Origin of the sequence: Streptomyces sp. VTCC 41912, from assembly GCF_045799175.1 — a bacterium.
GTDB lineage: Bacteria > Actinomycetota > Actinomycetes > Streptomycetales > Streptomycetaceae > Streptomyces > Streptomyces albulus_C.
Genome location: NZ_JBJMAB010000005.1, coordinates 55,720 through 103,903, shown reverse-complemented (window position 1 = coordinate 103,903; position 48,184 = coordinate 55,720). Strand labels below are relative to the sequence as shown.

Sequence of the window (48,184 nt, the reverse complement as noted above, 5' to 3'; positions counted from 1 at the left end):
CACGCTTGCTGCACTCCCACTCAGTCACAACGGTCTCCTCTGCTGCTACGTGGTTTAGGTGGTGGTCCCGCCGGCTGCCCGCCCGTACTGGCCCGAGGCGGGCAGCGCGGCCTTCAGATCCGCTTCTTGAGCTCCGCGATACGGTCCAGGTGCTCATCAATGGCCCGTTCGAGCACTGCGGCCTGCTTCGGCGGCCAGCGCTTGGCCTTGAGGTCCCGCCGGTACGCGACGACCTCCTCCTGCAAGGTGGCGATCAGCGCCTGGTTCGTAACGACACCGCTCGGTCCGACGTGGTCTCCAAGTCCCATGTGCTTCTCCTCAGTTCGTGATGGGTGTCAGTGGTGTGGACGGTCAGGCAGCGGCGAGCTTGGCGCAACTGGCCTGCCAGAGCCGGGCCACGTGAATCTCAGCGGCCCTGCTCCCAGGGCAACTTCAGGGCCGCCCGCGCCTCCGCCTCGGCGCGCTTCGCCGCTTCGAGCCGCTCCAGTTCCTGGCGACGCTGGCTAGGGCTCCTGGGAGCGAACCCACGGGAATCCGCATAGCCAGCCGAAAGGAAAGCCTCATAGGCAGCCGACAGGGCTTGGCGGGCCTCACGCCACCTCGCGTGGGCACGCTCGTACTCGGGGTCCAGACGGGACATAGCTCTCTCCTTCAGCGTGTAGTGGTGCGAGCGGCGTTGATCTGGGCGGGGGCAGTCGACATCACGCGGCGTCCCCGAGTCCGGCTCCGTGCAGCTCGTCCACGAGGGACGGGGCGCCGGGGTTGGCTTTGTCGTAGCGGGTGGCCTCGGCGAGCAGACTCAGCTCCTCCGCCCAATCGGTGGCGCGCACGTAACGGGTGATGAGGTCGGAGCGGTAGGCGGCGTCACTGCTGGACGACTTGCGGCTGATCAGACGGAGCGACATGACGGTGGTCCTCTCGGAAGAAGCGGGCGATGGCGGGGCTTGGGGTCAGGCGGTGATCGGGGTGACGGTTTCGCCGCGGGACACCCGGGCTGCGTCGAGGAACTTCTGCGCCTCGTCGGAGTCGACTTCGAGCTGGTAGCGGCCGAAGGCGTAGGCGACGACGTCCAGGGCGGTCACGTCAGCGGCGTCGGGGGTGTAGCGAAGGGACTCCGGGCGGCGCCGGTCGGCCGCATCGCGGAGCAGGTGGTGGGCGACGCGCATGATCTTCTGGTGGCGCTGGCGGGTCTTGTACTTCGCGAGCATTGGGCGGTTCCATTCAGTCGACGGGGTGATGGTCAGCGGCCGGTGGGGCGCGGCATCGCGCGGCACTTCTCGGCGTGGGACTGGGCCCATTCGCGGGCGTTCTTGTCGCCTTTGGCGCGGTCCTGGAAGTACACGGGCTTGTTGTCGGAGCCCATGTAGTAGTTCTTCGTGGTGTGGTCCTTGTGCTGGCCGCAGCCGTTGCACTTGGCGCGGGTGTCGTCCTGGAGATGAGTGAGGTCGACGGTGATGTCTTCGCGTCCGAGCGCGGCCCCGGCGACGGTGAGGAACCGCATGACGACGGCGGTCGGCTCGGCGGTCGTGGTCTCGGTGGTGGCCATCTGGGGCTCCTTGTCGGTCCGGTGGAAGAGGGCTCGCAGAGCGGAAGCGGGCATGACGGCATGGCCTCTCGGCAGTGGTGCACGAACGGGATGGATGGTGCGAGATGGGCCGTGCCCGGGGACGTGCGGTCAATCCCGGGGCACGGGGACTAGGAACGGCGGCTCGACCGGCGGTCAGCCTCAAGCTTCTTGCGTGCCGCCTCAGCCCGACGCGCAGCAGCCTCAGACTGACGAATCGACTCGATACGACGACGCGTCTCGTCGTCCGCGCTCACAACGAACCGCCAGGAACACGCTGCGGAAGCGGAGGGACAGCAGGAGGGGAGTCGGCGCGATCATGCTGCGGCTCAGGCTCAGCAGCCATCACAACCCCCGCAGCACAGGCTGAACCGCGTGCCGGGCAGCAGACCCATACGCCTCACGAGCCGCTTCCCGGTACAGGTGCAGAGAACTCTGCGACGGGTGCCGCGGATCAGCGGAGATCGCCACGATCCGGGCCGTCAGCCCATCCGCACGCACCTGCTCCGCATGCGCAAGCTCCGGAGCCAGCACCATCACCACCCCCACACCGGCTGCACGGTCGCCGCAGCGGCCTCGGCGAACAACTGCCGGGCGAGGGACTGCATCTTCGCCACGTACAGCGGGTCAGCATCACGGGCCTGAAGATCCAGGACCGACGCGACACGATCACCAGCACGCTGCTCAGCAAGAGCAGCCGACACCGGAGACAGAGCAGCCCGGCGACGAGCCTCAGCAAACGGATCCTGATCGCCCGGGAACGGAGCAGGAGCAGTCGACATCACGCACCCGCCTCCCCGACCCAACGACCATCCCGCATCACCACGGTGCCGTCCCGCAGCGTGATCTCCCGGACGAACCAATCCGGCACCGACCCGTCCAACTCCCGCCGATCAAACTTGACAGACCAATCACCGTCGAAGCCCTGCCGGACAGTCACCCGATACGCCGGCTCCAACGCCGCCTTGATCTCCCAGGCCCGCGCCTCCTCCTCGACCACAATCGACCCACAATCCGGGTTGATCCCGATCAAGAACATGTCGCGGATCTCAAAACCGCGAACCTCCAGGACAGTCAGAACCGGCTCCGTCGACCCGGCAGTCACCAGACCATTCGCATGCGTCGTCGCCCACCGGCAAGACCACTTACTCACGACCCCACCACCCCGCCGAGCTCAACGCGGACAGCGAGCACGTAGTCCCGCTGCCGGCGACCAACCAGGGACAGCACCAGACCCACGTCGAACGCGTCACGGTCAAAATGCCGGCGCACCTCCCACGGAACGCGAACCACAATCGACCCCGTTCCATCCGACAACGTCACCACCGACCGGGCCTCATTCGACGCGGTGGCAGTGATCACGCCCTGGAGGAAAACCAGAGCCCTCACAGGAGTCGACTCCACCGCCGCGACCAGACCATCCCGTGTCGGCGCAGAGACAAACGAAGACGGAACCAAGTCGGTCATCGGGCCACCGCCTTCACGGCCGCGTCGACCAGGTGCAGCAGACCAGCCAGCCCCAGGACCCGCCGGGACTCAGCCATCGCGTCCTGCGCCAGAGCCAGCGAATCGAACTGGGCGCCGGACATCCCGCGAGCGTCCAGCCCGGCCAGCTCCTCCACCCTCAGCGCGGCGGCCTCGAAACGGGCCACAGCACGCTGGACCTCCAGCGAGACACGGGTGTGGGACGCGGCCGCGTGGGCGGCGATATCCGCGCGGGACATCGGGGCGGTGGGGCGAGTAGTCATCACGCCACCGCCTCGACGGGCTCGAAGACGGGCCCCCGGCGCAGGCGGTCGGCGATGACGTTCTCCGGGATCCGGATCTCGCCACCCCTTCGCTTGGTGCCCGACACGGGGCTCTTGCCGTAGCGGACTGCGGGCAGATCCCCCTCATCGACCCAGCGGTAGATCGTCGACGGATGTACATCGAGTGCCGTGGCCGCTTCCTTGACGGACAGCGTCGGCAGCCTCTTGGGAAGCGGCATAGCTGTGCCCTCCAATCGCATCTCTCTTGGGTGCCTTGGACGCTTCGACCTTAGCGCTATTTCTAAATACCAACAAGGTCTCCGCGACATCTGGAAGCCGCGCGCCGGTCGCTTATCGTGAATAGTGGCTAGGTTGGAAGCGAGAAGGTCGACACGGAGGGCACATGACCAGCGGAGATGAGTGGATCAGCGCTTCTGCGAACTACGTCAAATCGCGCTCGGGTGACTCGCGGGAGGCGTGGGGCGAAGAGGCGGCAAGCCATGCCCAGATCGGGACTCAGAAGCTGACGCACGCCGGCGAGGTCACACCGCCATCGGCCGTGGCTGAGTCGCTGCAGGTCACAGGGGAAGAGGCAGTCATCGTTCGCCAGCGCGTCATGTTCGCCGATGGCACGCCAGTCGAACTCACCGACACCTACTACCCGGCCCGGATCGCCTCCGGTACGGCACTCGCTGAACCGAGGAAGATCAAAGGTGGGGCCGTTGCCTACGTATCCAAGCTGGGGTTCAAGGCCGCCCGCGTCATCGAGGACGTGACCGCACGGGCCGCCACGGCGACCGAAGCTGCAAGCCTCCAGGTTGCCGCCTCCGAAGTAGTAGTGATCATTGAACGACTCACCCTCGACGGAGACGATCAACCGATCCAGGCCGACGTCATGGTCGCACCCGCCAAGCTCCGGAGACTCCGATACGAAATGAAGGTGGACTGACCATGCCCGCTCTCAACCGCACTTCCAAAGACGCCGCGGATCCGCGCCCCCTTCACGAGCGGATCGCCACGGACTTGCGACGCGAGATCCTGTCAGGTGACCTGAAGGTCGGGGCCAAGCTTCCGAGCACCGAGCAACTCAAGGCCCGCTTCAACGCATCCAGCGCCAGCATCCAGAAGGCCGTGACGATGTTGAAGGAGGAGGCACTCGTCGAAGGGCGCGCAGGGGCCTCCGTCACCGTCCTAGACGTGCGACGGCAGACCATGGTGCCGGCGGCCTACTCGAAGCCTGCCGAGGCTGGTCAGTCGTATCGCTGGATCACCGAGGCGGAGCGCAGGGGGCAGACGCCGAAGATTCAGGTTCTCCAGGTTGGAGAGGTGCGTCCGCCTGCCGATGTGGCAGCAGCATTGGAGCTGGGCGATGAAGGCAAGGCGATGCTGCGCAAGCAGCTGCTGAGCCTGGGCGACGAACCCTGCGAGCTGGTTCACTCTTACTACCCGATCGAGATCGCCGAAGGTACAGCCATCGCGGGACGCGCGAAGATCAAGGGCGGTACACCTACGCTCCTGGCAGAGATGGGGTACCCACCGCTGCGGACCGTCGACAAGGTGACGGCCGAGGAGCCCACCAACGAGGAGTACGAGGCCCTGCAACTGCCCCGGCAGATCTCGGTCTTGCGCACGTTCCGCGTTGTGCTGAGCCACGATGACAGGCCCATTGAGGTCACAACGATGGCGAAGGCTGGCCATCTGTACGCGCTGCAATACGAGTTCTGACCAGCGCAAAGAGGCGCCCCAACTCTGGTCGAGTTGGGGCGCCTTCGCGTTTGCTTCATCAGACCCGCTAGCAACCATTCACAAATAGCGATACGCTTTGGGTGTGCCTCAGAGCACAGTTCCCGAGGGGAGACTCATGCCGGATGCCCCCGAGCGCACCGCGCTCTACCGCCTCTACGACGAAGCCAGCGCACTGCTGTACGTCGGCATCGCACAAGACCCAGCGGCACGCCTTCGGCAGCACCGACTCGATCAGGCTTGGGGATCGGAGATCGCAAGCAACGAGGTGAAGTGGTTCGATACCCGACCGCTCGCCGCAGCAGCAGAGTCCTTCGCCATCCGAACCGAGCAGCCGCGCTACAACGGCCACAGCAGGCCGGAGAGGTCGCGACGGTACAGGCAGATTGCCGACGAACTGCGAGCCGAGATCATGGCGGGCAAGCTGTCAGCCGGCGCGCGACTTCCATCCGAGCACAGCCTTGCGGCGCAATACGCGACGACCCGCGCGACGGTCCGAAAGGGCATCGCCTTGCTTCGAGCCGAGGGGCTCGTCGTCTCGCACCAGGGCCAGGGAGCATTCGTCGCCGATCCGGTAACTCGCAGCGTGCCCGTGTCAGTTACGGATCCGCAGCTCGCTGCCGCAACGCTCACCGAGCACATGACTCGTGAAGTGCTGGCCGCCTTGACGCGGGCGCTCGTCGCGCAGCTCGCCGAGTAGCAAAACGGCCGGACGGTTGCACCCGTCCGGCCAGTTCAACCAGCGAGTTGCACCTCGCTGATCAGGAAACCTCAACCGCGTCAGATTGGAGTTTCACCCATGAGCGTAGCAACCTCGTCTGCCGCCGTCGCTATGGCGCCGGCCACGTCCTGCGCCGTCCCGTCTCCGGCGGTCGCCTCTGAGCCGCCCGTCCAGCATCCGACGGCGTGTCCGTTGTGGTGCCGTGACCGTCACGCGCCGACGAAGCATGTGTTTGGTCCGTCGGTGACGTCGCACTGGGGCATTCAGGCTCGGCTGGACAATCCGGCGGTGTTCGCTGCGGGCGAGTCGTTCATGCGGGCGGAGTTGTTCCGGTACGACGGCGGCTCGGATGCTGGTGAGACGACGTTGTACGTGCAGGGGCAGACCGACGTCGAGATGTCGGCGCCCGAGGTGGATCTGCTGATCGTGCAGGCGCAGGCGTTCGTGGACACCCTGCGGGTGCTGCGGGCCCAGATGGGCTGACATTCCCGCCTACCTCCGGCCGGGCCGCCTGTGCTGCCCGGCTTTCGAGGGGCGGGTCGGTCGTCGCCCTTGGGGTTGAGCGCCTGCTCGGAGCCGGCTGTGTATCCGCCGTATCTATCTGTCCCCGGGGTGGTCCTGGGGTCCATCAAGGAAGGAATCCGCGATGAAGATTTTGCCTAGCCGTCGCACCACGTCTGACGAACTCCTCGCCATGGCCAAGCGGGACCTGGCGAATGCCAAGACCGAGGAGGACCGGGAGAAGTTCCGGGAACTCGTCCGGATGATCGAGCACGGCATCTACCCGCCGTGGATCAAGCCGTCTCGTAAGCGCGGTTGATTCGGGCCGCGGGTTTCCCGGTCGCCGCCTGGTGGCTGTGGTGGGTGTTCTGTGGGAGGGGGTGAGTCTGTTGATCGTCTACAACGAGTGTGAGCACGAGTGGGTGCCGTGGAGTGGTAGGCCGCGTTGCCGCAAGTGTGGGGCGACGCAGTCGTGACGCCTGGATGATGGTGGGGGCCGCGGTGTGCGGCCCTCACTGTCGGGAGGGGCGTTGGTGGCACCGCGTTTCGAGTGGCGTGACCTGCCGGGCGTGGTCCGGGCTGCTGTTGAGGCGCGTACAGGCCCTGTGCTGGGCGTGAAATCGGTCTCTGATGGGCTCACGTGTGCTGTGGCGGCGCGCTTGGACACGGCCGCGGGTGCGCTGTTCGTGAAGGGTGTCCGGGTCGAGGATGGCGCCGGCTGTGAGGCGCAGCGGTGGGAGGTGGTCGTCAGCCCGGTGGTGCGCTCGGTTAGTCCGGTCTTGCGTTGGCAGGTGGAGGCTGGCGGCTGGGATTTGCTCGTGTTCGAGTGTGTCGATGGCCGTCACGTCGACCTGGTGCAGGAGGAGGACCGGCAGTTGGTCGCCGATGTTCTGCGGTCGGTGCAGGGCGTGTGTGCGCCGGGGGGTGTGCCACGGTTCGCGGATCGGTTCGCGGATGTCCTAGGCGCCGACGAGCTGGCGCTGCTTTCTGGGGATGCGTTGCTCCACACCGACACCAACCCGCACAACCTCCTCGTCGGCGGCAACAGGGCGTGGCTGGTGGATTGGGCGATGTCGGCGGTTGGCCCGGCGTGGGTGGATGTGGCGTACACGGCTGTGCGGCTGATGGAGGCTGACGTGTCGGCCGGTGAGGCGCTCGATTGGGCGGCAGGGTTCCCGTCGTGGCGGGCGGCCGAGCCGGCTGCGGTGGAGGCGTTCGTGACGGGCGTGTGTCGCCAGTGGGAGGCCCGTATCGGGGCGGTCGGTGCCCGGCCGTCGAACGCCCGGTTCTCGGCGCTCCTGGGGGCGACGGTGGCTGCGCGGTAGTGGAGAGCGAATCGGCCCGACAGGCGATGACCCGTCGGGCCGCTGTGTGTTCGCGTGCGCGGAGGGCTGCCCCGTCTGCAGAGGCGGGGCTTCGTCGCGTCAACTGCTGGCTGGCGGCCGGTCGTCGTGCCAACTGGTGGTCGGTTTCGCAGGGGGTATTGCTGAGGCATGGAAGCTGTCTTAGCGAGCCTTGTCGCTGTGGTGGGCACTCTTCTGGGCGCGTGGGTGTCGTACTCGTTTCAGCGGCGGTCGGTGGAGCGCGCGGATCGGGTGCAGGGCCGTGAGCGGCTTCGGCAGGAGCAACTGGCTGCCTGTAGCGCGTTCATTGGCATCTTGATGGAGTACCGCAAGAACCTCTACTTCCGGTGGCGGCTCAAGGATGAAGACGCTCCTGCCGAGCAGCAGTCGCGGGAGCGGGATGAGACCTACCGTCTTCGTGCACAGGCTGAGCATGCGCTGGCGCGGCTTCGCCTGGTTGTTGACGATGCCGCGCTGATGCGGTTGGCGTCGGATACTCTGAGAGCGCCAAGTTCTTTGCGTCATGCGGAGGATCGGGCTGATCTGGTTGCTCGGCGGGATGAGGTCGAGCGGCTTCATGACGAGTTCGTGGAGGCTGCGGCCTTCTTCTTCCGTGGTGCTGATCTCCGTGATGCTGTTCCGATCTCGGGGCCTAGCTCTTGGTGGCGCCGCTATCGACTCCGGCCTCGTGGGTGACGTGGTCGCGGTCGTTGTACGCCGGCGGCGTCCGGCCCTGTTCCTGCCGGAGGAGGCTGTGGCGGCTTGAGCCGGAACGTGGAGCAGCCCCGCCACTTGGGCGGGGCCTTAAATCTACGGGGTGGGCTGGGGGTCGCCGTCTGCGGCGAACGCGGCCATGCGGCGGAGGTGTTGACAGTATTGGCGCTCTTCTTCTCGGGTGAGTAAGGGCAGGACTCGGTCGAGGTCTGCGATGCATTCGCGGAGTATTCGGTGGTGTTCCGCGTCGAGGGTGCCGTCGTTGTGTTGCCAGGTGGATACGCATCCGGCCGTGTATAGGTCGAGTTCCGCTATGTCGATGCCTGCTACTTCTCGGCGGCGTAGCGTGGCGGGGAAGGGCGCTTTCATGTGTTCCTGCCACAGTTGGGCTACGGCTGCTTTGGCTTCGCTCGTTCTCGTCACATGCTCATCCTCTGGCATGTGGACCTAGGTTGGGCACCCGGTTTCGTCGAGCAATGGCTGAGGAGGAGGATGCGCGGGCCCGGTGGGCGCGGTCGCTGCACTGCGGCCAGTGTCCGGCTTGCATCGCGCCCGGTTTTGGCGAGCTGGTGGTTGGTGTCGGCTGGTGGGTCAGGAACTTGGCATTTGAAGTAGGTGGCTGGTGAAGGTGGAGCGGGCCGCGCGTGTGAAGTCGGCCTGCGCGATCCTGAGGACGCTTTTCCATTCACCGATCGCCGCAGCGGTTTCGAGTGTCTCGGGCTCATTTTGGCCGGCGTCGACCGCCGCGCGGGCGATGGCCGATGCCATGACTTCGCCAGCCGCGGCTCCTATCTTGAAAGCGGCTTGCGCGACGTTGTCTGGGCCGAGGGTGGCGACTTCGTGGCACGCGTCCCTGAGGCGCCGCAGCGTGTTTTCGGCGTCTCTGTAGAGCGGGGAGTGGGCCGGCTCTGGTGTGTCTTCCCAGGCTGCTAGCGCGGTTTCGAACTCGGTTCGAGCTGTGGTGACTTTGCTGTAGAGCTGGCGGCGTTCTTGCCTGATCCAGTGAGTTTCTTCGTTGCGTGCTTGCCCGTTCACTTGCTCTAGGGCTGCGGTGACGGCGGCATTGGCCTGGTGGCGGGCTGCTCGCCAGGTGGCCCATCCTCCGACGCCGGCGCCGATAAGGCCGGCGAGTCCGCTAAGCAATGCAGCGAGCATCTCGTTCATCGCTCTCCCCCGTCGTGATACTCGGGACTGTCGGTCTCGCAGATCTACCAGATGGCCTCAGGGGTCGGTTTTTCGGGCCATGGTGGTGATGCGCTGACTGGGGTTCGCTCCGCGAGGCTTCTATCGCTGACCCGCCCGGCCAGGATCGGCCTCCGTCCGTCGCGGCGCGCACAAGCCGCGGGGGATGACCGGGTGTTGTGGGCGCGGTCGTGGGTTTGCCGGCGGTGTCCGGCGGTGCCCCCGCGCGAGGAGGGCCTGGCGGCCTGAGCCGGCACGCAAGCATCGAGAGGCTTCGCACGCGGCGGCCGGGCCGTCGGAGGCCAAGGTGATCGCTTTCCAGCCAGGTTGAGTGGCCTCCAGGTTGGGTTCAGGGCGACGGCGCCCAGCAGTCCCACCCTGCTGAACTTGCGAGGTCACCCTCGTTCCGTGGTTCGAAAATGACTCTTAAGACACAGCTGACCTGCTGTTTTCGACAAGACTTATGTGTCGCCGGAATGTCACCGAGGGTGGAACCGGCTCACCTAGTGTCAGTGGAAGCGCAAGGCCGAGAAGCATCGCACGCTTCTCGGCCGTCGCTGGTGCTCACGAGCACCGGCCCGCGCACCAAGTGCCACCACTGACATGGAGGTCGTCATGACCGTAGCAGTAGGGAGTGCCCCCGACCCTGATGGGCCTGAGGACGGCCCGTCGAGCTGGCAGATTAGTGCCGGCAGTTGGGGATTGGAGGTGAGGGCGGGACGCCACCTCCATGTGGCGGCGTCGCCGGCGCTGTTCTTGTGGCTGGTGAGCTTGAGTTCGGGGGCAGCCGGGGCGCATTGGTTCCTGTGATCGCACTGGAAGCCCCGCCCGGCTCTCCGCCGGGCGGGGCTTCCCGGCGTCAGGCGTTGACTTGTGCGGGGAGTAGTGCGCCGGTTTGGAAGGTGTGGGTTCGGTGCCAGGCGTAGTACTTCTCGCGGTCGGGGTTCCACCAGGTGGTGGTGCGGCCTTTGAGGTGTTCGTCGATGTGTTTGCTCACGAATGGGGCGTGTTGGGCTGCTGGGCTGGTGTGCAGGGCTCCGTCTTCGTTGACGGTGATGAGGCCGTGTTCGTAGAGGCTGTCGCAGCCGAGGAGGCAGGCGAGCATGCCGACGTTGAGGTCCCAGCGTTCGTCTTCGGTGCAGGCGGCCCGCTTTTTGATGTGTGCGGCGACGAGGAACGCTCGGGGGAATGTGCGGCCGCAGAGGGCACAGTCGCCTGTGGGGCCGGGGAGGAGGTAGTTCTTGAGGCGGGCTTGCTCGCGCCGGGACTGGGTTGTTGCTTCGCCGTCTGATGGTCCTGTGGGCCGCTGCTTGGGGATGCTTGGGGCCTGGGGTGTGGTGGCCGGTGTGAGTGTGGGGGCGCTGGGGATGAAGTTGACGTGGTCGGTGAGGGCGAGGCCGTCGTCTTCTCGGAGGGCCCCGAATCCTTGGATGTTGCGGTTGGGTACCCAGTCGAGGAGAGCGCGTACTTCGTCCATGGGGACGTTGATGCCGCGGACGTCTGTGAGGGCGTACATGTGCTCCCAGGTTTGCTGGGTGCGTTCGTCGATTCCCCAGAGTTGGCGGGCGAGGTTGGGGTTGTGCCAGGTGGCGGCGATGGTGCCGACGAGGTAGAGGCGTTTGTTGCCGGAGAAGAAGACGGTGTCTCCGGGCTTCATTTTCCGGATCTGGGGGAGGTTCGCGCCGCCTTGTCCGGGGGTGACTCCCCAGAGTTGGGCTTGGCCGTCGGGGAACAACTGGTCCAGCTGGTTGTGGAGTTGCGTCGTGATGAGGCGGGCCTGGTCTTTGAACACGACGGGCTTGAGGATGGTGTCTTCGTAGTGTTTGCGCACCGATGGCGTCTTGAGTGAGGCGGGTTGGGCGAAGACGGTCATGGGGCGCACCTTCGGGTCTGGTGTTGTCGGTCTGGCAGGTCTACCAGATGGCCCCAGCGGTCGGTTTTGAGGCATGGCTTCGCCTGACGCCCAGGGGCCGGTTGCCTGCTGGAGGATGGGTGGGCGGCGTGCTGGCGGTCGCGAATCAGCCCAGCGGTGCCCGGCAGGGTTCCCGCGGGAGGACGCGGTCGTGGTGTGGGTTCCGGGTGCGTGTCAACCCCGCCCTCGTGGCGGGGTTTTGTCGTCCCGATTGCTGGCTGTTGGCCGTGGGACCCTGGCTGCGTGTACTGCGGGTCCCTTTGTGCTGGGGTGCCGGGCGTCCGTCCGTAGTGGAGTTCCGAGCCCGGGTCATGAGTTCGCGCAAGGGAGCGGCAACTTCGAAGGCCCCGCCGGTGGGCGGGGCCTTCGTGCCGTCAGTCGTTGGCCGGCTTGTTGTCGGGCTTCGGTTTCATGCGCGGGGTGCCGGGGAGTTGCCGGTCTGGTGGTGTAGTGGCCTGTAGGGGCTCACTGTTCGCTCCAGAGGGCTCTTTCCTCGATTGTTCCCAGGCGGGCTTCTCCAGTGGTGAGGTCGACCAGGATGGGCCAGCAGTCGAGGAGCATGTCGCGGGCGTCGCGGGTTTCGAGGTATTGCTCGGAGTTGAAGGGGACGATGAGGAGTCCGTTCTTTTCCAGCACGAGTTCGTAGTCGACCTTGAGGGCTGGGTCGTAGGGTCCCGTCTCCTGTACGAGCAGCTCTTCCGCTGCCTTCAATGCTTCGGATCGGCTGAGCGTCATTTCGTCCTCATAAACTGGTAGCTACTGTATCCCGTTGGTGCCGCGTGGCCGCTCTGCGCGTCCAAAAATATCACATCTCCGTCGCGGTTAATTACGTTGAATACGTGGCCGCCGCGGGGGTCTTGTCCGAAGACGATGCCGCGCGCACCGTCGCCGGCCGACTTAACATCTTTGACAATGTTAGAAAGGGACCTGGTGACGAACTTCTTGCCGGGGAAGTACTTCTCCAGTGACGTGAGGGGCCCACGGCCTATTTCGGGAAGAGCGGATGCCGGTGTACCGTCCAGGGTCCTCTCGACGCCCACGACGCAGGCGCGACAATTGGTTTTCCCGCCTCCGGGGTTGACGAGTTCGCGCAGGTCGTCGGTTACGGGTGTCTTATAGGAATCGCCCAGCACCGTCTTCCCGCCGCCGCCTTCTCCCCAGCGAATGTTGCCGATTCGGTTGAACGATTTTTCGTTCCTTACAGCCTTGACCACTTCCTCGGCTTTGATGGCTGTCTTTCCGACCTTGATCCAGCGCAGGACGATGGTGGCACCGATGATTCGGTCGGCAGGCGAGAGGTGTTCTCCGGTAACAGAGTCCTGGCCTGACAGGAGTTCCGCGACCCCCTTTGCGTCGCCAACGAAGGGGATGAGGTTTATAACCGCAGATACGATTGTTTGCCTTACCTTGTCCTCCTCCGCCTTGGGGCCGCCCCGCACGTAGTCGGCGACACCGGAGAGGTCTAGGTCTTTGAAGGGGCTGTCGCCCGACTTGCCCTTCAGTTTCTCGTTCAGTTCGTCAAGGGTGTCGTTCATGCCCTTCATGCCGGCATTAGCCTTTTCGATGCCCTTGTTGGCTCCGTTGATGGCCTGGTTTATCTGATCCATGGCCCTGTTCACCTGGTCTAGGGCTTTGTTCATCCCATCCAAGGCCCCATTCACCTGGCCTAGAGCCTTGTTCATTTCCTCCAGGGCATCATTCATCTGGTCCAGCCCACGGTTCATCTGGGCCATACCCTTGTTCATTTGGCCGACATCTTTATTTAGACCGATCAGCGCGCTGTCCATCTGGTCGAAGCCAGCGTTGATTTTGTTGAGTGTTTGCTTGACTTCGGGGTCGCTGATGAATTCCGTGACGTCTTTCAGCACCGGGGCGAGCAGGGTGGTGAGCTGCGCCATGGCTTTTGCGAGTTGGATTGACTTGGCGGCCGGCTGGTAGAGGAGTTCGAATTCGGTTTGCAGAGATTTGAGAAGATTCTGCTGCTGCTTGATCGCTTGGGCTGCGAGCTTCGGGTCCTTGAAGTCCTCTTCTTTCAACTGCAGTGGCGAGGATGCAACCTTCGCGGCTTTCTGGACCTCTTGCCATTTCTTGTACAGATCCGGAAAAGCCTGCTTGGACTCGTCATGCCAGTCGTGCTCCGCAACAAAGAGCAGCAGCAGCCCCAGTCCGGCCGCCCGGCCGGCGACGTGATCCTTGACTTGATCCTTAATGCAAGCGAGTTTCTCCAGCAGGGGCAGAGATTCGCACTTCTTCAGTACCGAACTGGCCTGCTGAGGCTCGGCTGCTATGGCTTCACCCATTCCTCCGGTGAAGAGCACGGAAAGCGTCAGCAGGAATGCTGCGGCTTTGGTTTCCCAGCGGTTTTGCATGGCCCCTCATGTGTCGTTGGCGACAGGTAGGCGCGTCGGACGAACCGGCCACGACCTCGGGGCGGGTTTACTCAACGGCGCGCGTAGGGCAGATAGGCACACTCCCCTTGCCAGGGACGAAGTCCACCTATCGCGCTGATCGTGATCATATACACCTGAGGTGCTCATGGTCATTTTTCGGACATCGATGCCCAAGGGGGCATGCTCGCAGCGGACGGCCGCCTTGCTTCAACGCTCAGGCGTCCCGAGCCAACGCTGGCCGGCAGAGGGGTGTTTGGCCGCAACGATGAAGCTCCCGCCCGAGGGAAGTCGGACGGGAGCCTCTGCGGGGTGAGCTATTCCGCGGTGGGGTCGTCGACGTGCTTGAGCCGCATGCGGGCCTTCACGAGGTCGGGTCCCGACAGGGTGTCCCAGTGGGGGTGTCCGTGGACCTGTTGGATGAGGTTGAGGAGCGTGTTGCGGAGGTCGACCTCGGTCTGCTTCTCCTCGTCGGTCCAGCCGGGGGACGCCTCGCGGTGGCGTTCGAGCCAGTAGCCTTCGCCGGGCTTGACGTGCCAGCCGTCGATTGCCTCGGGGGCGTGGGGGCGTTCGTCGAGGTACGCCTTGAGGTTGGTGGCGGCCTGTCGAAGGTCGCGTTGCAGTTGCACCAGGTCGTCGGGGAAGTCGTCGCTCACTCCGCGGGATTTTACTCCTGGATTCGAACGTGGGTGCGCGTCGATGTGAAGGCGGGGCTTGCTGCGGCCCATCGGAGGGCGGGGTCATTGGGCAACAGGAAACCTTCCGAATCTGCTGCGCGTCGCCTCAGGCCGCCAGAACACTGACGCTATGTCGTGGACGCCGCACCTCACCGAGCATGAGGCCGCCGTCCTGCGCCTGCTGGCGCGGGGCCATACGCACACGGAGATCGCTGAGATGCTCCGGATCCGTCCGAAGGTTGCGGGGTCTCTGATCCATCAGATGCGGATCTCGCTGCGCGCCCGGACGACCCCGCACGCAGTCGCCATCGGCTATGAGACCGGGATCCTTGAGCCAGGGGTGGAGCGGAGCGTGAGATAGGCGAGGAGGCGCGTGGGCTTCAGCTGAGATCGATGATGTCGAGTACGGCGAGGGTCTTCTGGCCGTAGCTGACGAAGATCATGGCGAGGGCGCCGTCAACGTGTAGCTGCCGGTTCCACTCGTCGGCGTGACCGCGGGGTGCGGTGTGTCCGATGGGGTCGTGGCAGGCGGCTTCGAGGGCCGTAGTGAGGGCGTGGCTGACGGCTGGCGGGAGTTGGTCGTGGAGGGGCTCGACGCCGGGGTCGTAGATGAGCCGGAACAACGCGCTGACCTCCTACGGGGGTCTTCCTGAACACGGGCCGGTTGAGGTCGGCGTTCAGCAGAGTATCGGATCAGCGACGTTGCGTAATTGGGTTGGAAGGTTAGGCGGCGCCGCGGCCGGCCCGGATTTGGGCGGCTTCGCGCTGGACCCACTCGGTGCGGTCGACCCACTCTCCCGGGAGTTCCTCGCCTCGACGGTCGGCTGCGGCGAGTTCCCGGCCCCGCTGCTCGGCGGTCTGGATGCGGGTGGCGATGCCAGCCCACTTCTCGACGACGGCTACGAGTTCACCGACAGGAGCCTTGTTGATCTCGGCGAGGCACTTCTTGGTGAGGGCGGGGTCGCCGAGGGCTTCGCAGATGGCCTCGATGGTCCAGGCGGCGTCCATGGTCCCCTCCCGGTGTGGATTCACCATTCGTGACGCACGATAGCGCAACATGCAGCAAGTCAGCCGAACGCATATGCCAGAGACATGTGCCAGCCCAGAGCGTCGTAACCGTGCAGGTCAGAGTCCCGTTCCTAGGATCATGAGCGAATTGGATGACCGGCTCCTGGACCTCATCGAAGGCATCGTCGACGAGGACGAGCAGCGCCTCCCGCTGCTGACCCTGCCCGAGGCGCGTGCCGCGGTGGAGCTCCTGCAGCTGCTGGCCGAAGGAACCGGCAAGGGGGCTTTCGCGGCACGGCACTTGGCCGGGAACCTGGCCCGCAGGCTCCCCGCCGCAGACTGACCGTGCGACCGAGCCCGCGCGCCAGCGATTCCCGAAATGGGCTGCCCGCCGCGTGGCACATCCCTACGCTGACGGCATGATGACTGACAGTGCGGTCCGTGAGACTCTGCGCCCTCATCGGGACGGTGGCCCGATCAGTCGCCTGTACGCGACGGGTGAGATCACCGGGGAGACGATTCCGGCTCTCGGAGTGAAGTCCGGCGAGCTGGACGATGCCGGTGACAATGAGGCTGCAGAGCGCCTTTCCGATGTGATTCGCTACGTCGACGAGGCGGGCGAGCGTCCTCCGGTGCGGGGTTGGGTGGCCAAGGTCTAGACCGGAGTTACCCAAAGCACTGGGTCGAGGCTGGTCGACTTCAGATCGAAGCCGACCAGCCGGCCCAGACGTCGGGATCACGCGTCCTTGGGACGCTCTGGCTGGTGACAGGCGCATGCACAGTCGACGCCGGTGTACTTGTTGTTGAATCGGCACCGCTGGTGAAGGCGCCGCGCCCAGTCCGCGGCGTCCGGCACGTCTACCGCTTCGACGCGTGCCGCTGTGTCGCATGCGGTGGACAGGTACGGCGGTACGTCGATCGCGGCCAGGATCTCGGGCGGGAGTTGTTCGCTGGTGGAGCCGGGCGCGTTGACGTAGCCCGGAGTCAGGTTCGGGCCGAACGCGTTGGGAACGGTCACTGCTGCCCCTCGGGTCCTTGGTAGGCATCGCGGAGTTCGGGCCAGGCGATGTCGGCGCCACGGTCGAGGAGGGCGCGGACGCGGGCCTCGATGGCTCGCAGCCGGTCCAGCTCGGCCTGTGCGATAGCGGGCGCCTGCAGGGCTTCGGGCATTTCTGCTCCTGTGGTTGGGCCTGCCGCGGTCTGCGGCGGGCCAGGAAAGCTCAGGCGGACTCGTTGAACATGCGGGTGCCGGGGTCGACGCCCTCGTGGTCGTCGTGCACGTCCGGGCCCTTGACGACCAAGATGACGCCCGTGTCACCGGGCAGAGTGCGCGCCCAGATCTGGCCACCGTGGTGGACGTGGGCGCCGGGGGCGAAACGAGTGGTCACGACTGCTCCTTGTCGATCCAGTGTTCCCAGTCGTGTTGGGCGACGCCGTTGGCGCCGAAGTGGTAGCCGACGGCGAGCCAGCCCATGGCCCACGTCTCGCCGCTGTTGGGGTGGGTGCTGAGGCCGGTGCAGATGAACGTGTTGCCGCCGCGGCTGTAGGTGTTGCCGGGCTCCATGACGGTCTTCCGGGCAGTCACTGCTCCTCCAGGGCGTAGCCGGTGCGGCGCTTGGCGCCGGTCTTCGTGGTGTCGGTGGCGTGCAGGTCGCTGACGCGGATCTTGCGGGGGCGCTTGCTGTTGTGAGCGTCCACGACGCCGGCATGGGTGTCGCCGGGGAGGTAGTCGGTGATGCGGATGCGGGGCCCACCGCGGGGGTCGCAGCTGCTGTAGATCTGATCCATTCGGATGTGGCCGGTCATTGTTCCTCCTCGGTGATGACGAGGCCGGTGAGGCGATACGCCTTACTGAGCTGCCCGACGGTCGCCCACCGTTCGCTTCCGTAGGGGTGGGCGGCATCGCCTTCGATGGTGACGGTGGCGAGGCGGATGCGGGTGCCATCGATCCGGGTGATAGCGACGTGGGCGCCGCCGTAGATGGATTCCCAAACCTGGCCGGCCTGGATGTTGGGTTCCATGCTGCTGCTCCTTGTGGTGTGGGCCTGCCGCGAGTCACAGGCGCGGGTCTGGAGCGCGGCGTCGAGGATGGCCTTGCGTGCGATCTCTTCCGGGGTTCCGTCGGTGCCGGTTGCCAGGTAATCGAGTGCCTGCCGCAGGTGGGTGTCGATGGTGAGGGTGATGGTCGGAGTCTGCTGGCGTGCCATGGTCTTCTCCTTGGTTTCGCTGGGTTGCACTGGGCGTTGGTCAGTTGGCGTTGTCACCGCGATCGGCCGGCGCTGCTGGCGGTCTCCTCGCCGGTCGAGCACCCGTCGCTGCAGGCGAAGACTTGGGCCCCGGACGGATACCGCTCGTCTGTCGGCCGCCAGGGGCCCCGCTCGTCCCCGCAAGTGGCGCAGCGCGGCAGAGGCGGCTCGGTACCCGGCGCGGTCATCACTGTGCCTCTGACTCGAAGTGGCATGCGAGCTGGCGCAGTTCGGCGGCGGCATCGCGATATCGACGGTCGTGGTTTGTGAGTGGCCCGGCGGTTACCGGTGGGACGCGGTCAGCAAGCAAATCGGCCTGTGCCCGAAGGGCGATGGGGTCTGCTTGCTCGACGAGGCCTCGGGCCTGCTGGTCGGTGAGACCCTCCATGCGGAGGACGGCGATCAGACTGCTACTGGGCACAGCTACTCCATGTCGGTTACTGGGCACAGCTACTCCATGTCGGTGGGACTGCTGGCTGATGGGGTTGGGGCGGTCGGCGCAGGCCCGGCAGTAGGGCAAGCCGTCGCCATCTCCTGTAGGGGTTCCGCGTTTGCGGCACAGGGTGGTGACGGCAGGCCCTGCGCCGGCCAGCCGCGCCGAGTGCTGGACACGCCCTCCAAGGAGGGCTACGAGAAGCGGATAGCGAGGCTCGGTCACGTCCATTCCCCCAGCTTGATCGTCTCGAAGTGCCACCAGTTGCCGGCTTCCCACTTGTTGATGCGGACTGCGGTCGTCTTCGTCTCGCCGGCTGCAGCCTTCCGCAGCTCTTCGCGGACGTACTCGTAGGTCTTGGTCTCGCTGGTGAACTCGGACTCCGGGCTGGGGCCGGTCGGGCTTTCGAGAACGACACGCCACGGCTTACGGGGGCGGGTGGTCATCGCTGCTCCAGGGCAGGCGGCTTGCCGGCGCCAGCACAGTGCTGTCCGCGCCGTGGGTCGACGATGCTGGTGATGCCGTTGGAGTGCGGCCACACCTTGCCCGTCTTCGTCAGAGCCATCTCGCGGCTGCACACACCGCAGGTGCCTCGGTTGGGGGATTCACTCGTCATGCTGCCTCTCCTCGGGTGTGTGCGGTGAATGTTGCGCAGGCGGCGGTGTGCAGCTGGTCGGCGAGCGCGATGGCGGTGTCGTGCCGCAGCGTGACTTCGGCGGCGTCGAGGCCGGCGACCGCCTCCAGGTCGTCGCGGGCCGCATCCACGGCGGCGGGGTGCCAGCCGGTGTCGTCGTCCGGGTCGGTGGTGCGCTGCACCACCGCGGCGAGCCGGTCCAGGGCGTCGGTGACAGCAGTCGAGTCGTCGGCCCACGCGCGGGCCAGCTGGTCGAGCGTCTCGGCACGTATCTGGTCGACGCGCAGGACGATGCCGAGGCCGTAGCCGTCGATGCGGCCGGAGAGGTCAGCGGCGGTCACCAGGCGCCGCCGTCAGCCATGCCGTCGAGCTTCTTCGCGATCTCCTGGGCGCTGTAGCCCTTCCGGCTCAATTCGCGGCCAATCGCGGCGGCCTCACGCAGCACCTGACGGCGAACATGATTCTCGATCGCCGGCCAGTAGTGGGCCAGCAACTCAGCCACCTCGTTCTGCGAACGAGCCTCGGTGCGCGGCGCGGTGTAGACGAGCTTCGTGACCTCGGTCGGGACATCCATCGGATCCATGACGTGCTCCTTCGGGCTGATGCGGGCGGACTGGGCGGCGGAGTTGGTCTATGCCGCCGCCGTGAATTGGGCCTGGGCGAGGTGACGAGTGGCCTTGTAGGAGGCGAGCCCGGCGAACAGGGCCGGCTCGGCGGGCCGGTAGACGTGTACGTGGATCCAGCGGCCGGTCGCGCGGTGCTGCGCCCACACCCGGACCGCATCCGCGCCGCCGTGCATCGCGCGGTGCGCCTTCGCTACGTGCCGGCCGTACCAGGACTTCTGCCCGTCGGGCAGGTCGCCCGCGCCGAGCCGGTCCAGGACGTCCCCGGTGCGCACCAGCCGGCCCGCGGCGACTAGGGCGGCGACCTCGCCGGAGAGGGCCGTGTAGCGGAGGTTCTGGCCGGCGGCGAGAGCGGCGGCGATCGTGCGGCGGATGGCGGTGACAGTGCGGTGCATGGGTCCCCCTCGGACTGCGGGCTGAGTGCCTCGTAGGGCGCACGGTCGGGCCGTGCACCCGGGTGGCGATCAGGTCGGGTCAGGCGAGCTTGGCCTGGAGGGCGCGAAGGTCGCCCATCGTGAGGCCGGTGCGGACGCCAGGGCCGTAGATGTTGTTCGTGGCCTCCAGGACGATCCGGTCGTCAGGGGCGTCGGCGAAGACAGCGAGGACGTGATCCAACGCCTCGGTCGGGTTGGTGGGAGCATCTCCGTACTGCTCCATCGCCTCGCGGCGGATGCGGTCCATTGCTCGGCTCATCTCGATCTCCCTAGGACAGTGCGGATGCGGTGAGCGCGCCGGGCGGGAGTCGAACCCGCCAACCCCGTGGGGTGGGGTCTCCGACGGCGCCGGTGGATCAGCGGGGGGTGGTGGTCTGCCACGCGATGGCCGTCCCGGGACGTCCGGCGCCGGCGGTCCACACGGTGCCGTCGGCCATCGTGACGAGGTGCACGTTGCGGGCCATGCGGGCGGTGTAGCTGTCGGCGGCGACGACAACGAACTCGGCACCGTTGGCGGCCTTGATGATCTGCATGGCGGTCTCCCCTGCGGTTGTTTCCCTTGGCGATGACTCCACCCCTTGCTTCAAGGTGTAGCTACACCGTACTCTCGGGTGTAGCTACACCGCAAGTATCAATCCGAAGAATCCGTAGCTACACCCGCCAGGGATTTGTAGCTACACCAGAGAGGAGCTCACGTTGCAGCCTGTAGCTACGCCTGGATACGGTCCGGGCATGCCGAACGCACCGAAGACCCCCACCCGCCCCGTCCGCGTCGACCTGGACGAATGGGCCGAGTTCGGCAAAGCCGCCGCCGCCATGGGAACCGACCGCAGCGCAGCCATCCGCGCCTTCATGGCCTGGTACATCCACAAGCCCGGCGCCAAGCCAGTGAAGCGACCCGACCGGGACGCATGGAAGGCCGAGTCCTCCGAGGCGCAAGGCAGCGCCGAGTGAAGCGCGAAGGCCGCACCGCCCTGTACCGCGTCTTCGACGCCGCCGGGAAGCTGCTCTACATCGGCATCAGCCAGAACCCCGACGTCCGATTCGGGCAGCACTCCCAGACCAAGCCGTGGTGGCCCGAAGTCGTAGATCGCAAGGTCGAGTGGCATGAGAGCCGGGCCGAAGCCGCTGAAGCCGAGCGGGCTGCGATCGAATCCGAGCAGCCGCACTGGAACCTCAACCATGCGGTGCGCCCAATCGGCAACCCCGAGTCGGACGACCTGTACGCCGAGCACCGGTGGAACCTTGAGGAGATGCGCGCCCTGCTTCCCGCCCTGAAGGAGCAAGCCGCACAGGACCTCAAAGCTGGCGCGACCCCCGCCCAGCTGGCCAAGCTCACCGGCCTGTCCGACGAGTACTTCCGTCGCATCGCCCGAGCCGTCGGCGCCGACCGGAAGCGCGCGCCCACGGTCGGACGCGAAGCCAAGAAGCAGCCCGACGCCTGACCTGCCCCGCCCGAGCCGCACGCCTTTCGGTGTGCGGCTTTCGCCTGTCGTCAGCAGGTTGCCCGTCAGCACGTCACCGGCCCCCGCTCGCGGTCGTCGCCGGCTGCCGGACGTCGAGCCGCGCCGGGGTGACGAGCGGCCCGAGGGCGGTATACGCGAACCACGCGGCGAGTAGCGCGCACAGGAGCCTCATCTCGCGCCGCCGGCGGGCCGGTCGTCCGGGGGTTCCAGGGCGGCGCGGTACGTGAAGGGCCGGATGGCGGCGTTGAGTTGCGTCCGACGCCCTACGCGCCCGCCTGCGGCCCTCTCGGGCATTCCGGCGTCCTGGGCGCCGTTCTCGCTACGCGGGACGCTCAGCGAGCCGCTGACGGCGCTCTCGGGGGTTTCTCGGTCGTGGTGCTCGGTTGCGGTCTCTGGTTCCTGTCGGTGGGTCACTTCAGGGTCTCCCGTGGGTCTGTACAGCCGCGTGACGGCCGTTGGCGGTCGATGTGGGGCCCGGGAGCCCCGCGATGCTCCGCGGGGCTGTGGCGGGCGCTCAGCGCTGCGCGGGGTGAATCTCGTCGGGGTCGATGAGGCCGGCCGCGATGGCGAGGGCCACGGCGTGGGTGCGGCTGGACGCGCCCAAGTGGTCCGCGGCGTACCGGATGCGGAGGTTGATGGCGTCCCGGCCGCATCCGAGGCGGGCGGCGATCTGGGTGGACGTCAGGCCGTTCGCCGCGTACACCAAGGCTTCGAGTTGCGGCTCCGTGAGAGCACTCGCCGGCCGGACGGGGGCGGTCATGCGATCTCGCGGTGTGGCTACGGCGCTGGGCGCGGCGGGCGTGGAGTTCGGAGTAGGCGGTGAGGTCGCGGACGGTGGCCCAGGTGTGGCGGCAGTTCGGGCACTGGTAGCCGTCGACGGTGCGGTCGCCGCGGCGGCGGGACTCGGCGGGGGCTATGCCGCGGGTCAGGCAGGCCGGGCAGGTGTCGTTCATGCGAGTCCTCCTGTGGCGTGGCGGCAGGGAATGCAGGGGCACTTGTCGGAGGCCGGGGGGCGTCCGGCGCGGAGCCAAGCGCGGTAGTCCTCGATGGCGGCCTGGACGTCGGCGGCGGCTGTGGGTGGGGGTGGGGTGGGTCGGCGGCTACCGGTGGGCCAGGCGCCGGGGCGCTCCCGGGGGATCTCGACAGGCGACTTCGGTTCGGCGGGTGCGGCTTGCTTCGGGGTACGGCGGGCGGTGGGGGTCAGAGAGAGCAGGAACTCCTTCAGGTCTCCCTGCCGGCGCATCTCGGCGATGTCCTCGGGGCTGACGGTCATGTCGCCGCCATGTCGACAAAGCGGGCATAATGCCCTTGGAATGCGACGGTGATCGTCCCCGTGGGGCCTCCCCGGTGCTTGCCGACGATCAGGTCGGCCTCGCCGGCACGCGGGGACTCCTTGTCGTAGGCGTCCTCGCGGTGCAGCAGGATGACCATGTCGGCGTCCTGCTCGATCGCGCCGGATTCGCGGAGGTCGGACACCATCGGCTTCTTCTCGGTGCGCTGTTCAGGTCCGCGGTTGAGCTGGGCCAGGACGACGATGGTGATGCCGAACTCCTTCGCCATCAGCTTGAGTCCGCGGCTCAGGGCTGCGACGGCGACCTGCCGGGATTCGGCGCGGGGGGCCTGCATCAGCTGTAGATAGTCGATGATCACAAGGCGAAGGCCCTGCGTTCGCACCAGGTTCCGGACCTGCGCCCGCAGACCGGGCAGAGTCAGGTCCGTCGAGTCGTCGAGATACAGCGGCGCGGCGTCGATGCGTTCGACAATCTTCGCGGCGCGAGCCAGCCCTGCGTCGTCGACGATCCCCTGCTTCAGGTGATGCAGGGCGATCTGCGCCTGAGCGCACACGATGTTGTTGGCGAGGTCGTCGGAGCCCATCTCCAGGGAGCGCACCAGCGTGGGGATGCCGGCTTTGATGGCGGCTGCCGCGGCGAGTCCGATCGCGAGCGTGGTTTTGCCCATGGCGGGCCGAGCCCCGACGACGATCATCTGACCGGGTGCCCAGCCGCCGGACGTGATGCCATCCAGGTCGATGAAGCCGGTGGGGATGCGGTCGCCGGTGTCCGGCTTCGTGACGGCCCGCTGGAGGACGTCGGGCAGGAGGTCGCGGAGCTGGACCAGGTTCGAGTTCTGGTCGGGCCGCACGACGGCATCCAGCGCGTTTTGGAGGGCTGCCACGTCGGTTGCCGGGTCGAAGGCCGGTGAAAAGCCGCGCAGGCGGGCGTCGTTGCCGAAAGCGACCACTCGGGCCGCCACCGCGGCCTCGGACACCTCCCGGGCGTGCCACTCGGCGGAGCCTGGCCGGGCGGCGGCGTACAGGTCCGAGAGCTGCACGCGGTTCAGCGGCGGGATCGGCATGGTGCCGTCCGCGCGCCACGCCTGCAGCTGCCGGTCGACGGTCTGCCACGGGATCTCGCCGGCGGCGAGGCTGGTGCGGATCTCTTCGACCGCGAACCAGATCCAGCGGAAAGCGTCGGTCGTGATGTCCGCCGGGTCGAAGCCCTGCATCGCCAGCTCGTCGACCAGCTCGGGCCTTGCCATGACCGACGCGGCGAGGATCCGCTCGTCGTCGAGGCGAGCCAGGGGCGAAACATGGGGCTCGTCGTCTCCCCACAGGGCGCTCATGCGGCACCGCCCTTGCGACGGTCGGCGCCCTTGAGGAGCAGCACTCCGCCACGGCACATCTCGCCGAGGCGGGAAGAGACTCGGTCGCCGACGATGTGGCTGATCTCGTGAGGCAGTACGTCGCAAGTGATCAGTACGGGGCGGCGGTTGATGTACCGCTCGTCGAAAATCTCGTACAGCCGCTCCTGAGTCCAACCCGTCGGCGATACCCGGGCAGCAGCCAGGTCATCGACGAACAGCAGGTCCGCCAGCTGAAGCGTGCGGGTCAGGGCCTTCGCATCGTTCTCGCGGTCCGGACGCAGCGCATCGAAGAGGGCAGTCGACCTCCACGTCTCGATCGCCGGCATCCGGTGCGTCTCATCGAAGCGGCGACCGAGCCAGATGCGGGCGGCCTGCCAGGCGGTGTGTGTCTTACCCACGCCGATTGCGCCGGTCAGGAACAGGCTTGCCGGGGCACCAGGGGTGCGGTCCGCCCACGCCGCGGCATCGGGGTGCATGCGGATCTCTTCCTGGTAGATGGCAGGGGTGCGGGCGGTGAAGGTGGTGGTGGCGTCCTCGCGACGTTCGCGGAGAACGGACTCTCGCGGGTCGGGCATGCGGTCAGCCGAACTGAAGGACATCGGGGAGCTCCTCTTCGGGAATGTCGCGGGGTGCGGTGTGAGGGCCAGCGGGGCGCTGCTTGCGTTGCTCGGCGGCGGCCTGGCGGCGGAGGGTGTCGTACTTCGTGCGGAGCTTGGCGGGGCTGAGGATGTGGGCCTGCCAAAAGTCGTTGGCATGAGCCCAGTCGATGGCAGCTACAGCCTGCTCGGGGGTGATGCCGTCCTTGTCGATGAGTAGCCGGATGTCGTTGCGCCACCGTTCGGTGATGCGCGGCCTCTTGCTGCCGCCTCTTTCGAGCACGGCGGCGAGGTGTCGGCAGACCCGCTCAACGTCGGCTCGGGGAGGGGGGGCCGCGGGCTCCGAAGGAGTTCGCGTATATCTCTTTTCTTTCTCTGTCTCTGTCTCTGTCTCTGGTTCGTTTTTGCTTCCCGGGTGCTTCGCTTTTGCTTGAGCACTTGCTTCAGCATTTGCTTCGGCCTCGGAAGCGGCACGACGGACCTGCCCGGACCGCTTACCGCCCCTCTGACCTGCGGCAGAGCGCTTAGCGCGGAGGTCGGCGACCTCGGAAGCGGAACGCTGGTGGTCGAGGTAGTCGTGGATGACGTAGCTGTCAGCGCCCGCCTGGGGGCAGTTCGGGCAGTCGTGTTCGCCCTCGTGCCACAAGCCGACGCGAACGAGTGCCGAAGCACTTGCTTCGGGTTTGCTTCCGTCGGTCAGCCGAGGAACGAGTCGCCGCGAGATGACGCCGTCGGTCAGCTGGCGGGAGGCGTAGGCCAGCCCGCAGATGTACAGCCAGCCGGCTTCTCCACCCGCCTCGATGACCTTCGGGTGATCCGGCAGACCGTCGTGCACCCTCACGTAGGTGCGCTTGTCCTTCTCGGCCATTGGGAGCTTCTTTCGCTACGAGTCAGCGGTTGGTGGGTCTACGCGGCGATGCCGAGTGCCGCGGGCGAGGTGTCGGGGTAGCGGCGCATGGCTGCGGCGATCTGGCCTGGATGGGCCCTGAGACGCGTGGCGATGGCGTCCCAGCTGAGTTCCTGTGCGAGAAGTTCGCGTGCGTTCTCGGCGAGGGCTACGCCTCGGCCGGCGGCTTGGCCTCGGGCGCTGGCGATGGCGCTGCGCAGTTCAACGCCCTTCAGGTCTGGGCGTTCGGCGAGCCACTGCTGGTGGGCTTCGTCGCACGGAGTGCACATGGGGATGTGCTCGATCTTGTGGAGGTGGTAGCCACGGTCGGTGCCGCACTGTCCGGTCCACTCCGGGTGGGCGGCGGGGTCGACGATGGTGTCGTCGTCCCAGGCGATTGGTGGCGCCCAGCCGTTGCGGCGCGCGATGCTCCGGGAGTGGTCGGTTGGCCCGGGGCGCTCCGACAGTTCGGCGTAGACGCGCTCGTACCGCTGCGCGTGTTCCGGCGCCAGGGTGGCGACCGAGCCATTAAGGATCCCGAAGACGTGGCGGTGTGAGAGCCCAGCTGCCTCGGCTGTGCGGATGATCGGCCAGCCGATGTATGCCAGCGCCTGGATGCGTCGGCGGGTCGCTGTGGCGTCAACTCTTACGGGCTCGGTGCGCGGCTGAACATCGAGGATCCTGATGGCGGTGCTTCGGTGCATGGTGGTCTGACCGTTGAGGACGTAACGGATTGCCCTGTCGGAGACGTCTGCGGCACTGGCGATCTGGAGCCTGGTCAGACCGCTGTCCAGGAGCTTGGAGAGGTGGAGCGACACGGCGGTGGTGTCCACGTTTCCGCGGTGCCCGTTACGGCGGTGGTAGTCGGCCCGCTTGCGGCTATTCCTGTAGGCGGATCGGCAGATCTCCCGGCGGCATCCTTTGCGGTAGCAGCGTTCCGTTCCGTGCTGCGGCGGGATCGGCTTGGCGGTCATCGTGTCCCCCTTTCTGGGGTGTTGCGGCGGCGGGCGGCGGGTGCGCGGTAGATGGCTTTGAGGGCGGCGAGTTGTGGGTCGAGGGGTTCGCGGCGGCGGAGGCGAGCGGCGAGCCGGCGGAGGGCGTTCACGCGGCGGCCTTCCGCGGCCGACGGGCCTCGGCTATGAGCAGGCCCTTGACGGACAGCCGCCAGACGCCGAGGCGGTGACCGTGGGTGGGGCCGCTGGTGGAGGGCACCATCTGTCCGGTGTGCTCGATCAGGCCGGCGGTTCGGAGGCTGTTGATGGCGGCGCCGAGGTAGCCGTGCGACAGCTCAGGCAGGACATCGCGGAGGTCATTGGCGGACCACTCGTCGCAGGCGAGCCCGAAGTGCCAAATGGCCTGCTCAACGAGGAAGCGGTCCCAGTCGCTGGTGGAGGCGACGATGGTGTCGAGGGTCGTGTTCTTGTCGGCGGCGGCGAGGCGTTCGGCCGGGGTGAGGCGGCGGGTCATCGCGGTTCTCCGATCAGGTGTGATGCTGGAGGGGTGGATCCCGCCCGATTCCCGCGGGCGGGACCCTGGTGCCGGTTAGGCGGCGCTTCCGGGCTGTGCGGTCTCGGGCCAGTCGGTGGAGTTGTCGGCGGCGTCGGAGTCCCAGGCGCCGTCGCTGGTGGTGTCCAGTTCGGTCTCGCGCTCCACGGAGTAGTCCGCCGCGGTGGCCGGCGTGCTTGGCGGAGCTGTGAGGGCGGCAACGCTGAGCGGGGCCTTCTGTGGGACGAGTTCGGCGTGGACGGTGCCTTCGAGTTCCTCGGAGACGTAGGGCATGCCGTGGAGGGCGTCCGAGGCGATGAGCCGGCAGAGTTCGCCGGTGGCGCGGGCGACGAGCATGTTCTTCGGCTGCTTCTTCCACTGGTCCTTGCCGAGGAGGCCGAGGCGCTGGGCGCGCGGGATGTCCCACTGGACGGTCTGCCAGGTCTCGGAGCCCTTGCGGCGGCCCCGCATCACGCAGTGGGTGTCCGTGGATTCGACGAGTTCGATCTCGTGACCCTGGGCCTGGATCACGGCGCGCATCGCGTGGGCCCGCAGTGCCGGGGTGCCCTGGATGACGTCGATGGACTTGAGGGTGGCCATCGGCTTGAGGCCGAGTTCGCTGCCGGCGAGGATCGCGGCGGTGATGTCGCCGGGCTTGCCGCGCAGCGACTGCGGGACGAAGGAAGTGTTGGCGAGCTTCTGGGCCATCTGGTAGGCGAGGTCGGCCTCTTGGGCCCAGGCCATGAGGGCGGTGGTCCCGGCAGTCGGCTCGGGGCCAGCCGTCGCCTTGCCGGTGGTCACGACGGCGGTCTGGTCGTCGCGGGTGGCGAGTTCGCTGGTCACTGGAGGTACTCCTCGGCTTCGGTGATGGCGGCCCAGGTGGGGAGGCTGATCTGGGGTATTTCGGTGACGGGCCCGGTCCAGTCGGGCCAGGTGTCGGTTGCGACGCAGTCGGCGTAGATGCGGAGGGCGCGTTCGTTCTTGGCGCGCCCGATGTCGCGGGATTGCTGGTCGAGCTCCCGCACCGTGATCAGGTACGGGGCGGTCTTCTGCTGGAAGACGAAGACGAACCGGACCCCGTCGGGAGCAAGGCCAGCGGCCTCTATCCCGTCGCTGTAGAAGGCGTCCTGTTGGTGGTAGCCGTGGTCCCGGATCGCCTTGGATACGGCGTCGGGGCTGGCGTCCCGGCAGGTCTTGTAGTCGACGCATAGCGTCAGGCCGGGGAGTTGCTTGAGGTAGTCGGGGCGGCAGCGGCAGCGGACACCGGTCTGCGGATCGGTCCAGAAGATCGACTGTTCGGCGGTGCCGCTGCCCGGTGCGAAGAGCGGTCCGGCGACGGGGTGCTGGCGGATTGCGGCGGCCATCTCCTGGACTTGCTCGTGGTCCTTGGTGAGCAGAGGGGTCTTACCTTCGGCGTAGGCGGTGTCCCGCAGTTCGCGGGCAGCGACCTTCTTCCAGTCCGGGTAGTCGATGACTTCTAGCTCCGGACCTTCGCCGAGGACGAGGAGGTGGGCTGCATGTCCGAGATCGAACTCACGCTTCGGAGCTGTCGGGTTGTCGAGGTCGTACTTGAACTGAGCGGGGCATCCGGGGTTGAGGAGCTTGCGGAGACCGGTGGAGGAGATCGAGGCGCGGTCGGCGTGGTAGTCCTCGGCGGAGAGGCCGCGGATGACGGCTGGCGCCTCGGCCGCGACGGCGGTCACGACGCTCCGCCCGTCTTGATGCAGCCTTCGCAGCGGTAGGAGCCGTCTGGCTGCCGTTCGAAGGGCCCGTCGGTGTCGCCGCAGTGGCAGCGGATCTCGTTCATGCGGCGGCCCCGGGGATGTCGAGGTCGACGCCGACCAGTACGGTGCTGCCCTGGCCGAGGAGCTGGCCGGTGCGGTACACGGCGGTCACCTGGTAGGGCCGGTCGGCGTCCTCGCCGAGGAGGAACGCGAGCTTGCCCTCACAGCTGTCGCCGGAAGCGACCCGGTCACGGATGTCATCGAGCACTGCGACGAGTTCGTCGCGAGTCATGGGCTGCATGTGCTGCTCCTATGCTTTGGGTGGCCGCCCGGCCTGTTTGGGGCGGGCCGGCCGGCCGGAGGTTCAGAGGCGGACGGGCATGACGAGGTAGCGGTAGTCGCTGTCGTCGCTCACGGCGTGGAGTAGGGCTGGGCGGATGTTGCTGGTGAGGCCGATGCGGACGTCGTCGGTGCCGATGGCCTGGAGGCCGTCGAGGAGCGCGGTCGGCTGGAACGCCATCTGGATGGCTGGCCCGTCGATGTGCTGTCCGTCAACGACGTCCATGGCGACGGCGCCGGTGTCCTCGCCTGCGGCGCGGACGGAGATTTCGTCTGTGCCGAAGCCGATGAGGATCTTGGGCTTGCGGTCCGTGGCGACGAGGCAGGCTCGCTTGGTGGCCGCGACGAGCTGGTCGACGGGGGCGATGGCTTCGGTGACGAACTCCGCCGGGAGGTACTGGTGCGGATCCTTGCGACCGTGCTCGTCGATGCGGGACAGGGTCGTGTAGCGGGCGTCGTCGGTGAGGCCGGCAACCTTGCCGTGCAGGGTCAGTCCGAGGTCACCGGTGGCGGCCATACCCTTGACAGCGTCGGCGAGGCGGCGAGCCGGCACGAGCACCCCGAACGTGTCCTGGCTGCTGCTGGTCGGTGTCCAGGCGATGCTGCGTTCGGCCATGCGGTAGCGGTCGGTGGCCCACACGGTGAGCCGGTCGCCCTCGGCGGTGAGCTGGACTCCCCCACGCCACGGCTCCGCGGCCACGGTCGGGTCGGTGGCGATGGCCACCTGGCGGACGGCCTCCGCAAATTCGGCTCCGTCCACAGTGCCGTCGGGGACGGGGCGCCCGGCGATGGCCGGGTAGTCGGCCTCCGGGAGGAGCGTCAACATGAACTGGTCGCGGTCGGCGGACAGGGTCGCCCGGCCATCATCGACGGTGATGTCGATGAGGTCGGAGCGGTAGGTGGCGATGACCTGCGCTGCGAGCCGGCCAGGGATGACGATGAGGCCGGGTTCGAGGACATCGGCGTCGAGGGTGCTGTGGGTGGTGACGTCCCAGTCGACTCCGGCCACCGTCAGATGAACGCCGCGCGCTTCGAGGGCGAGGCCGGCACGGGCGGGGACAGTGGGTTTTGCGGCGAGGTGGCCGGCCGACCACGAGGTGGCGTCGGCCAGCGCGCGCCGCGGGATGCGGACCTTCATCAGGCGGCGCTCCGCATCTCGTCGCTGTCGAACGGCAGCTGCTCGGTCTGCGGGGCGGTGGCCGGGGTCTCGTCGTCGGCCACCACGAGCGGCCAGGGGCGGGGCTTGCCGCTACCGGTGACGGCGCTATCGGGGAAAAGCTGAAGCTGGGTGGGACCTGTTTCAGGCATGGCTGTCCCTTCAAAGGGCGATGCGGTGGTGTTGTCAGGCGGCGTCGGTGAAGCAGCCGCAGCCGCCCCAGTCGGCGCTGTCGAAGAAGGACGGCTGCTCACGCTCTGATGCTTCGACGCGCTCGCGGAACTCAGTGAGCGGGAGCGGTCGGCCGCCGTTCTTCCAATCGCGCAGGATTGCGGCGTTCGGATCCTTCTCCCGGCGGAAGCGGTTCTCCTCGTGCTCCGCGTAGGCGAATCGGTCCGGGTGGATCTTCAGGGTCAGGGCCCACTGGGCCTGTCCGGCGCGGACACACAGGCCCTTGCAGTTGGCGTGCTGGTAGCCCTCCCGGTACATGTCCGGCTCGGCGATGCCGACGGCTGCAAGCTCGTCAACGACGGTCTGGTGCTCGTAGTAGGGCGGCTCGGTGAGCGGGAACTGGACCTGCCACGCTTCGGGTTCCGGGAGCAGGTTGGTGCATCCGGGCCCAGTCAGACGGCCCTTCTCCGTGAAGAGGGACTTGCAGAGGCTCTTCTTGCGGCAGCCCTTCCGGCTGTGGTGGTAGCCGGAGAGGATGCCTGGGATGCGGTGCGTCTCGTCCCACTTGATGCCGACGTACACGATCGTGTCGGCGGGATCGAAGCGCTCCTCTAGGCGCAGCCGGGCTGGCAGCTGCTTCAGCAGCTTCGAGCAGGGAGCCAGGCGAGAGTTGCCGAGAAAGCCCTCGTCGAAGAACACGTCGAACGGGTTCCGCTGCTGCGGGTCCGACACCTCATCGATCGGCATGCCGAGGTACCCGGTGGACTCCTTCAGGAACCGGTGCAGGTCGTCGTCCTCCGCTCGCGTATTCGCGAACAAGAGGGTCACGTTGTCCTTGCCGTACCGGCCGACGACGCGCTTCGCGGTCTCGTAGCTGCTCAGGCCACCAGAGAGCATCACCACGTGTCGCATCAGGCTGCTCCCCTCTTTTGGAGCGGGATGACCTTGGCGACCGGCCGGGTGAGGGCTGCCAGTTCGCGGCGGAGACGCTCGTTCTCGGCGGTCAGCCGCTGGTTCTGCTGATCGATGCAGGCGTTGACACGGCCGACCTCGGTGGCCCAGTCGACGGCCTGCTCCAGCTTGGCCAGCAGGCGCTGGCGTTCAGCGGTGAGTTGGTCGAAGGTCTGCATCGCGGCAACCTGCCGTGCGAGGGCGACCTTGGCTTCCTGCCGGAGTTGAGTGTTGGCGTACCGCACGTCGGCGATCTCGCCGTCGAGGCTGTGGAGGTCTCGCCCGAGGCGTGTGGTCTCCTTGCGTGCCTCAGCGAGTTGGCGACGGAGCCGGAGGATGAGCCGGATGGTCATCAGGCCACCGCCAGAGCCAGCACCGGGGCTTCCTGCCGGTGGTGGAGGGTGAGGACAACGGTGATGCCGTCCCGGGTGATGTGGCCGGAGGACACCCAGCCGCCGAACTCGATCCGTCGCGTGTCCACCGTGCCGACTCCGAGGGCCTGCTGCCACTGCGCGAAGCCCTCTTCGTCGCCGTGCAGGGACACGTCGATGGTCAGCTCGGCCACCAGCGAGATCTGTCGGTGCACGTGCACCTCAGCCGCGGGCAGGTGCGGGTGGGACTCCCCCAGCTCGACGAGGAGCCGCAGGCCCCGGGCCTGGTCGCATGCGGTCAACATGGCACCTCCAGAGGTGCGGATCGGAGTGAGCGTGGCGGTCACGAGGCGCCGTCCTCGATCACGTCGATGTGGGTCAGGGCGATGCAGGCGCCGTGCCCGTGCACCCACACCACGTCGGTGTGGCCGCCAAGAAGCGTGGCCCGACTACGGGTGGTCGTTTCGATCCGCATGGCGGTCGGGTCGTCCTCGGGTCGGAAGCCGGGGTAGGCCACGACAGGGGTGCCGACCGGGAACAAGGCGTTGAACTGCTCGGCGTTCACCGACTGGCCTCCGTCCGCAGGGAGTCGGCGGTGTCCCGCAGTGCGGCGGTCACCTCGGCCTGCGTGCGGCCGTCCGCGTCGTTCCAATCAGGCAGGTCCGCGCCTTCGCTCGACAGGCCGAGGAACTCCTCAACCGCAGCGGCGATGTCGTGCGCGTCCGCTTCCGCTTGGACGTCCGGGAAGTTCGGCGTGCTGTGCAGCGCGACGTTGATGGCCCCGATGGCGCAGACGCGGCAGTCGATCACGGCCTCGTCCGACTGGGTCGAGTCGTACAGGGAGCCCTGGTGCCAGCCGACGCGATCAATGTGGTCGGCGGCCCGATCGAGGATCGCGGGAATGTCGAGGTCAGCCACGGTCGGCCTCCTTCGTCGCGAAGCGGCGGGCGAACTCGGGGTAGTCGGCGAGGGTGGAGACCTTGTCGCCGTGCTCGGCAGCGAGGCGCATGAACGCGCGGTCCAGCGGATCGGCCAGGTGCCGGAGCTCGATCAGCGGAGTGCCCGACGGGGCCTTCTCGGCGGCTGGAAGCACGGCCGGCTCGACGGAGTTCAGTGAGGTGTGGGGTGTTGATGAGACGATGGCGTTCATGACGCCTGCCCTTCTGTGACGTGTGTGGGTTGTGCGTCGTAGGGCCCGGTTGCCGGTGTGTGAGAGCCCGGCGGCTGGGCCCGCTTGCCGCTCTAGGCGGCGACGGCCGTGAGTGGCGTGCGGCGCTTGCGTCCGCGCCGCTGCGGGGCGCATCGGTGCATCGCCGCGATCTCGGCGAGGTCCGAGTCGCTGAACATCAGCTGCCCGGCCATGCGGTGGCAGGGGAACGGCTCGCCCTTGCCGTCGGCGGGCTTGCGGTTGACTCCGTCGCGGAGCCACTTCTCGCCCTTGTTGCTGGCGTCGTCGGGGCGTCGGAGGCCGAGGCGGATGGCGGCGTCGGCGACGGTGTGGAAGTTCTCCAGCGCGGGCTTCGGCCTTGGGGTGGCTTTAGGCGCTGCCATGTCACTCCTTCTCGATCGGGTCCTCGGGTGGGGCGAGGATGCGGGCGTCCGTGGTGCGCAGGACGGTGCGGATCGCCGTGTAGTTGGGGGGTCGCATGTGCCGCTTGAAGCCGAGTTCGAGCTGCCGGAGGTAGCTGGCGCTGATCCCTGCGTTGGCGGCTGCCTCAGCGATGGACATGCCGAGTGACATGCGTATTTCGCGGATTGCCGCCCCGTTCACCTGGTAGGTGGGTTGGGGTGCTTGCATGAAGAGAAGGTAGCAAGCACTTATGGAGGTTTCTAGAGGTACTTAGAGGTAACTTGCCAAGTGCCTCTACCTGGCATGCCCACAGGCGGCACCATCTCGGACACTGCGAGTGGCGAACCGGCCACACTGAAACGTGTTCCTGGCTGTTCCTGGAGGTTCCTGCGATGATGACGGCATGCCACACGCCCAAGATCGAGACGCAGCGCTGCAGCGACTAGCCGCGCTAGTAACCCAGTGCCGCGCCGCGAAAGGGTGGAGCAAGGAGAAGGCGGCAGCCCAGGCCGGCATTGCGCACATGACCTACCGACGCATCGAGGAAGCCAAGAGAGTTCAGGCCGCCACATACGCCAAACTGGAGCAGGGCTTCGACATGACCCCCGGCTCCTGCCTAGGCATCCTCGACGGAGCCCGGTCGATTCAACTCCGCGACGGCACCGAGATGACCGAGGGCGCCCGGATCACCCGTCTCCCCGACTCGTCACTCGAAGACGAGGCTCGACAGAGCGTCACACAGGCCGCCATCGCCACCACGCCCGACCTCACCGCCCGAGAGATCCACGCATTGAGTGACAAAGTCGTGGAGGAATTGCGAAGGCGCGGCATCCTGCCACCAAACACGGACTGAGCTGGGCCCTCACCCTCCGCAACCGTCACGCCGGGCCAGATCACCCCGTTTGGGCGTCCTGTGAGTTTTCAACTACCGGTTCCGCGGGCGTGTTCGGCATGTCACCCTATGAGACACCTGGGGGGTTCTCCGTGGTAGAGAGGGGGGCCCATGCACAAGTGCCTCACGATGGACCTAGGGCCGCAGTTCCTGGTCTGGACGGCCCGAGTTGAGGGCGACGCCATATGCGTCATAGCGCCCAGCGCCCTTGAGCGTGCGTCAACCAGGCGCACGGCACGAGAGCTGATGCGGCGCCAAGGAAGAGACTGCGCAACCTGCCGCGGTTGCCCGCTCGGGCAGAGGCAGTAAGAACCATCGGAGCGCGGCCCCGGCAAACGCACACTTGCCGGGCACCGCGCCCTATCTCGCTGCAAGGAGCGCGGATGCCGCATATCGAGTGGCGCGGAGGCACCTGCCGCGTGAAGTGGTGGTCAGGCGAGTACCTGCCCAACGGCCGAAAGCGCTACGAGTCCAAAGGCGGATTCCTCGACGAGGAGTCCGCGTTGGCATATGGTCAGGATCAGCTGTACGAGATCCGACACGGCACCCACGTCAGCAACCGCGACGGCGCCACCCTGATGACGGACTGGCTCGACGACTGGCTGGCCGCCATGGATCACGCCCCCACGACCGAGCGCGGCTACCGGTCCGCGATCGAGAACCACATTCGCCCGTACTTCGAGCGCACCACGCTCGCCGAGATCGACGTGATCGCCTACCGGGCGTTCAAGAAGCACGTCAACGGTCGCGTGGCGGCGAGCACGGCGAAGAACGTGATGATGGTCCTCGGGATGGTCCTCGATGACGCTGTGCCGCGCCTCATCAAGTTGTCGCCCGTAGAGCGGACTCGTCGAAGGGGCAAGTTCGTCAAGCGGAAGAAGGAACGCAAGCGGGACATGAGCGCTCTCGCTGTCGAGCAGCTCGCCCGCAACGCAGAGGCGGTGTTCGGTCGGGCCGGCTACGCCTTCGTGTGGACCATGGCCATGACGGGCATGCGCCCGGCTGAGCTGTACGGGCTGACACGCGAGTACTGCTACCCGAACTGGCCTGCTTCCGACCCGCGGCCCGATGAAGAGGACGAGGAGCGGTACTCCGAGGACATGGAGCGCTACGGCAAGGGCGTAGACCTCATGCCGGCAATCCGTGTTGAGCGCCAAGTTCAACACCATGACGGTGCGCTGCGGTTCTTCCCGCCGAAGTACGGCAGCTACCGCACTCTCGTCATCCCGCCGTTCCTCGCCACCATGCTGGAAGAGCTCCTAGCCAGCCACGACAGGCCGTGGGTTTTCCCTGCGATCGGCGGGACGAGCCTGGGGTCCGTGAATTTCGACTACTGGTACTGGCGGCAGATCGCCGACGGGCGGCCAGAGCGCGAGGGGCGGAAGCCTCGTCGCGCTATGCCTGCCGTCCCTCCCTATGAGGGGCGGAGGCTGTACTTGCTTCGCCATGGGCACAAGGCGTGGCTTGACGAGGATGGCCACAGCAAGGTCGCTGCGGAAGGGCGGATGGGTCACGAGGTGCCGGGTGTCGAGGGTGTCTACTCCAGCGTGACGGTGCCGATGGAGCGTGCCGTGATGAAGATGCTGGAGGCGCGCTGGCTCGCGCTGCGGGAGCAGTTGGCAGCCAACCCCTTGATCATCTCCCAGTTGTTTCCCATCAAGCGGGTCTCTGATGAGGAAACGGCAGGTCAGGGCGACTAGGTGCCCTCGCTCTTCGTTTTCTTGATGAAGTCGGCGTGGCCGGGCATGTCGACGTGGGCGTAGTGCCGGGTGTCGGTCTCGTACTCCACGTGCGAGATGTTGATGGTGATGCCGCGGGCGGCCTCCTCCGGGGCCCGGTCGATGCGGTCGAAGGGGACGAACGTGCCGGTGCCCCGGTCGCTGAGGACCTTGGTGAGGGCGGCGGTGAGGGTGGTCTTGCCGTGGTCGACGTGGCCCATCGTGCCGATGTTCAGGTGCGGCTTGGTGCGGACGTATGCCGTCTTGGGCATGGTGTGCTTCCTCGCAGGAATGCGGTGATGACGGCGCCTCGGCGCCGTGGGGACCCCTGGCCCGCTCCGACCCTCCCCCTGCGGGGCCCGCCGGACGATCCGGAGAGGGTCAGCGTCGCGCGCCGTGTGCCGCGGCTGCGGCGAGGAGTGCGGCGGCAGCCTTCGGCGCGTCCGCGGCGGTCGCTGCGACCGCGGACGGCATCGGGAGGAAGGCGTGCCGGAACATGCGTCCATGGTGCCGGGACGCCGGTCGGGCGTCGAACGATTTACGGTCGGGGGCCGTGGCGGTGCCGGATGTGTGGCGTTCGGACGTGCCGCGTCCGCCCCGGTTCGTGGTCGTGCGGCCCGGATTCCGGCGGTCCGCCGTACGCGTCGGTTACGCTCCCGGGATGCCCGCCCCCGCCGCCACGTCCGACGGCCTCGCCGCACGCTGCACGCGTGTGGTGTTCTCCCCCTGGTCGCGGCTGGCCCTGCTGCTGGTCCTGTTGGCCGCCGCCGCGACGACGATGCTGTTGTGGCATCCGCAGCGGCTCCTGGCCGGCGGCTGGACCGCGCAGTGGTCGGGGCCGACGGCGCTGGTGGGCTTCACGGTGGCGTACGGCGTGTGCACCACGGCGTTCGTGCCGCGGCCGGTGCTCAATCTGGCCGCGGGTGCGCTGTTCGGCAGTCAGTCGGGGTTGGTCACCGCGCTCGCCGGTACGGTGCTGGGCGCCGGGTTGGCGTTCGGGCTGGGGCGACTGTTGGGGCAGGAGGCGCTCCGGCCGTTGTTGCGGGCCCGGTGGTTGGCGGCCGCGGACCGGCAGTTGAGCGAGCACGGGTTCCGTTCGATGCTGGCGATCCGGCTGTTCCCGGGGCTGCCGTTCGCGGCGATGAACTACGCCGCCGCGGTCTCCCGGATGCGCTGGTGTCCGTACTTGCTGGCCACGGCGTTGGGGAGCATTCCGAACACGGCGGCGTACGCGGTGGCGGGCGCGCGGGCGTCGACGCCGACGTCGCCGGCGTTCCTGCTGTCCATGGGGTTCATCGCGGTCAGTGGGTTGGCGGCGGTGGTTGTCGCCTGGTGCAAGCGCAAGGCGCTGCGCAAGGGGTGAGCGGCCGTCACCACACGGCCGGGTCACGAGGCGGGCGGCGGATCACGAGGCCGGGGTGCCAGCACGTGCGGCGATGTGGTGCGGGGCCGCCGGGGGTTCGGTGCCCAGGGCGGGGTCGGGTCGCGGGGCGCCCCAGGTCGTGTGGAGGGGCAGGATGCCGGCCCACAGGCCCAGTGCGGCGTCCGGGCCGTCGCCGTCGTCCGGGGCGCCGGTCCTGATCTTCACCGATGCCTCGTCGAGGGAGAGGGCGAGGAGTGCGGTGGCGGCCAGTTCCTTGCGGTTGGGCCGGCGGGCGTAGTCCCACTGGCCGGGGGCGCACTGCTCGGTGAGGCAGCGCAGGCCCGCCGTCCTCTCCTCGTCGTCGGTGACCGGGCGTGGTACGCCGTAGATCATCGCGCTGCGGTAGTTGACGCCGTGCTCGAAGGTCGAGCGGGCGAGGACGAGTCCGTCGACGTGGGTGACGGTGACGCAGACCTCCGTGCCCGGGGAGAAGGCGAGGCTGCGGCTGGCGACCGAGCCGTGGAAGTAGAGGGTGGTGCCGTCCGAGCCGTAGACGGTCGGCATGACGCGGACGGAGCCGTCGACGGTCACGCCGAGGTGGCAGACGAAGCCGGCCGCCAGGATGGCGTCGAGTGCGGCGCGGTCGAGGCTGCCCTGCTCGCGGAGTCGGCGGTGCCGGGTCCGGTCGGTCTCGGTCAGGGTGCGGTCGGGGCCGGGTATGGACGCGGTCGTGGTGGTCTGCGTCATGGGGGTCTGCCTGTCTGCTCTGGGCGGGTGCGCCGCGGGCGGGTACTCGCGTCGCCGGCCTGGTCGCGGCTGGGTACGCGAGCGGGCAGCCCAGCGGGACTGCCCGTCAGAGTAACGACTTCATAATATTCAAGCCAGGTATTTCACTGAATTCGTTGTTGATGAATCCACTGACAACTAATTTCGCATATCGCGCGCAACACGGCACCGTACGGCGTTCGGCTTCGTCAGGAGCTGAGGTGGTACTGGGCCCATGGCTGGTGGGCCGGCGCGGGCTCCTCGTGGGCGGGGGCGATGGTGCCCCAGGGAGCGAGGGCACTGTCCCAGTCGGTACCGAGGGCGGTGACGTCGGTGACGGGTTCGTTCGGGGGCATCGCGCCCGTGTACCAGGCGGCGGACGTCATGGGGTGGGCGGCGGGTACACCGTTCCAGGTCGTCGACTGCTGGGCGGGGATGGTGTATTCGGACTCATGGACGTCACCGGGGCCGCGCCGGTGACGTCCGGCGTAGGTCTCGGTGGAGCCGGGGTAGAAGCGCCCTTGGGCGGAGAGCTGTTGGGCCCGCGCCATCAGACGACTGAGGTCGAGGCCGAACTCGACGGCCAGCTCCCTGAGGTCCACACCGGTCTGCCAACTGCCGATCAGCACCGCGTCCATGGCGGGCGACCAGTTCTGGTCCGGCGCGAAGCCGGTGGTCGCCGCGCCCGTCGGGCGACTGCCCGTCGGCGGTGGAGCGGCGGTGGCAGTGGGCTGGACCGGGGCACAAACATCGGCACCGTAGTCCGGTACCGGATCCTCCGGCTCTTTGGGTGGTGTGCGGGCGGCGTTGGAGAGCAGCTCTTCGGCGACGACGCGGGCGTCGTCCTTGCCGACCGTGCGCCGGGCGACCCGCACTTCCCGCTCGTTGAGCCCGAACAGGCCGGCCACCGCGCCCGTGCTGCCCACCGTCAGGGCGAACGCTGCCAGGACGCGGGAGCGGTCGGCCTGCGCCTCGTCAAGCCTGGCCTGCGCTTCCCGGACACGTTCATCGCCCAGACAAAACGCTTCTGCCAGTACGGCGTTGCGGTCCCACAATTCTCTCGGATCCATACTCAGACAACGCCGCTTCCGTCGGAGGTGATCCGATCTGTCGCTGCAAAGCACCCCAAAGCACCCATCGAACCACGAGATGACAATCACGTCGTAGCGCAGTCGACAATCACCTCGTAGTCCGGGCGGGCCCCTCCCGGGCGAGAAGTCGAGTGTCAGTGCGGCGCGTTACCTTCGAAATCAGCGGGACGTGTCGCCGGCCGGCGGCTCGTACCGGTCGTTCCGACGGGCGGGGGTGGTACCGGATGTGCGGGTGGCGGGTGGGGGTGCCCGGCCGGCGGCTCGGTGCGGAGGTCGCTACGGCGTGTCCGGGTGGGGCAGGCCGATGGGATTGGGGAAGGGGAGCACGTCCGCGGCCAGGATGCGGCGGACGACCGGGTGCAGGAGCTCCAGCAGGTGGTCGGCGTCCGCCGGGGAGAGGGGACGGAGGAGCCGGGCGGCGAGACGGTCGGTCTCCGCCTCGATGCGGGTGCGTTCCTCCTGGCCATGGGCGGTGGCGTTCCCGTGCGCGTCGAGGAGGTTGCGGCCGTGCAGGCGGTCCGCGGCGGCTGCCCACTCCCCTTCGGTCCAACCGCGGTCCTCCCGCATGGTGCCCTCCGGCACCCGACCGGTGGCGGCGGTGAGGACGAGCGCTTCGCAACCGTCGAGTTCGCGGTCGGCCAGCGCGGCGAGGTGGGCCTCGCCGCGGAACTCCCGCAGCGTGGTGGCGAGTTGCCAGAGTCGTTCGACGGGGTCGGCGTGGTCGCAGAGTGCGCGGTTGGCGGCGAAGAGCGGGCGCCCGGTGTCGGGGGCGGCGTCGACGAGCGCCTGGAGCCGGGGCAGCAGGGCGGTGGCGGACCGGTCGAGGTCCGGGGCGATGGTGCGCAGGGCGCGGGCGGCGCGGGTGCCGCGTTCGTCGAGAACGTGGGCCGGACTGACGGTGCTCCAGGCGGCGGGCAGCGCGCGGGCCACCATGCCCGGGGCGAAGACCCCGAGGACCGCGGTGGCGGCCGCGGGTTCGACGGCGCCCAGGGGTGCGGTGCGGGCGGCGAAATAGCCCATCCAAAAGCCCCTGAGGCCGAGGGACTTGCCCAGGGCTCGGCAGTCGTCGTCGAAGTAGCAGACGGCGTGCAGCGGTTCGGTCATCAGCCAGAGCGATCGTGCTCGCTGTGCCGCGGGCGGCTCCATGGTCTGCTCCTCGGACGGCTACGGGGGCGGGCGACGGGCCGGCGGGACGGCCAGACCGCCGGCCCGGGGCGACCTTCCGGTGGCTCCGCGCGCGGCTCGTGGTGGGTGGCTCCGCCGCCTCGCACGCTATCGCTGTCCGGGCGGAGGCGCAGGGAAGCATGGAGGACGGGGCCGGGCAGAGGGGGCAGCCATCGACGTGCGGCAGATCGATCGCCGAGGGCAGCGAATGCCGTCGGGCAGGCGGCGCGGTACGGGGACGAACCCGGTCGGGGCGGCGGGCGCGGGGCGGGGCGGGGCGGGGTGGCGGGCGCGGGGCGGGGCGGGGCGGCTATGGAGTCGCAGACCCATCCGCTCCCGGTGATCGGTCTGCGGGCGCGGCTCGCCGGCTCTCGACCGAGGGCGACGCGGCACGGCGCGGCGGCACGGCGCCCGTCCGGCCGATCGGCGCGGCGACACCGGTTCCGGCGGGGAGGGCGTGGCCGGTCGGCCGGCTGGTGCGGTCCCGGCGGCGGCGCGACCGGGGCCTGGCGCACGGCCGGGTCCAGTGCGAGCACGGGGGGCTGCCGGGGGTGCCGTCGGGCGGTCGCTGGGTCAGGGGCGGCCGCCGGCTCCGAAGCCGGAGTCCCACGCGAAGAGGTGGGTGCAGGCGGGGCACTGGAGGTGGAGCAGGCCGCCCTTGTTGGACAGCAGGTAGCGCCAGTGGTCGTCGCAGGTGCGGCCGGCGCGGCAGGTGCCGCAGTCCTGGTGGTCCTCGCAACGGGGGCAGGGCACCCAGGCGCGGCGGCCGATGTCGGCGGTGGGGTCGATCGGCAGCATGCTCACCCCTGCCCGGCGGCCGGCAGCACTCCGGCGGCGACCAGCATGGCGTAGGTGGCCTGCTGGTCGGCGTCGAGACCGGAGTAGAGGAGCCGCTGGGCCTCCGCCTCGTCCCGCATCACCGCGACGGGATCCCAGTCGTCGCCGAGCGCGGCGAAGACTTCGGCCCGGCGCCAGGCCTCGTGGCCGGCGAGGTCGAGTTCGAAGGTCCCGTGGGTGCGGTCGTCGGAGATCCCGGTGACGCGGGATATGTCGGCTCCGGTGCCGGTGGGGCTGGTGGGGTCGGTCATGCTGCGCTTCCTGTACCACTAGCGGACGATTCGGGGCGAGTGCCCCCGATCGGACGTGTTTAGCAAGTGGGACGGACTTGAGGAAGCATCAATCGGACAGACCCTCCGGTTCTGTGTCGGGGAGGCCCGCGGAAGGGCGGAATATCGGGGTCGGGGCGCAGACCCGGGCGGCCGGGGGTGACCGATGTCATGCCCGGCCGGGCGCGCTGCGGCCCGCCACCGGGTCCGGTTGGGGGACCGGGAGCCACCGGAGGACAGGGCGCCGCCGCCGCGTCGACGCAGGCGATCCGCTCCCAATCGTGGCCGGCTAGGTCTAGGGGGTGTCGGCCGTCGCGTCCGACCGGGGTGCGGGGCGGGGCGGCAGGCGGCGGACGGCGACCGCCGCCGCGTCGTCGGCGAGGCGGCCACCGGTGTGGGCGAGGAGGTCTGCGCGCAGGCGGCGCAGGACGCCGGCGGGGCTGCCGTCGCTCCAGGCCCCGGCTCGTTCGGTCAGCGGGTAGAAGTCACCCTCGGCGTCGCGCGCCTCGGTCACGCCGTCCGTGTAGAGGAGCAGCAGGTCACCGGGGTGGAAGGGGAAGGTCTCCACGTCGTAGTCCGGTGGGCCGGCGAGGGCGCCGAGGCCGAGGGGGAGGGCGTGCCGCCGGGGATCGAGGACGCGGACCCGGCCGTCGCGCAGGAGGAGGGCGGGCGGGTGTCCGCAACTGATGGTGCTCAGCTCGGGACGCCGGTCGGGGATGTCGAAGAGGGCGACGGTGGCGAACGTTTCCTCGGCGTCGGGCGCGGGGTCGGGGTCGGGGTCGGGGCCGGCCGGGTCGGCGTCGTCGGCTGAGGTCGCGACCCGGGCGGCGGCCGGTCGCACGGGGGCCGTGGCCCATTGGCTGGTGTCCCAGCGGACCGCGCCGTCGAGATGGCGGGCGAGGCGGGGCAGCGTGGCCTGGCGGTGGGCCGCCGCACGGAAGGCGCCGAGGATGAGCGCCGCGTGGCTGTAGGCCGGGAGGCCCTTGCCGCGGACGTCGCCGACGATCAGCCGGGTGCTGGCCGCGGTCCGCGCCGCGGCGAAGAGGTCGCCCCCCATCTCGGCCTCCTCCTCGGCGGCGAGGTACAGCGAGGCGAACTCCAGGTCCCCGCTGCGTTCCGGCAACGGCCGCAGCAGCACCTTCTGCGCCACGGCCGCCACCGAACGACTCCGTGACAGCCGCCGCTCGTTGCGCTCCCGCACCATCGTGAACAGGAACACCAACCCCGACACGACGATCAGGGCACTGATCTGGGTGTAGAGGTTCTCGGTGAACAGGACGCCGCGGGCGAGGCCGATGCCCACCTGGGCGGCGACGGCCAGGGTGCCGATCACCGCGGTCGGGCCGGGGCCGGCGAAGGCGGCCGTGAGAGCGGGGGCGGCGACCAGCAGCGGACCGAGGTGGATGTCCGGGGGTGCGAGGACGTCGGCCGCGCAGACCGCGACGATCAGCGCGATCGGGACGAGCAGCAGGGCGTGGCTCGGATCCGGTCGTTGGCGCAGCCGCGTCAGCCGTGGGAAGGGCATGCATCATGGTTGCACTCGAACGAGGCAAATGCCCGGATAGTCGGGTTTCCGTGGGCTTCCCCCACGCCGCCGAGGTCGGCGATCGGGGCCGCCCGGGGCCAGCCGGTCACCAGCGCGTCCGGCGCACCCTCGCCGACGCACGGCCGACGCGCAGCCGACCCCCTCGACGGCACCCCCTCGGCGACACCGCGCCGACCCTCGCCACCGCCCCGCCGCCCCGGTGCCGTTACTCGACGACCAACTCGACGTCGATGTTGCCGCGGGTGGCCTTCGAGTAGGGGCAGAACTGGTGCGTCACCTCGACGAGCCGCTGCCCGGTCTCGCCGGCCAGGGCGTCCGGGAGTTCGACGCGCATGACGACGGCGAGGCCGAAGCCGGTGTCGTCCTTGCCGATCGAGACCTCGGCGGTGACCGAGACGTCGTTGGTGTCCAGCCCCATCTGGCGACCGACGTTGGCCATGGCGCTGGCGAAGCAGGCGGCGTACCCGGCGGCGAAGAGCTGCTCGGGGTTGGTGCCGGCACCGTCGCCACCGAGGGCCGGGGGCAGGGCCAGGGCGAGATCGAGTTGACCGTCGGAACTGACGGCCCGGCCCTCGCGACCGTTGGCGGTGGCGGCGGCGGTGTACAGCGCGTCCATGAGGGGTCCTTTCGCGTGGCGGACGGGGGCGCGGGGCGCGCCCGGCCCGACGAGGAGCGGCGGGCCGGCCGGTCGCTCCGGCCGGACACCACAGTGACACGCCATTTAGTTGCATGCAAGTCAATTGCGCACAACTCAATGGCGTCGGACGTTAACCTGGGTCCATGACCACACCCCCGGCTTCCGACGCAGAGCTCCTCCGCCTCGACCACCAGGTCTGCTTCTCGCTGCACGCCGCCTCGCGGGCGTTCGGGGGCGTCTACCGGGAGGCACTGAAGGAGCTGGGGCTGACCTACCCCCAGTACCTGGTCATGCTGGTGCTGTGGGAGCACGGCCCGGAGCCGGTCAAGGGCATCGGCGAGCGGCTGCGACTGGATTCCGGCACGCTCTCGCCGCTGCTCAAGCGCCTGGAGGCGGCGGGGCTGGTGCACCGGGAACGCAGCCCGGAGGACGAGCGGTCGGTCATCATCCGCCTCACCGGGGCCGGCGAGGAGCTGCGCGAGCGGGCACTGCCGGTGCCGCGCCGGATGCTGACCGCCACCGGACTGACCGTCGACGAACTGCGGACGCTGCGCAGTCTGTTGGGTCGGGTCACCAGCGCACTCGACGAGGGCTGAGGACACCGCCGGGCGGGTGGACGTCGCGGCGGACACCGCGCATCCGCCGCGCGGCAACCCGTACCCCGCGGCATGTTCGGGCGTTAGACACCGAGCCGTTCCGGGTCGTTCCTGCCGCCCGGAAGGGGGGCCCTCCCCCACTCCAGTGCGCCCATCACCCCATTGAGCTACCAAGGTTGGGGGGCGCGCAGGACAAAGGCGTATAAAGGGTGGCCAAACCAGCCGGAGCCACCGGCGAAATTCCGCCCAGGACACGGTTGGCAGCATCGCCTACGAACAGCGGAGGAGCGCCACGTGAATGCGGCAGAAGTTGTCAACGCCTTGCTGGAAGAGCGGTTCGGGGTCGCACGCGGGGAGGTGACCGCGGACACCCCACTGCGCAACCTGCGGCTGGATTCCCTGGCTCTGGAGGAGCTCCGGGTCCTCATCGAGGAGCGGCTGGAGATCGATCTCGAAGAGGTGTCGCTGACCTCGCGCGACACGGTGGGACAGCTGGTGGCGGCCATCGACGGCAAAGTCGCGGCGTGACGGCCCGCCAGAAGCCGTTCTCCGCGGCCGTGACCGGATTGGGCCTGGTGTCCGCGGCCGGAGTGGGGACGAAGGCCACCTGGCACTCCGTCACCCACGAGGTGACGCCCACGAACGTGTCCCAGCAGGCCGAACTCGCCGATCTGCCCTGCGACTTCATGTACACGGCGGCGGACCTGGACACCACCGCGCTGCTCGGCGTGGCCACCCAGCGGCTGATGGACCGGTTCTCGCAGCTCGCGGTGATCGCCGCCCGGGAGGCGGTCGCCGACGCCGGGCTGGACCCGCTGAGCTGGGACAGCAGCCGGGTCGCGGTGGTGATCGGGTCCGCCCACGGCGGGCTGCCGTTCTACGACCAGCAGAGCGCGGCGATGGCCGGGCACGGCGCCCGGCGGGTCTCCCCCAAGCTCGCCCCGTTGACCGTGATCAACAGCGCGGCCAGCAGCGTCTGCATGGACCTGGGGGCGCACGGCCCCAGTCTGGGCGTGGCGACGGCCTGCTCCTCCGGGACGGTCGCGGTGGGCACCGCGCACCAACTGCTGCGCGCCGGGGCCTGTGACATCGCCATCACCGGCGGTGCGGAGTCGGTGCTCTCCCGGCTGCTGATCGCCAGCGCCTGCCAGATGAAGGCGGTCTCCACCCGCCGGGAGGATCCGACCGCGGCCTGTCGCCCCTTCGACGTGGAGCGGGACGGATTCGTCGTCGGGGAGGGTGCGGGGTTGCTGGTATTGGAGCGGCCCGAGCACGCCCGGGCCCGGCAGGCGCCCATCCGGGCGCGGATCGCCGGCTACGGGTCGTCCAGTGACGCGTACGCGGCGGTGGCGCCGGATCCGGAGGGGCGGGGCATCGAGCGGGCGCTGCGCACCGCGTTGGCGGACGCCGACGTCCGGCCCGATGACGTGGGCCACGTGAACGCGCACGGCACCTCGACGGTGCTGAACGACCGCATCGAGGCGGAGGTGTTGCGCAGGGTGCTCGGCGAGCACCCGTTGGTGACGTCGACGAAGGCGATGACCGGGCACACGTTGGGCGCCGCGGGCGGGATCGAGACCGCGTTGACCGTTCTGGCCCTGGAGCAGCAGTTGGTGCCGCCGACGGGCAATCTCACGGTGCCCGACCCGCGGATCCCGGTCGAAGTGGTGCGGGACGCGGCGCGGCCGGCGGCGTTCGACTGTGCGGTCAAGACGTCGCTGGGGTTCGGGGGCCACAACGCGGCGCTCGTCCTGACCCGCGGCTGACCGCCCGAGCGTGCGGGGTCCGGACGTGCCGGACCCCATCGAGCCTCTCCGAGAAGGAAGCAGCCATGTCCGAGGAAGTGATCCGCTCCCTGTCGGTGCGCGGGGTGTCGTACGCGTACCGGGTGCTGCGGCAGCCGGAGCGGTGCACCGAGCCCGTCCTGGTGCTGGGCGGTGCGTTGCAGGGGATGTTCGGCTGGCCGCAGCTGGAGGACCGGTTGGGGCCGGTGGCGGAGGTGGTGACCGCGGACCTGCCCGGGATGGGCAGCGCCGATGCGTTGCCACCGGGACCGAGCATCGACGTGCTGTGCGCGGCGGTCCTGGGGATCATCGACGACCTCGGGGTGCCGCGGATCAACGTCTTCGGCTTCTCCTACGGGGCGGGGCTGGCCTTCGGGTGCGCCCGGCGGTTCCCGGAGCGGATCGCGCGCCTGGTGCTGGGCGGTGTGCCGGCACACATCACCGAGGAGCAGGTGGCGCACTGGCGGCGAGCCTCGGCGCACCTCGGGGACGGGGACACCGACGCCTTCGCCACGATGGTGGCCGAGGGGCTGCTGTGCCGCGACGAGAGCCGACCGGTCGCCCGGCGGGAGCTGGCGTACCGCTACGTGCGGCGGGCGATGCTGCAGGCGGCGTTGCACTCGCCGCACGCGGTGGATTCGCTCCAGCGGGCGCTGACCGACCGGCCGGACTTCTCGGGGGGCCTGTCCGGGATCCCCACGCTGGTCTTCAGTGGTGAGCACGACACGGTGACGGAGCCGTCCCGGCAGCGGGATTTCGCGGCGACCATCGCGGGCAGTCGCTTCCTGACCGTTCCCGAGGCGGACCACTGGGTGGTGCTGGAGCGGCCCGAGGAGGTCGCGGACGTGGCGGTGCGGTTCTTCACGGACCGGCCGGTGCAGGCGCCGGCCGGGCCGGGTGCGGCCGGTGCGGGGGCGGTGGCCGATCCGGCGTGGGTGTGAGGGGCGGACCCGGGCGGCGACGGACCGTGGCCGGGTGACCGCGTAGGGGCGGGGTCGGGGGTGCCGCAGTGGGCTCCCCCGGCCCCGTCGGGCTGTGAGCGGGGCCACAAACGACCGTGTCCGCGGGGGCTCTTGAGGGCCCCGGGCGGTGATGCCGGGCACGCGACGTACGTCACGTACGACCGGGGCTAGTCGATCCCGGGGCGGCGCGGGCCGCAGATTCCGGGGCGCAATACGGACATCTCGCCCGAACGCACGAAGATGGGTAGTACTCGGCATCATTGCCACCGTCCCGGGCTGGCGCTAACCATGTTTCTCGTAACGCCGAGAGCCTGCGGACTCCGCCAGAGCGGTGAGCGCGGCACTGACCCTCGGACCCCGAGACGCCACCGATGGCCATCTCCCCCTGCCACCAAGCCCTGGAAGAGGTCACCTCCGCATGCCCATGCCCCACTTCTCCCTGCCCCGAACCGCCCGCCTCACCCGCACGCACAAGATCTCCGCGGCGCTGGTGGCCTCCGCGAGCTGCGCAGCCGCCCTGGCCATGACCGCGGCGCCGAGCAACGCCGCGGCGCCCGCCGCGCACGCGTCGGCCGTGGTGAAGCCGGTCAGCGCCAACGGCCTGCCGGTCGCGGCGAAGGACAAGGCGACCACGGAGCAGAACCACGTGGTCACCGCGTCGGTGGCGGACCACCTGAAGGTGACCGCGCTCGACAAGCAGGGCCACGCCGCGCAGCAGGCCGCCAACCGCTCCGCGGAGCGTACGGAGATCGCCAAGGAGGCGCCGAAGGCCGCCCCCAAGGCCGCCGCGCCGAAGCAGTACGGCAACAACCTCGACGGCTGGATCCGCCAGTCCCTGGACATCATGAAGTCCAAGGGCATCCCCGGCAGCTACGAGGGCCTGCACCGCAACATCATGCGGGAGTCCAGCGGCAACCCCAACGCCATCAACAACTGGGACATCAACGCCCGCAACGGCATACCCTCCAAGGGCCTGCTCCAGGTGATCCAGCCCACCTTCAACACGTACCACGTGTCGGGCACGCCGCACGACCTCTACGACCCGGTGGCCAACATCACCGCCGCCGCCAACTACGCGGCGCACCGCTACGGCTCCATCGACAACGTCAACTCGGCGTACTGAGGCGGCTTTCCGCGCCGGGACTCCGTGACGGAGCACCCGGCCGGGACCTCGCGCCCCTGAGGCGCCCCCTGCCAACGGCAATGGCCCTGACCGCACTTCGCGGTCAGGGCCATTGCCGTTGGCGCGTGAGGTCAGTAGATGTGGCTGTGACGCGAGGGGCCGCCGAAGAGGACGTCCAGGAGGTGTCCGGCGAAGCGCAGGCCCGCGCG

General features: G+C 68.6%; 77 protein-coding genes and 1 pseudogene (2 of these 78 running past the window's edge). 19 read left to right on the top strand and 59 right to left on the bottom strand.

The window, feature by feature from the left end:
• From ACJ6WD_RS09760 to ACJ6WD_RS09715, 10 genes are all read right to left on the bottom strand, one after another.
• On the bottom strand, positions 1–28 hold the beginning of the coding sequence (locus tag ACJ6WD_RS09760; protein WP_407615542.1) for a hypothetical protein. It extends 314 nt beyond the left edge of the window; the window shows 28 of its 342 coding nt (coding positions 1–28); its start codon is at positions 26–28; the stop codon falls past the left edge of the window.
• Between the two features lie 85 nt (positions 29–113).
• On the bottom strand, positions 114–308 hold the full coding sequence (locus tag ACJ6WD_RS09755; RefSeq protein ID WP_331246605.1) for a hypothetical protein: 195 nt from the start codon (positions 306–308) through the stop codon (positions 114–116).
• Positions 309–406: 98 nt separating this feature from the next.
• Positions 407–640, bottom strand: coding sequence for a hypothetical protein (locus ACJ6WD_RS09750; RefSeq protein ID WP_376442822.1), 234 nt, complete (start codon positions 638–640; stop codon positions 407–409).
• Positions 641–701: 61 nt separating this feature from the next.
• Positions 702–905, bottom strand: a complete 204-nt coding sequence (locus ACJ6WD_RS09745; RefSeq protein WP_376442825.1) for a hypothetical protein — start codon at positions 903–905, stop codon at positions 702–704.
• Between the two features lie 45 nt (positions 906–950).
• Positions 951–1,208 carry a hypothetical protein gene (locus ACJ6WD_RS09740; protein WP_376442828.1) on the bottom strand — a complete coding sequence of 86 codons (258 nt, stop codon included), beginning with the start codon at positions 1,206–1,208 and terminating at the stop codon, positions 951–953.
• A 32-nt stretch (positions 1,209–1,240) separates the two neighbouring features.
• The gene (locus tag ACJ6WD_RS09735) at positions 1,241–1,600 is read right to left on the bottom strand and encodes a hypothetical protein (protein WP_376442831.1); all 360 of its coding nucleotides are present in this window, start codon (positions 1,598–1,600) and stop codon (positions 1,241–1,243) included.
• Positions 1,601–2,345: 745 nt separating this feature from the next.
• A complete protein-coding gene (locus ACJ6WD_RS09730; protein WP_407615541.1) occupies positions 2,346–2,717 on the bottom strand; it encodes a hypothetical protein in 372 nt (123 codons plus the stop codon).
• Entirely contained in the window at positions 2,714–3,031 is a 318-nt protein-coding gene (locus ACJ6WD_RS09725) for a hypothetical protein (protein WP_331246610.1), read from the bottom strand. The genes ACJ6WD_RS09730 and ACJ6WD_RS09725 overlap by 4 nt, the downstream gene beginning before the upstream one ends.
• On the bottom strand, positions 3,028–3,312 hold the full coding sequence (locus ACJ6WD_RS09720; RefSeq protein WP_407615540.1) for a hypothetical protein: 285 nt from the start codon (positions 3,310–3,312) through the stop codon (positions 3,028–3,030). Before ACJ6WD_RS09720 ends, ACJ6WD_RS09725 begins: the two co-directional genes overlap by 4 nt.
• On the bottom strand, positions 3,312–3,551 hold the full coding sequence (locus ACJ6WD_RS09715; protein ID WP_407615539.1) for a helix-turn-helix domain-containing protein: 240 nt from the start codon (positions 3,549–3,551) through the stop codon (positions 3,312–3,314). The genes ACJ6WD_RS09720 and ACJ6WD_RS09715 overlap by 1 nt, the downstream gene beginning before the upstream one ends.
• Positions 3,552–3,715: 164 nt before the next feature.
• Between ACJ6WD_RS09715 and ACJ6WD_RS09710 the strand changes: the two genes are divergently transcribed.
• The 7 genes from ACJ6WD_RS09710 to ACJ6WD_RS09680 all read left to right on the top strand — a co-directional run bounded on the left by ACJ6WD_RS09710 (position 3,716) and on the right by ACJ6WD_RS09680 (position 8,316).
• Complete coding sequence (locus tag ACJ6WD_RS09710) at positions 3,716–4,261, top strand: UTRA domain-containing protein (protein WP_407615538.1); 546 nt, start codon at positions 3,716–3,718, stop codon at positions 4,259–4,261.
• A gap of 2 nt (positions 4,262–4,263) precedes the next feature.
• The gene (locus tag ACJ6WD_RS09705) at positions 4,264–5,037 is read left to right on the top strand and encodes a GntR family transcriptional regulator (RefSeq protein WP_407615537.1); all 774 of its coding nucleotides are present in this window, start codon (positions 4,264–4,266) and stop codon (positions 5,035–5,037) included.
• Between the two features lie 136 nt (positions 5,038–5,173).
• Complete coding sequence (locus ACJ6WD_RS09700) at positions 5,174–5,755, top strand: GntR family transcriptional regulator (protein ID WP_407615536.1); 582 nt, start codon at positions 5,174–5,176, stop codon at positions 5,753–5,755.
• 99 nt (positions 5,756–5,854) lie between these two features.
• Entirely contained in the window at positions 5,855–6,259 is a 405-nt protein-coding gene (locus ACJ6WD_RS09695) for a DUF6907 domain-containing protein (protein ID WP_407615535.1), read from the top strand.
• 163 nt (positions 6,260–6,422) lie between these two features.
• Complete coding sequence (locus tag ACJ6WD_RS09690; protein WP_376442855.1) at positions 6,423–6,596, top strand: hypothetical protein; 174 nt, start codon at positions 6,423–6,425, stop codon at positions 6,594–6,596.
• 340 nt (positions 6,597–6,936) lie between these two features.
• Positions 6,937–7,602, top strand: a complete 666-nt coding sequence (locus ACJ6WD_RS09685) for a phosphotransferase (RefSeq protein WP_407615534.1) — start codon at positions 6,937–6,939, stop codon at positions 7,600–7,602.
• A 168-nt stretch (positions 7,603–7,770) separates the two neighbouring features.
• On the top strand, positions 7,771–8,316 hold the full coding sequence (locus tag ACJ6WD_RS09680) for a hypothetical protein (RefSeq protein ID WP_407615533.1): 546 nt from the start codon (positions 7,771–7,773) through the stop codon (positions 8,314–8,316).
• 609 nt (positions 8,317–8,925) lie between these two features.
• On the opposite strand, the gene ACJ6WD_RS09675 is transcribed toward ACJ6WD_RS09680, so the two are convergent.
• The 7 genes from ACJ6WD_RS09675 to ACJ6WD_RS09645 all read right to left on the bottom strand — a co-directional run bounded on the left by ACJ6WD_RS09675 (position 8,926) and on the right by ACJ6WD_RS09645 (position 15,500).
• A complete protein-coding gene (locus ACJ6WD_RS09675) occupies positions 8,926–9,498 on the bottom strand; it encodes a hypothetical protein (protein WP_376442870.1) in 573 nt (190 codons plus the stop codon).
• Positions 9,499–10,375: 877 nt separating this feature from the next.
• Positions 10,376–11,389 carry a hypothetical protein gene (locus ACJ6WD_RS09670; RefSeq protein ID WP_376442472.1) on the bottom strand — a complete coding sequence of 338 codons (1,014 nt, stop codon included), beginning with the start codon at positions 11,387–11,389 and terminating at the stop codon, positions 10,376–10,378.
• 504 nt (positions 11,390–11,893) lie between these two features.
• Complete coding sequence (locus tag ACJ6WD_RS09665; RefSeq protein WP_376442475.1) at positions 11,894–12,163, bottom strand: YrhB domain-containing protein; 270 nt, start codon at positions 12,161–12,163, stop codon at positions 11,894–11,896.
• On the bottom strand, positions 12,160–13,797 hold the full coding sequence (locus tag ACJ6WD_RS09660) for a toxin glutamine deamidase domain-containing protein (RefSeq protein WP_407615532.1): 1,638 nt from the start codon (positions 13,795–13,797) through the stop codon (positions 12,160–12,162). Before ACJ6WD_RS09660 ends, ACJ6WD_RS09665 begins: the two co-directional genes overlap by 4 nt.
• Positions 13,798–14,132: 335 nt before the next feature.
• Positions 14,133–14,471: a hypothetical protein gene (locus ACJ6WD_RS09655; RefSeq protein ID WP_407615531.1), complete on the bottom strand. Its 339-nt coding sequence runs from the start codon at positions 14,469–14,471 to the stop codon at positions 14,133–14,135.
• 401 nt (positions 14,472–14,872) lie between these two features.
• The gene (locus ACJ6WD_RS09650) at positions 14,873–15,115 is read right to left on the bottom strand and encodes a hypothetical protein (protein WP_331246622.1); all 243 of its coding nucleotides are present in this window, start codon (positions 15,113–15,115) and stop codon (positions 14,873–14,875) included.
• Positions 15,116–15,215: 100 nt separating this feature from the next.
• Positions 15,216–15,500, bottom strand: coding sequence for a hypothetical protein (locus ACJ6WD_RS09645; protein WP_331246623.1), 285 nt, complete (start codon positions 15,498–15,500; stop codon positions 15,216–15,218).
• Positions 15,501–15,639: 139 nt separating this feature from the next.
• On the opposite strand from ACJ6WD_RS09645, the gene ACJ6WD_RS09640 reads away from it, so the two are divergent.
• The gene (locus ACJ6WD_RS09640; protein ID WP_331246624.1) at positions 15,640–15,843 is read left to right on the top strand and encodes a hypothetical protein; all 204 of its coding nucleotides are present in this window, start codon (positions 15,640–15,642) and stop codon (positions 15,841–15,843) included.
• A 76-nt stretch (positions 15,844–15,919) separates the two neighbouring features.
• Positions 15,920–16,159 (top strand): hypothetical protein, encoded by a 240-nt coding sequence (locus ACJ6WD_RS09635; protein WP_331246625.1) that lies wholly within the window; start codon positions 15,920–15,922, stop codon positions 16,157–16,159.
• Between the two features lie 77 nt (positions 16,160–16,236).
• On the opposite strand, the gene ACJ6WD_RS09630 is transcribed toward ACJ6WD_RS09635, so the two are convergent.
• From ACJ6WD_RS09630 to ACJ6WD_RS09570, 13 genes are all read right to left on the bottom strand, one after another.
• A complete protein-coding gene (locus tag ACJ6WD_RS09630; protein ID WP_407615530.1) occupies positions 16,237–16,518 on the bottom strand; it encodes a hypothetical protein in 282 nt (93 codons plus the stop codon).
• Positions 16,515–16,670, bottom strand: a complete 156-nt coding sequence (locus ACJ6WD_RS09625; protein ID WP_407615529.1) for a hypothetical protein — start codon at positions 16,668–16,670, stop codon at positions 16,515–16,517. Before ACJ6WD_RS09625 ends, ACJ6WD_RS09630 begins: the two co-directional genes overlap by 4 nt.
• Positions 16,671–16,720: 50 nt before the next feature.
• On the bottom strand, positions 16,721–16,888 hold the full coding sequence (locus tag ACJ6WD_RS09620; protein ID WP_331246628.1) for a hypothetical protein: 168 nt from the start codon (positions 16,886–16,888) through the stop codon (positions 16,721–16,723).
• Positions 16,885–17,085 carry a hypothetical protein gene (locus ACJ6WD_RS09615; protein ID WP_331246629.1) on the bottom strand — a complete coding sequence of 67 codons (201 nt, stop codon included), beginning with the start codon at positions 17,083–17,085 and terminating at the stop codon, positions 16,885–16,887. The genes ACJ6WD_RS09620 and ACJ6WD_RS09615 overlap by 4 nt, the downstream gene beginning before the upstream one ends.
• Entirely contained in the window at positions 17,082–17,306 is a 225-nt protein-coding gene (locus tag ACJ6WD_RS09610; protein ID WP_331246630.1) for a hypothetical protein, read from the bottom strand. Before ACJ6WD_RS09610 ends, ACJ6WD_RS09615 begins: the two co-directional genes overlap by 4 nt.
• Positions 17,303–17,707 carry a hypothetical protein gene (locus ACJ6WD_RS09605; protein WP_407615528.1) on the bottom strand — a complete coding sequence of 135 codons (405 nt, stop codon included), beginning with the start codon at positions 17,705–17,707 and terminating at the stop codon, positions 17,303–17,305. The genes ACJ6WD_RS09610 and ACJ6WD_RS09605 overlap by 4 nt, the downstream gene beginning before the upstream one ends.
• A 693-nt stretch (positions 17,708–18,400) precedes the next feature.
• Positions 18,401–18,625 carry a hypothetical protein gene (locus ACJ6WD_RS09600; RefSeq protein ID WP_407615527.1) on the bottom strand — a complete coding sequence of 75 codons (225 nt, stop codon included), beginning with the start codon at positions 18,623–18,625 and terminating at the stop codon, positions 18,401–18,403.
• Positions 18,622–18,795: a hypothetical protein gene (locus ACJ6WD_RS09595; RefSeq protein ID WP_407615526.1), complete on the bottom strand. Its 174-nt coding sequence runs from the start codon at positions 18,793–18,795 to the stop codon at positions 18,622–18,624. Before ACJ6WD_RS09595 ends, ACJ6WD_RS09600 begins: the two co-directional genes overlap by 4 nt.
• On the bottom strand, positions 18,792–19,154 hold the full coding sequence (locus ACJ6WD_RS09590; RefSeq protein ID WP_407615525.1) for a hypothetical protein: 363 nt from the start codon (positions 19,152–19,154) through the stop codon (positions 18,792–18,794). The genes ACJ6WD_RS09595 and ACJ6WD_RS09590 overlap by 4 nt, the downstream gene beginning before the upstream one ends.
• On the bottom strand, positions 19,151–19,396 hold the full coding sequence (locus tag ACJ6WD_RS09585) for a hypothetical protein (protein ID WP_407615524.1): 246 nt from the start codon (positions 19,394–19,396) through the stop codon (positions 19,151–19,153). Before ACJ6WD_RS09585 ends, ACJ6WD_RS09590 begins: the two co-directional genes overlap by 4 nt.
• Before the next feature lie 48 nt (positions 19,397–19,444).
• Positions 19,445–19,831, bottom strand: coding sequence for a hypothetical protein (locus ACJ6WD_RS09580; RefSeq protein WP_407615523.1), 387 nt, complete (start codon positions 19,829–19,831; stop codon positions 19,445–19,447).
• A 79-nt stretch (positions 19,832–19,910) separates the two neighbouring features.
• Complete coding sequence (locus tag ACJ6WD_RS09575; RefSeq protein WP_407615522.1) at positions 19,911–20,129, bottom strand: hypothetical protein; 219 nt, start codon at positions 20,127–20,129, stop codon at positions 19,911–19,913.
• Positions 20,130–20,226: 97 nt separating this feature from the next.
• The gene (locus ACJ6WD_RS09570; protein ID WP_407615521.1) at positions 20,227–20,403 is read right to left on the bottom strand and encodes a hypothetical protein; all 177 of its coding nucleotides are present in this window, start codon (positions 20,401–20,403) and stop codon (positions 20,227–20,229) included.
• A 199-nt stretch (positions 20,404–20,602) separates the two neighbouring features.
• On the opposite strand from ACJ6WD_RS09570, the gene ACJ6WD_RS09565 reads away from it, so the two are divergent.
• Both ACJ6WD_RS09565 and ACJ6WD_RS09560 read left to right on the top strand, forming a co-directional pair.
• Positions 20,603–20,824 (top strand): hypothetical protein, encoded by a 222-nt coding sequence (locus tag ACJ6WD_RS09565; RefSeq protein ID WP_407615520.1) that lies wholly within the window; start codon positions 20,603–20,605, stop codon positions 20,822–20,824.
• The gene (locus tag ACJ6WD_RS09560) at positions 20,821–21,315 is read left to right on the top strand and encodes a GIY-YIG nuclease family protein (RefSeq protein WP_407615519.1); all 495 of its coding nucleotides are present in this window, start codon (positions 20,821–20,823) and stop codon (positions 21,313–21,315) included. Before ACJ6WD_RS09565 ends, ACJ6WD_RS09560 begins: the two co-directional genes overlap by 4 nt.
• A 535-nt stretch (positions 21,316–21,850) precedes the next feature.
• On the opposite strand, the gene ACJ6WD_RS09555 is transcribed toward ACJ6WD_RS09560, so the two are convergent.
• From ACJ6WD_RS09555 to ACJ6WD_RS09460, 20 genes are all read right to left on the bottom strand, one after another.
• The gene (locus ACJ6WD_RS09555) at positions 21,851–22,096 is read right to left on the bottom strand and encodes a helix-turn-helix domain-containing protein (RefSeq protein ID WP_407615518.1); all 246 of its coding nucleotides are present in this window, start codon (positions 22,094–22,096) and stop codon (positions 21,851–21,853) included.
• Between the two features lie 189 nt (positions 22,097–22,285).
• Positions 22,286–22,609: a hypothetical protein gene (locus ACJ6WD_RS09550; protein WP_407615517.1), complete on the bottom strand. Its 324-nt coding sequence runs from the start codon at positions 22,607–22,609 to the stop codon at positions 22,286–22,288.
• The gene (locus ACJ6WD_RS09545) at positions 22,606–23,958 is read right to left on the bottom strand and encodes a DnaB-like helicase C-terminal domain-containing protein (protein ID WP_407615516.1); all 1,353 of its coding nucleotides are present in this window, start codon (positions 23,956–23,958) and stop codon (positions 22,606–22,608) included. The genes ACJ6WD_RS09550 and ACJ6WD_RS09545 overlap by 4 nt, the downstream gene beginning before the upstream one ends.
• Positions 23,955–24,578 (bottom strand): DnaA ATPase domain-containing protein, encoded by a 624-nt coding sequence (locus ACJ6WD_RS09540; protein WP_407615515.1) that lies wholly within the window; start codon positions 24,576–24,578, stop codon positions 23,955–23,957. The genes ACJ6WD_RS09545 and ACJ6WD_RS09540 overlap by 4 nt, the downstream gene beginning before the upstream one ends.
• The gene (locus ACJ6WD_RS09535; RefSeq protein ID WP_407615514.1) at positions 24,559–25,443 is read right to left on the bottom strand and encodes a hypothetical protein; all 885 of its coding nucleotides are present in this window, start codon (positions 25,441–25,443) and stop codon (positions 24,559–24,561) included. The genes ACJ6WD_RS09540 and ACJ6WD_RS09535 overlap by 20 nt, the downstream gene beginning before the upstream one ends.
• A gap of 38 nt (positions 25,444–25,481) precedes the next feature.
• A complete protein-coding gene (locus tag ACJ6WD_RS09530) occupies positions 25,482–26,435 on the bottom strand; it encodes a hypothetical protein (RefSeq protein ID WP_407615513.1) in 954 nt (317 codons plus the stop codon).
• 127 nt (positions 26,436–26,562) lie between these two features.
• Positions 26,563–26,928, bottom strand: a complete 366-nt coding sequence (locus ACJ6WD_RS09525) for a hypothetical protein (protein WP_407615512.1) — start codon at positions 26,926–26,928, stop codon at positions 26,563–26,565.
• 75 nt (positions 26,929–27,003) lie between these two features.
• A complete protein-coding gene (locus ACJ6WD_RS09520; protein WP_407615511.1) occupies positions 27,004–27,789 on the bottom strand; it encodes a hypothetical protein in 786 nt (261 codons plus the stop codon).
• Complete coding sequence (locus ACJ6WD_RS09515; RefSeq protein ID WP_407615510.1) at positions 27,786–28,649, bottom strand: PD-(D/E)XK nuclease-like domain-containing protein; 864 nt, start codon at positions 28,647–28,649, stop codon at positions 27,786–27,788. Before ACJ6WD_RS09515 ends, ACJ6WD_RS09520 begins: the two co-directional genes overlap by 4 nt.
• 100 nt (positions 28,650–28,749) lie before the next feature.
• A complete protein-coding gene (locus tag ACJ6WD_RS09510; RefSeq protein ID WP_331246657.1) occupies positions 28,750–28,971 on the bottom strand; it encodes a hypothetical protein in 222 nt (73 codons plus the stop codon).
• A gap of 63 nt (positions 28,972–29,034) precedes the next feature.
• Positions 29,035–30,147: a DNA polymerase III subunit beta gene (gene dnaN / locus ACJ6WD_RS09505; protein ID WP_407615509.1), complete on the bottom strand. Its 1,113-nt coding sequence runs from the start codon at positions 30,145–30,147 to the stop codon at positions 29,035–29,037.
• The gene (locus ACJ6WD_RS09500; protein WP_331246659.1) at positions 30,147–30,317 is read right to left on the bottom strand and encodes a hypothetical protein; all 171 of its coding nucleotides are present in this window, start codon (positions 30,315–30,317) and stop codon (positions 30,147–30,149) included. Before ACJ6WD_RS09500 ends, dnaN begins: the two co-directional genes overlap by 1 nt.
• Positions 30,318–30,351: 34 nt before the next feature.
• Positions 30,352–31,248 carry a hypothetical protein gene (locus ACJ6WD_RS09495; protein ID WP_331246660.1) on the bottom strand — a complete coding sequence of 299 codons (897 nt, stop codon included), beginning with the start codon at positions 31,246–31,248 and terminating at the stop codon, positions 30,352–30,354.
• Positions 31,248–31,640 carry a hypothetical protein gene (locus ACJ6WD_RS09490; RefSeq protein WP_407615508.1) on the bottom strand — a complete coding sequence of 131 codons (393 nt, stop codon included), beginning with the start codon at positions 31,638–31,640 and terminating at the stop codon, positions 31,248–31,250. The genes ACJ6WD_RS09495 and ACJ6WD_RS09490 overlap by 1 nt, the downstream gene beginning before the upstream one ends.
• Positions 31,640–31,963 (bottom strand): hypothetical protein, encoded by a 324-nt coding sequence (locus ACJ6WD_RS09485; RefSeq protein ID WP_407615507.1) that lies wholly within the window; start codon positions 31,961–31,963, stop codon positions 31,640–31,642. The genes ACJ6WD_RS09490 and ACJ6WD_RS09485 overlap by 1 nt, the downstream gene beginning before the upstream one ends.
• A gap of 38 nt (positions 31,964–32,001) precedes the next feature.
• Entirely contained in the window at positions 32,002–32,223 is a 222-nt protein-coding gene (locus ACJ6WD_RS09480) for a hypothetical protein (RefSeq protein WP_407615506.1), read from the bottom strand.
• Positions 32,220–32,576 (bottom strand): hypothetical protein, encoded by a 357-nt coding sequence (locus tag ACJ6WD_RS09475; RefSeq protein ID WP_331246666.1) that lies wholly within the window; start codon positions 32,574–32,576, stop codon positions 32,220–32,222. Before ACJ6WD_RS09475 ends, ACJ6WD_RS09480 begins: the two co-directional genes overlap by 4 nt.
• Complete coding sequence (locus tag ACJ6WD_RS09470; RefSeq protein WP_376442586.1) at positions 32,569–32,808, bottom strand: hypothetical protein; 240 nt, start codon at positions 32,806–32,808, stop codon at positions 32,569–32,571. The genes ACJ6WD_RS09475 and ACJ6WD_RS09470 overlap by 8 nt, the downstream gene beginning before the upstream one ends.
• 92 nt (positions 32,809–32,900) lie before the next feature.
• Positions 32,901–33,209: a hypothetical protein gene (locus ACJ6WD_RS09465; RefSeq protein WP_331246669.1), complete on the bottom strand. Its 309-nt coding sequence runs from the start codon at positions 33,207–33,209 to the stop codon at positions 32,901–32,903.
• A gap of 1 nt (position 33,210) precedes the next feature.
• A complete protein-coding gene (locus tag ACJ6WD_RS09460) occupies positions 33,211–33,456 on the bottom strand; it encodes a helix-turn-helix domain-containing protein (protein WP_331246670.1) in 246 nt (81 codons plus the stop codon).
• A 175-nt stretch (positions 33,457–33,631) separates the two neighbouring features.
• Between ACJ6WD_RS09460 and ACJ6WD_RS09455 the strand changes: the two genes are divergently transcribed.
• Positions 33,632–34,081 carry a helix-turn-helix transcriptional regulator gene (locus ACJ6WD_RS09455; RefSeq protein WP_331246671.1) on the top strand — a complete coding sequence of 150 codons (450 nt, stop codon included), beginning with the start codon at positions 33,632–33,634 and terminating at the stop codon, positions 34,079–34,081.
• A 422-nt stretch (positions 34,082–34,503) separates the two neighbouring features.
• Positions 34,504–35,820, top strand: coding sequence for a tyrosine-type recombinase/integrase (locus ACJ6WD_RS09450; protein WP_407615505.1), 1,317 nt, complete (start codon positions 34,504–34,506; stop codon positions 35,818–35,820).
• 20 nt (positions 35,821–35,840) lie between these two features.
• On the opposite strand, the pseudogene ACJ6WD_RS09445 reads toward ACJ6WD_RS09450, so the two are convergent.
• A pseudogene (locus tag ACJ6WD_RS09445) lies at positions 35,841–36,110 on the bottom strand (GTP-binding protein); the annotation flags it as partial.
• A gap of 389 nt (positions 36,111–36,499) precedes the next feature.
• Here ACJ6WD_RS09445 and ACJ6WD_RS09440 point away from each other — a divergent pair.
• On the top strand, positions 36,500–37,201 hold the full coding sequence (locus ACJ6WD_RS09440) for a TVP38/TMEM64 family protein (RefSeq protein WP_037633874.1): 702 nt from the start codon (positions 36,500–36,502) through the stop codon (positions 37,199–37,201).
• 42 nt (positions 37,202–37,243) lie between these two features.
• On the opposite strand, the gene ACJ6WD_RS09435 is transcribed toward ACJ6WD_RS09440, so the two are convergent.
• The 7 genes from ACJ6WD_RS09435 to ACJ6WD_RS09405 all read right to left on the bottom strand — a co-directional run bounded on the left by ACJ6WD_RS09435 (position 37,244) and on the right by ACJ6WD_RS09405 (position 43,489).
• On the bottom strand, positions 37,244–37,948 hold the full coding sequence (locus tag ACJ6WD_RS09435; protein WP_407615504.1) for a pyridoxamine 5'-phosphate oxidase family protein: 705 nt from the start codon (positions 37,946–37,948) through the stop codon (positions 37,244–37,246).
• 227 nt (positions 37,949–38,175) lie between these two features.
• Positions 38,176–39,036 carry a hypothetical protein gene (locus ACJ6WD_RS09430; RefSeq protein WP_232817214.1) on the bottom strand — a complete coding sequence of 287 codons (861 nt, stop codon included), beginning with the start codon at positions 39,034–39,036 and terminating at the stop codon, positions 38,176–38,178.
• Between the two features lie 297 nt (positions 39,037–39,333).
• The gene (locus ACJ6WD_RS09425) at positions 39,334–40,203 is read right to left on the bottom strand and encodes an SCO6745 family protein (RefSeq protein WP_233658980.1); all 870 of its coding nucleotides are present in this window, start codon (positions 40,201–40,203) and stop codon (positions 39,334–39,336) included.
• A gap of 591 nt (positions 40,204–40,794) precedes the next feature.
• Entirely contained in the window at positions 40,795–41,019 is a 225-nt protein-coding gene (locus tag ACJ6WD_RS09420; protein ID WP_233658979.1) for a hypothetical protein, read from the bottom strand.
• A gap of 2 nt (positions 41,020–41,021) precedes the next feature.
• Positions 41,022–41,309: a DUF6400 family protein gene (locus ACJ6WD_RS09415; RefSeq protein ID WP_233658978.1), complete on the bottom strand. Its 288-nt coding sequence runs from the start codon at positions 41,307–41,309 to the stop codon at positions 41,022–41,024.
• A 313-nt stretch (positions 41,310–41,622) separates the two neighbouring features.
• Positions 41,623–42,852, bottom strand: coding sequence for a PP2C family protein-serine/threonine phosphatase (locus tag ACJ6WD_RS09410; protein ID WP_407615503.1), 1,230 nt, complete (start codon positions 42,850–42,852; stop codon positions 41,623–41,625).
• A 226-nt stretch (positions 42,853–43,078) separates the two neighbouring features.
• Positions 43,079–43,489, bottom strand: a complete 411-nt coding sequence (locus ACJ6WD_RS09405; protein WP_407615502.1) for an organic hydroperoxide resistance protein — start codon at positions 43,487–43,489, stop codon at positions 43,079–43,081.
• A gap of 164 nt (positions 43,490–43,653) precedes the next feature.
• Here ACJ6WD_RS09405 and ACJ6WD_RS09400 point away from each other — a divergent pair, with 164 nt between their 5' ends.
• From ACJ6WD_RS09400 to ACJ6WD_RS09380, 5 genes are all read left to right on the top strand, one after another.
• A complete protein-coding gene (locus ACJ6WD_RS09400; protein WP_233658976.1) occupies positions 43,654–44,106 on the top strand; it encodes a MarR family winged helix-turn-helix transcriptional regulator in 453 nt (150 codons plus the stop codon).
• Positions 44,107–44,427: 321 nt separating this feature from the next.
• Positions 44,428–44,634, top strand: a complete 207-nt coding sequence (locus ACJ6WD_RS09395) for an acyl carrier protein (RefSeq protein ID WP_016575922.1) — start codon at positions 44,428–44,430, stop codon at positions 44,632–44,634.
• Positions 44,631–45,872: a beta-ketoacyl-[acyl-carrier-protein] synthase family protein gene (locus ACJ6WD_RS09390; RefSeq protein ID WP_331250054.1), complete on the top strand. Its 1,242-nt coding sequence runs from the start codon at positions 44,631–44,633 to the stop codon at positions 45,870–45,872. Before ACJ6WD_RS09395 ends, ACJ6WD_RS09390 begins: the two co-directional genes overlap by 4 nt.
• A gap of 65 nt (positions 45,873–45,937) precedes the next feature.
• Positions 45,938–46,831, top strand: coding sequence for an alpha/beta fold hydrolase (locus ACJ6WD_RS09385; protein WP_407615501.1), 894 nt, complete (start codon positions 45,938–45,940; stop codon positions 46,829–46,831).
• A 445-nt stretch (positions 46,832–47,276) separates the two neighbouring features.
• Entirely contained in the window at positions 47,277–47,975 is a 699-nt protein-coding gene (locus ACJ6WD_RS09380) for a transglycosylase SLT domain-containing protein (RefSeq protein WP_233659076.1), read from the top strand.
• 131 nt (positions 47,976–48,106) lie between these two features.
• Here the strand turns inward: ACJ6WD_RS09380 and ACJ6WD_RS09375 are convergent, their stop codons facing one another.
• Positions 48,107–48,184 carry the 3' end of a hypothetical protein gene (locus tag ACJ6WD_RS09375; RefSeq protein WP_233658973.1) on the bottom strand. The gene runs 141 nt beyond the window's last position, so the window shows 78 of its 219 coding nt (coding positions 142–219); the start codon falls outside the window, past its right edge; the stop codon is at positions 48,107–48,109.

Excerpts from the sequence above, each read along its gene's own strand:
- ACJ6WD_RS09755 (WP_331246605.1), bottom strand. The coding sequence starts at position 308 with ATGGGACTTGGAGACCACGTCGGACCGAGCGGTGTCGTTACGAACCAG.
- ACJ6WD_RS09750 (WP_376442822.1), bottom strand. The coding sequence starts at position 640 with ATGTCCCGTCTGGACCCCGAGTACGAGCGTGCCCACGCGAGGTGGCGT.
- ACJ6WD_RS09745 (WP_376442825.1), bottom strand. The coding sequence starts at position 905 with ATGTCGCTCCGTCTGATCAGCCGCAAGTCGTCCAGCAGTGACGCCGCC.
- ACJ6WD_RS09740 (WP_376442828.1), bottom strand. The coding sequence starts at position 1,208 with ATGCTCGCGAAGTACAAGACCCGCCAGCGCCACCAGAAGATCATGCGC.
- ACJ6WD_RS09735 (WP_376442831.1), bottom strand. The coding sequence starts at position 1,600 with ATGCCCGCTTCCGCTCTGCGAGCCCTCTTCCACCGGACCGACAAGGAG.
- ACJ6WD_RS09725 (WP_331246610.1), bottom strand. The coding sequence starts at position 3,031 with ATGACCGACTTGGTTCCGTCTTCGTTTGTCTCTGCGCCGACACGGGAT.
- ACJ6WD_RS09720 (WP_407615540.1), bottom strand. The coding sequence starts at position 3,312 with ATGACTACTCGCCCCACCGCCCCGATGTCCCGCGCGGATATCGCCGCC.
- ACJ6WD_RS09715 (WP_407615539.1), bottom strand. The coding sequence starts at position 3,551 with ATGCCGCTTCCCAAGAGGCTGCCGACGCTGTCCGTCAAGGAAGCGGCC.
- ACJ6WD_RS09710 (WP_407615538.1), top strand. The coding sequence starts at position 3,716 with ATGACCAGCGGAGATGAGTGGATCAGCGCTTCTGCGAACTACGTCAAA.
- ACJ6WD_RS09705 (WP_407615537.1), top strand. The coding sequence starts at position 4,264 with ATGCCCGCTCTCAACCGCACTTCCAAAGACGCCGCGGATCCGCGCCCC.
- ACJ6WD_RS09700 (WP_407615536.1), top strand. The coding sequence starts at position 5,174 with ATGCCGGATGCCCCCGAGCGCACCGCGCTCTACCGCCTCTACGACGAA.
- ACJ6WD_RS09695 (WP_407615535.1), top strand. The coding sequence starts at position 5,855 with ATGAGCGTAGCAACCTCGTCTGCCGCCGTCGCTATGGCGCCGGCCACG.
- ACJ6WD_RS09690 (WP_376442855.1), top strand. The coding sequence starts at position 6,423 with ATGAAGATTTTGCCTAGCCGTCGCACCACGTCTGACGAACTCCTCGCC.
- ACJ6WD_RS09680 (WP_407615533.1), top strand. The coding sequence starts at position 7,771 with ATGGAAGCTGTCTTAGCGAGCCTTGTCGCTGTGGTGGGCACTCTTCTG.
- ACJ6WD_RS09675 (WP_376442870.1), bottom strand. The coding sequence starts at position 9,498 with ATGAACGAGATGCTCGCTGCATTGCTTAGCGGACTCGCCGGCCTTATC.
- ACJ6WD_RS09670 (WP_376442472.1), bottom strand. The coding sequence starts at position 11,389 with ATGACCGTCTTCGCCCAACCCGCCTCACTCAAGACGCCATCGGTGCGC.
- ACJ6WD_RS09665 (WP_376442475.1), bottom strand. The coding sequence starts at position 12,163 with ATGACGCTCAGCCGATCCGAAGCATTGAAGGCAGCGGAAGAGCTGCTC.
- ACJ6WD_RS09660 (WP_407615532.1), bottom strand. The coding sequence starts at position 13,797 with ATGCAAAACCGCTGGGAAACCAAAGCCGCAGCATTCCTGCTGACGCTT.
- ACJ6WD_RS09645 (WP_331246623.1), bottom strand. The coding sequence starts at position 15,500 with ATGGACGCCGCCTGGACCATCGAGGCCATCTGCGAAGCCCTCGGCGAC.
- ACJ6WD_RS09640 (WP_331246624.1), top strand. The coding sequence starts at position 15,640 with ATGAGCGAATTGGATGACCGGCTCCTGGACCTCATCGAAGGCATCGTC.
- ACJ6WD_RS09635 (WP_331246625.1), top strand. The coding sequence starts at position 15,920 with ATGATGACTGACAGTGCGGTCCGTGAGACTCTGCGCCCTCATCGGGAC.
- ACJ6WD_RS09625 (WP_407615529.1), bottom strand. The coding sequence starts at position 16,670 with ATGCCCGAAGCCCTGCAGGCGCCCGCTATCGCACAGGCCGAGCTGGAC.
- ACJ6WD_RS09610 (WP_331246630.1), bottom strand. The coding sequence starts at position 17,306 with ATGACCGGCCACATCCGAATGGATCAGATCTACAGCAGCTGCGACCCC.
- ACJ6WD_RS09605 (WP_407615528.1), bottom strand. The coding sequence starts at position 17,707 with ATGGCACGCCAGCAGACTCCGACCATCACCCTCACCATCGACACCCAC.
- ACJ6WD_RS09600 (WP_407615527.1), bottom strand. The coding sequence starts at position 18,625 with ATGACCACCCGCCCCCGTAAGCCGTGGCGTGTCGTTCTCGAAAGCCCG.
- ACJ6WD_RS09595 (WP_407615526.1), bottom strand. The coding sequence starts at position 18,795 with ATGACGAGTGAATCCCCCAACCGAGGCACCTGCGGTGTGTGCAGCCGC.
- ACJ6WD_RS09585 (WP_407615524.1), bottom strand. The coding sequence starts at position 19,396 with ATGGATCCGATGGATGTCCCGACCGAGGTCACGAAGCTCGTCTACACC.
- ACJ6WD_RS09580 (WP_407615523.1), bottom strand. The coding sequence starts at position 19,831 with ATGCACCGCACTGTCACCGCCATCCGCCGCACGATCGCCGCCGCTCTC.
- ACJ6WD_RS09575 (WP_407615522.1), bottom strand. The coding sequence starts at position 20,129 with ATGAGCCGAGCAATGGACCGCATCCGCCGCGAGGCGATGGAGCAGTAC.
- ACJ6WD_RS09570 (WP_407615521.1), bottom strand. The coding sequence starts at position 20,403 with ATGCAGATCATCAAGGCCGCCAACGGTGCCGAGTTCGTTGTCGTCGCC.
- ACJ6WD_RS09565 (WP_407615520.1), top strand. The coding sequence starts at position 20,603 with ATGCCGAACGCACCGAAGACCCCCACCCGCCCCGTCCGCGTCGACCTG.
- ACJ6WD_RS09555 (WP_407615518.1), bottom strand. The coding sequence starts at position 22,096 with ATGACCGCCCCCGTCCGGCCGGCGAGTGCTCTCACGGAGCCGCAACTC.
- ACJ6WD_RS09550 (WP_407615517.1), bottom strand. The coding sequence starts at position 22,609 with ATGACCGTCAGCCCCGAGGACATCGCCGAGATGCGCCGGCAGGGAGAC.
- ACJ6WD_RS09545 (WP_407615516.1), bottom strand. The coding sequence starts at position 23,958 with ATGAGCGCCCTGTGGGGAGACGACGAGCCCCATGTTTCGCCCCTGGCT.
- ACJ6WD_RS09540 (WP_407615515.1), bottom strand. The coding sequence starts at position 24,578 with ATGTCCTTCAGTTCGGCTGACCGCATGCCCGACCCGCGAGAGTCCGTT.
- ACJ6WD_RS09535 (WP_407615514.1), bottom strand. The coding sequence starts at position 25,443 with ATGGCCGAGAAGGACAAGCGCACCTACGTGAGGGTGCACGACGGTCTG.
- ACJ6WD_RS09530 (WP_407615513.1), bottom strand. The coding sequence starts at position 26,435 with ATGACCGCCAAGCCGATCCCGCCGCAGCACGGAACGGAACGCTGCTAC.
- ACJ6WD_RS09525 (WP_407615512.1), bottom strand. The coding sequence starts at position 26,928 with ATGACCCGCCGCCTCACCCCGGCCGAACGCCTCGCCGCCGCCGACAAG.
- ACJ6WD_RS09510 (WP_331246657.1), bottom strand. The coding sequence starts at position 28,971 with ATGCAGCCCATGACTCGCGACGAACTCGTCGCAGTGCTCGATGACATC.
- dnaN (WP_407615509.1), bottom strand. The coding sequence starts at position 30,147 with ATGAAGGTCCGCATCCCGCGGCGCGCGCTGGCCGACGCCACCTCGTGG.
- ACJ6WD_RS09500 (WP_331246659.1), bottom strand. The coding sequence starts at position 30,317 with ATGCCTGAAACAGGTCCCACCCAGCTTCAGCTTTTCCCCGATAGCGCC.
- ACJ6WD_RS09495 (WP_331246660.1), bottom strand. The coding sequence starts at position 31,248 with ATGCGACACGTGGTGATGCTCTCTGGTGGCCTGAGCAGCTACGAGACC.
- ACJ6WD_RS09490 (WP_407615508.1), bottom strand. The coding sequence starts at position 31,640 with ATGACCATCCGGCTCATCCTCCGGCTCCGTCGCCAACTCGCTGAGGCA.
- ACJ6WD_RS09485 (WP_407615507.1), bottom strand. The coding sequence starts at position 31,963 with ATGTTGACCGCATGCGACCAGGCCCGGGGCCTGCGGCTCCTCGTCGAG.
- ACJ6WD_RS09470 (WP_376442586.1), bottom strand. The coding sequence starts at position 32,808 with ATGAACGCCATCGTCTCATCAACACCCCACACCTCACTGAACTCCGTC.
- ACJ6WD_RS09465 (WP_331246669.1), bottom strand. The coding sequence starts at position 33,209 with ATGGCAGCGCCTAAAGCCACCCCAAGGCCGAAGCCCGCGCTGGAGAAC.
- ACJ6WD_RS09460 (WP_331246670.1), bottom strand. The coding sequence starts at position 33,456 with ATGCAAGCACCCCAACCCACCTACCAGGTGAACGGGGCGGCAATCCGC.
- ACJ6WD_RS09455 (WP_331246671.1), top strand. The coding sequence starts at position 33,632 with ATGCCACACGCCCAAGATCGAGACGCAGCGCTGCAGCGACTAGCCGCG.
- ACJ6WD_RS09450 (WP_407615505.1), top strand. The coding sequence starts at position 34,504 with ATGCCGCATATCGAGTGGCGCGGAGGCACCTGCCGCGTGAAGTGGTGG.
- ACJ6WD_RS09440 (WP_037633874.1), top strand. The coding sequence starts at position 36,500 with ATGCCCGCCCCCGCCGCCACGTCCGACGGCCTCGCCGCACGCTGCACG.
- ACJ6WD_RS09435 (WP_407615504.1), bottom strand. The coding sequence starts at position 37,948 with ATGACGCAGACCACCACGACCGCGTCCATACCCGGCCCCGACCGCACC.
- ACJ6WD_RS09430 (WP_232817214.1), bottom strand. The coding sequence starts at position 39,036 with ATGGATCCGAGAGAATTGTGGGACCGCAACGCCGTACTGGCAGAAGCG.
- ACJ6WD_RS09425 (WP_233658980.1), bottom strand. The coding sequence starts at position 40,203 with ATGGAGCCGCCCGCGGCACAGCGAGCACGATCGCTCTGGCTGATGACC.
- ACJ6WD_RS09420 (WP_233658979.1), bottom strand. The coding sequence starts at position 41,019 with ATGCTGCCGATCGACCCCACCGCCGACATCGGCCGCCGCGCCTGGGTG.
- ACJ6WD_RS09415 (WP_233658978.1), bottom strand. The coding sequence starts at position 41,309 with ATGACCGACCCCACCAGCCCCACCGGCACCGGAGCCGACATATCCCGC.
- ACJ6WD_RS09410 (WP_407615503.1), bottom strand. The coding sequence starts at position 42,852 with ATGCCCTTCCCACGGCTGACGCGGCTGCGCCAACGACCGGATCCGAGC.
- ACJ6WD_RS09405 (WP_407615502.1), bottom strand. The coding sequence starts at position 43,489 with ATGGACGCGCTGTACACCGCCGCCGCCACCGCCAACGGTCGCGAGGGC.
- ACJ6WD_RS09400 (WP_233658976.1), top strand. The coding sequence starts at position 43,654 with ATGACCACACCCCCGGCTTCCGACGCAGAGCTCCTCCGCCTCGACCAC.
- ACJ6WD_RS09385 (WP_407615501.1), top strand. The coding sequence starts at position 45,938 with ATGTCCGAGGAAGTGATCCGCTCCCTGTCGGTGCGCGGGGTGTCGTAC.
- ACJ6WD_RS09380 (WP_233659076.1), top strand. The coding sequence starts at position 47,277 with ATGCCCCACTTCTCCCTGCCCCGAACCGCCCGCCTCACCCGCACGCAC.